The sequence below is a fragment of the Butyrivibrio proteoclasticus P6B7 genome, from assembly GCF_000622085.1.
In the GTDB taxonomy this organism is placed as follows: domain Bacteria; phylum Bacillota; class Clostridia; order Lachnospirales; family Lachnospiraceae; genus Butyrivibrio; species Butyrivibrio proteoclasticus_A.
Window position 1 is genome coordinate 60,506 of record NZ_KK211395.1, and the last position, 57,671, is coordinate 118,176.

Genomic DNA, 57,671 nt, shown 5'->3' on the forward strand with positions numbered 1-57,671 from the left:
AAAAGAGCTATGTTTTGCAGATTTACCCGTGATGCAAGCAATGTGCCTGGGTAAAAGAATCAGATTATGAAGATTTGCCCATGAAGCAAGCTATATGCTCGGGTAAAATGGCCATCTTTTAGACTATTGCCCAAGGTATCAACAACTAACTAAACAATAGGTAAAACAATAGATAAACAAAAAATATTAGTAAATATATAATATCATCCCTTATAAGGGGTTGCAAATATGATATAGAGCAACGGATTATCATGATATTTACAGCATAAATTGGGGTCGTGCAACAAACAAATTCTGCATCTTTTTATCTCCAACTCAAAGGGTTATGATTAAGTCACAACAAAGCGAAAGACACATACAGCAAGCACTTTATGGTTAGCATCAAGCTACGCAGGTTCGAATCCTGCATACCCGAGGAGTGGGGACGTGTCTTGGAAACTTTGAAATAAAGAAAGATACCTACAGCAACTAACCGATTGGCTTATTGGCAAAGCGACTGACTGATAATCAGTATAAGGTGGGTTCAAATCCCGCCATCAACTAACGGTATCTTGAAAAGCAAATAGGTGCATACAGCAAATAAAATCAACGATATGGGATCGCGTCCTGCCAAATAGTGGGACAATCACCGGAGGCCCAAAACCTCCGGTGGGCACCTAGAAAGGAAACTATTATGTTAGAGAGAATGAAAATGTTAGAATTCCTCAAGAGGGAAGCAAACAAGACAACTACAGAGAACGGCGCAGCTACCTATGTTTCAACAAGATCAGAGTGCCTGGATCTCTTTGCAACAATCGGCGCGCTGAGAAACGCAAGCGACGCGGACATAATCGATAGATTCTCAAAGGCCTACGCAGAGGATGCGGACCTTGCCATGAAGACATTGTTCTTTGCAAGGGACATCAGAGGCGGTCTGGGTGAGAGACGTGTTTTCAAGGTGGTTCTTGCACATCTTGCCGCAGCAGAGCCTGAATCTGTAAAAAGAAATATCGAGAACGTGGCAGAATACGGCAGATTCGACGATCTTCTTGCGCTCTTGGACACTCCAGTGGAGGCAGAGGTGCTTGCATATATAGAGAAGACTCTTAGAGCTGATATACAGATAGTAATGGATGCAATGACATCAGAGACTGCAGCTGAGAGATCTACTGATGCAATGACATCAGAGACTGCAGCTGAGAGATCTATTGATGCAATGACATCAGAGACTGCAGCTGAGAGATCTACTGATGCAATGACATCAGAGACTGCAGCTGAGAGATCTACTGATGTAATGACATCAAATACAGCTACTGCCGAGATGTCTGCAGATGCCGAGAATACTGACGCTGCAGCTCACATCTCCCTTCTTGCAAAGTGGCTTCCATCCATCAACGCAAGCAACAAGGAAACAGTGAGAAAGGCCAAGAAAATCGCCAAGTACATGCACATGTCAGAGGCGGAGTACCGTAAGACCCTGGCTGCACTGAGAGCACAGATCAAGATCATCGAGAACAACCTTCGCGAAAGAGATTACTCTTTTAACTACGAAAAGCAGCCTTCCAAGGCGCTCTACAAGTACAGAAAGGCCTTCATACGTAACGACGGCGAAAGATACACAGCTTTCATAACCAAGGCCGCAGAGGATCCTTCAGTTATGCACACAGGCACCCTCACACCTTACGACATCGTGGGTTCAGTGATTAGCAAGGGCTCAGCCTACGCCTACACTGAGGAAGAGAGACGCGCAATGGATGCCACATGGAACGCGCTTGATAACTATGTTGGCGCCGAGAACTCGCTGGCAGTGGTGGATGGCTCAGGTTCAATGTACTGGGGCGTAGGCTCAAAGCCAGCTGCAGTGGCAGAGTCCCTTGGCATCTACTTTGCAGAGCACAACACCGGTGCTTTCCACAATCACTTCATAACCTTCTCCGCAAGACCAAAGCTGGTGGAGGTTAAGGGTAGAGACATCCTGGAAAAGGTGCGCTACTGCATGGGCTTCAACGACTGCTCCAACACAAACCTTGAAGCGACTTTTGACCTGATCCTGAACACAGCTGTGACCCACTGCATGACACAGGCTGACATGCCAGAGAAGCTCTACATCATATCTGACATGGAGTTCGACTGCTGCGCTGGAAACTCCGCAGCTACTAACTTCGAGCGCGCAAAGGCTAAGTTTGAGGCTTATGGCTACAAGCTTCCACAGGTGGTTTTCTGGAACGTCAATAGCCGCAACGTTCAGCAGCCAGTAACCATGAACGAGCTAGGCGTGGCGCTAGTTTCCGGCTGCAACCCTCAGATCTTTTCCATGTTAAAAGAGGGTACGCTGGAGCCATACAAGTTCATGATGTCGGTACTGGGCAAGGAAAGATACGCGAGAATTGTGGCGTGAGCAGAGAGAACCGGACGAAGAACTATTGAGTCTGGTTCGAACTTCTTCTGGCCAGCGACAACGATAATAAGCACATGAACAAGAATAGATAAACAGAGAAATAGTAGACAGTAAAAGGAAAATACAAAAATGATGAACACAATTGAGATAAAAGGAAAAGTTAATACCGCCCTCTGCTACGCGAAGGTAGTGGAGGATGAGGCTATAGAGCAGATCCGCAGAATGTGCGACTACCCAATGACAGCGGGTTCCAAGATCCGCATCATGCCTGACGTTCACGCAGGCAAGGGCTGCACAATCGGCACAACAATGACAATCACTGACAAAGCCGTACCAAACGTGGTTGGCGTGGACATCGGCTGCGGAATGTACACAGTTAATCTTGGTAAGCAGGCTCTGGACCTGGAGGAGTTGGATATCGCTGCCCACACAATCCCATCAGGCCGTGATGTATGGGAGGGCAGAACTGAGCGCTTCGACCTGACCGAGCTTCGTTGCTATCGCCAGCTAAAGGACTCCAAGCGCCTTGAGCGTTCGCTTGGCACCCTGGGCGGTGGCAACCACTTCATCGAGGTGGACAAGGCCGCTGACGGCACTCAGTACCTGATAATCCACTCAGGATCTAGAAATCTGGGCAAGCAGGTGGCTGAGTTGTACCAGCAGCTTGCCGTGGACCTGAATAAGGGCATCGGCGACTACCTTGAGGCCCGGGAGGAGATCATCAAGACTTACAAGGAGCAGGGCCGCCGGGACGAGATTCAGACTGCGTTAAAAGAGCTACATGATAAGAAGTTCGTCAACGGCGAGCTCACCATGCCTGCAGATCTGTGCTACCTGGAGGGCAAGTACCTTGAGGACTACCTTCACGACGTGGAGATCTGCCAGAGATTTGCAAAAAGAAATCGTGAGAAGATGGCAGAAATCCTGCTTAAGAAGACTGACCTCGCAGCCGGGGATTCTTTTCACACAATTCATAACTACATCGACACTGATGAGATGATCCTGAGAAAGGGATCCATCGCGGCTCACAAGGGTGAGAAGGTCCTGATCCCAATAAACATGCGTGATGGCTCGGTTCTTGCCATCGGCAAGGGTAACCCTGAGTGGAACTACTCGGCACCACATGGCGCAGGCCGTCTCATGTCCAGAACTGCCGCTAAGAAGGAGCTTTCCATGGAGGAGTATCAGGAGGCTATGAAGGGCGTGTTCACATCTTCCGTGTCTGAGGCCACCCTGGACGAGGCGCCAATGGCCTACAAGTCCCTGGAGGACATCATCGATGTGATAAAAGAGTCTGTGGATATCGTGGACGTCATGAAGCCAATCTACAACTTCAAGGCGGCGGACTAAACCAGAGTGAACTCTGAGAAATGTGGAAATAGCATTCTCAGAGTTCTTGTTTTGTGGATAATTGATTGCAATGGTATAATTTGCCATAGAGACAAGTGTATAATACTCTAATTCTGTGATTTTTTAATCGGAAGGAGATAGCTCTTTTAACATGTCAGAACAATTTGCAAGAACCGAGCTCCTGCTGGGGGCTGAGGCATTAGATAAACTGAAGAAGGCCCGCGTGGCGGTGTTTGGTGTAGGAGGCGTGGGCGGATACGTCTGCGAAGCACTGGTGAGGTCGGGAGTTGGCTCTTTTGACCTGATTGACAGTGATACGGTTGCGCTATCCAACCTGAACAGGCAGATTATCGCTACACATAGCACGGTAGGGCGCTTCAAGACTGAGGTTATGAAGGAAAGGATGCTGGACATCAATCCTGAGGTGGATGTGCGGATTCACAACTGCTTCTTCCTGCCTGAGAATGCGGATGAATTCCCATTTAAGGAGTACGACTACGTGGTGGACGCGGTGGATACTGTGACTGCCAAGATTGAGCTTGTGATGAAGTGTCAAAAAGAGAATGTGCCTATCATCAGCTCTATGGGTGCCGGCAACAAGCTTGATCCTGCAGCTTTCAAGGTGGCGGACATCTACAAGACCAGTGTTTGTCCGCTGGCGAAGGTTATGAGGCGCGAGCTGAAGAAGCGCGGCGTCAAGAAGCTGAAGGTTGTGTATTCTGAGGAAATGCCTAGAACTGGCGGGGACGCAGAGCCTGGCTCATCCCGCAGGGCCACTCCTGGAAGCGTTGCTTTCGTGCCATCCGTGGCAGGGCTCATCATTGCTGGGGAAGTTGTGAAGGACTTGAGTGGAATTAATTGAATAAAATGTTGATAAACCCGGAGATACTGATGAATAGTGGATGTGATATCTCCGGGTATTATTTTGATTTCTTTTAACATATCGAAATTATCGTAGTGGAATAGATGAAAATATGCATGAATACAACGATTAACGGTTCATATACCTCACGAAATGTAGTAAAATAGACACAAGATGCAAAAATATTTTACTTGAGAAGGAGGTATTTTGGTATGGCACGTTTTACATTGCCCAGAGACATCTATCATGGCAAGGGCGCTTTGGAGGCGCTGAAGACATTTGAGGGTAAGAAGGCAATTATCTGCACCGGGGGCGGATCAATGAAAAGGGGAGGATTCCTGCAGAAGGTAGAGGATTACCTGCATGAAGCCGGCATGGAAACTGAGTTGTTCGAAGGTATCGAGCCTGATCCTTCAGTAGAGACAGTTATGAAGGGCGCTGAAGCTATGCAGAAGTTCCAGCCTGACTGGATCATCGCCATCGGCGGCGGTTCACCTATCGACGCTGCAAAGGCTATGTGGATCAAGTACGAGTACCCAGACACCACATTTGAAGACATGTGTAAGGTCTTTGGCCTTCCAAAGCTTCGTACTAAGGCTAAATTCTGTGCTATTTCTTCTACATCCGGCACAGCTACTGAGGTTACAGCTTTTTCTATCATCACCAATTATCAGCAGGGCATCAAGTACCCAATCGCTGATTTCGAGATTACACCTGACGTTGCAATCGTAGATCCTGAGCTTGCTCACACTATGCCTAAGAAACTCGTGGCTCACACTGGTATGGACGCCATGACACATGCGATTGAGGCATATGTATCTACTGCAAACTGCGACTACACTGATCCTTTGGCTATCCATGCCATCGAGATGATCATGAATACTCTTGTTAAGTCCTACAACGAGGATATGACTGCAAGAGACGAGATGCACAACGCACAGTGCCTTGCCGGAATGGCCTTCTCCAACGCACTTCTTGGAATCGTACATTCTATGGCACACAAGACTGGTGCTGCTTTTGCGGACCTTGGCTCACACATCATCCACGGCGCAGCTAACGCTATGTACCTTCCAAAGGTTATCGCGTTCAACGCAAAGGATCCTACAGCTAAGAAGCGCTACGGCGTGATCGCAGACTACATGCACCTTGGCGGCAGCAACGACGACGAGAAGGTTAAGCTCCTCATCGAGTATCTCCGCAAGATGAATGACGATTTGAACATCCCTCACAGCATCAATCACTACGGTCCAGACGGACTGCCAGCTGAGCAGGGCTTTGTTCCTGAGAATGTGTTCCTTGAGAGACTTCACGACATCGCAGCTAACGCAATCCTGGATGCTTGCACAGGTTCTAACCCACGCCAGCCAAGCCAGGAGGAGATGGAGAAGCTGCTTAAGTGCTGCTACTATGATACAGAGGTGGATTTCTGATAGTTGTGGCGTGATGCACAGCGTAAATTACTTGTAAAAAATTGGGGCCAGCGCCGCGACGCGCTGGCTCTTTCACCCCAGGAGGGCAGCCATGTTCTACAATGCCAAGAATGAAAACATCAAGATCGGCGACACAGACTGCGATTTTATCAGCTTCGGCACAGGTACGGAGAATCTCATCATGCTACCGGGCGTGGGAGACGGCCTCAAGACGGCTCGGGGCATCGCGGTTCCGTTTGCCTTCATGTATAGTGGCTTTGCAGAGCGCTTCAAGGTCTACGTCTTTAGCAGGCGCAACAACCTTCCGGAGGGCTTTACTACTGCGGATATGGCGGACGACATCGATGAGATCATGGCCCAGCGTGGGATTGAGAGCGCTCATGTTTTTGGTGTTTCGCAGGGAGGCATGATTTCACAGCAGCTGGCAATTCGTCATCCTAATCGCGTTAATAAGCTGGTCCTGGCTGTCACTGCCTCAAGGTCCAATGACATCATGAAAGAAGCCCTTGAAACCTGGATTGAAATGGCGGACAACGACGACTACGCAGGAATCATGCTGGATACAGCTATGCGCTCCTACACAGGTAAGTATCTGGAGCGTGGAATCAAGATGAACAAGCTTCTATCCATGATGAAGCCTAAGGGCTACGACAGATTCAAGATTCTGTGCAGGTCCTGTCTTGAGCACAACACCTACGATCAGCTAGACCAGATCAAGAGCCCGACGCTCATCATTGGAGCTGATCAGGACATGGTGGTTAGCGCGGAAGCCTCCAGGGAGCTGCAGGAGCGGATTCCGTCTAGTGAGCTCTTTATCTATGAGGGCTACAGCCACGGCGTGTATGAGCAGGCTAAGGATTTCAATGACCGGGTGATTGAGTATCTTGTGTGAGGAAAAGGTATGGAAAACTTGATGATTGCTACAAATGCGGTTGTGCCATTTATGGTTTACATTGCATTTGGCGCTATTTCAAAGAAGTTGGGGCTTGTAAAAGAGTCTTTCTTGCGGGAACTGAACGGGGTAATATTCAAGGTCTTTTTCCCATTTATCATGTTCAACAATCTGTACGATGCGGACTTCAGCTCCATCATGAGCGCTGGCTACGTGCTGTTCGCCATGGTGGCTACGCTGGTGGTTATCGCATTGTCTTTTACCATAGTTCCATTGTTTGTAAAAGAGAACCCTAGACGGGGTGTGGTGATTCAGGCGGTGTTCAGGAGCAATTCTGTGCTCTTCGCGATTCCACTGGCGGCCAGCGTCCTGGGAGATGAAGCAAGTGCTAAGTGCAGCATTATCGTGGCGTTTCTGGTGCCAATGTACAATGTTTTTTCCGTTATGATTCTTGAATACTTCAGAGGGGGCAAGCCTTCCGCCGGAAAGATCGTCCTCAATGTGCTGAAGAATCCGCTTATTGTGGGCGCTATCGCTGGAGCAATCTTCAACATGCTTCCTATTACAATGCCGGAAAGCCTTGCTACGCCCATAACTCAGCTTTCTAATCTTGCTACGCCGATGGCGCTCTTTGTCCTTGGCGGAACCCTGCATTTATCAAGCCTTCGCAAGGACTGGCTTCCGATTGCAATTGGAACAAGCCTGAAACTGGTGATCATGCCTGGAATCATAGCTCTTTTGATGGCAAAGATCGGATATGCGCCCGCGGAGTTCTTTGCAGTGTTCTGCATGTTTGCAACGCCTGTGGCTGCGGCATCCTTCCCAATGGCACAGAGCATGGACGCTGACGCGGACCTAGCCGGGGAATACGTGGTGGTTTCTACGCTTTTGTCGATTGTGACGATATTTGTGTGGATTCTAGTGCTGAAGAACGCAGGGTGGATCTGATGAACAGGCCTGGGATTGCGGCAGGTGTAAAGAAAGGCAGAATTGTCAGGGCTTCTGAGAACCTTATCTGAACCGCGTATTTAGCAAGGCCCATGGCGTTGGCAATCAGCGTGAGAATGGTGTAGATTGCAGCGATGGCAGCGGACTGCGTGATGAAGAGAAGGCTGGCGTGCTGTGCGGTGGAATGATTAGAATTCTGCATAACTGTCCCCCAAGGCGGTTGCTGAGATAACGATAAGATTTGTTTGTTGCATTATTATCCTACACTAGTTCGTGTATTAGTGACATGAAATACAGGTAATCAAGGTTGCTTATTTGTGCTTCTCAAATTTTTAGAGCGCAAAAACACAGAAAATAGGCAGTGATGTCTATATTTTCTGTATTGGTTTCCGGCCTATTATGACACCTGATACTATTACAAATGCTAGTAATCGTGATTGCGAACAAAAATACAGAAAAAGTGATGGAGATACAGTTTTTTCTGTATTATAGATTTTTTTGATAGCATACTTAGTTTATAAAAGCTATGATATATACAGAAAATTGAGAGAATGTCTTCTATTTCTGTAAAAACGGCCGGAAACTATTTTGAACAAGTTCAAATCAGGGGAGAATTAGAGAAAATCGAGTTAAGGCAAGAATAAAATAGTGAGAAGAGCACAACGCATCACAGGAGGAATCATGGAAAACGAATACCCATTAAGCAAGCTCAAAAACCCATTCATGGAATACAATGGAATAGAAATCTGCGAGGTGTCGCTGGATCACAGCGTGCTGAAGGCTACACTGACAGCGGATTCCCGCAACCCTTATGGAATGGTGCACGGCGGGCTTTTGTACACCATGATGGATTGCGTGGCAGGCGTCACGGCCCGTGCGGACAATCACCACTACGTGACCCAGAGCGTCCACGTCAACTATCTTAGCAATATCAAGGATGGCGACGAGATCTACGCTGAGGGCACAGTATCAAGACGCGGCAGCACAATTACAATTATTCACGCATTCGTGCGAACCCCAGACGGAGAGCGCCTCGCAGAAGCTACGGTAAATATGTTCAGACTGCCGGACTAAGATAATACGTCACCAATTGCCCACTGATGAGTCAACTCACGGAATGACATAAAATATACACCCCATAACATAGGAGGACACAAAATGGAAAGAGTAGAGAAGTTTTTAAAAGAAGCAGGCACATACTATCTTGCAACAGTTGAAGGCGACCAGCCAAGAGTTAGACCTTTCGGCACAGCCCACATTTTTGAGGGCAAGCTTTACATCCAGACTGGAAAGGTAAAAGATGTATCTAAGCAGATCCACGCTAATCCAAAGGTTGAGATCTGTGCTTTCAAGGATGGCGAGTGGCTCAGAGTAGCAGGAGAGCTTGTTGAGGACGACCGCAACGAGGCACGCCAGTCTATGCTTGATGCTTACCCATCACTCCAGGGCATGTACAAGGCAGACGACGGAAACACAGAAGTTTTCTACCTCAAGAACGCCACAGCAACATTCAGCTCCTTCACACACGCACCAGAAGTTGAGAAGTTCTGAGACTTGTAAAAAGAGCTAACTAGAATTCCAACAGATTCTCGCAATTTCAGTTTGTGGGAAAGTGACTGTTGATGAGTAGCAAGAATAAAAGCTAGCGGGTTCGTAAGAGCCAGCTAGCTTTTTTATTCAATAGGAAATTCCTTTGGATTTCCTATTGAATAAAAAGCGCTCCGCTAAGGATGCGACTGGTGCGCAGATGAATTTTGCAAGCTAAAGCTTGCGCGCACCAGCGCGCAAAGAGTCGCGAGCGACTCTTTGTTCTTTTCACGCACCCTTCCGATGCTCTCTATTGGCCATCCACAGCGGAATCAGCGTCATCAGCACGATCACAACCCCAGCAAGGAACAGCGTATTGGTGGGCAGGTACTCCGTGAACCCGTACTCATCCACGAACTCGCCACTCTTCTTGATGATCGGATTGGAGATCAGTGGCGCCACTACCATCGGAATCAGCACGTAAAAGACAATGCGGATTCCCTCGAACTGCCCCCTGGCATCCTCAGGATACAAGCGCTTCGACCACACTGTAACCGTCTGCAGGAACAGAATATATCCGATTCCTACGAAAAGAACTCCAAGCAACAGGTGAGGATTCCAGATAGTAGCTGGGTTTACGTTTTCTGGTGATACAAAAAGACCTATGATAAGAAGTCCAATCGAATTAAGCACTACAGCCACAAGCACCAGCAGTGAAGATCTGTCCGCACGAATAAGTGCAATAGCTGGAATAGTAGTAAACATCGCAATCAGCAAGCCGACACCCTCGATAAGTCCCATGGTGTCTGCCGTAAATCCAAGATAATAGATCATGAAATTTCCCAGATGAGAAAAGTACACATTGAACGAAATGAAGTACACAGCCAGCATCAGATTCACAAACACAAGCTCACGATGCTTCATGTATTCACCAACATTGAAGATGGAAAAGAACTGTTCCCCAAAGCTTCCCTTAATCGATGGCTTCAGAGTTTCCACATCCTTCATACCAAACAAGGACAGAAGTCCCAGTAAAATCACGGCTCCGCCAATTACCACGAAAAGCCTCATATAATTATCATCAGCTCCAACCAAGAGACCACCCAGCACAGTTCCAGCAATAGTGCCGATTACAGGCTGAACAGCCAGTGCAGCGCCCAGAGATCCTGAATTCTGAGTATTCATATGGTCGTTAATCCAAGCATTAAAGCCGATGTCATTACCCATGGAACCAAAGAAACTCATGATGGCATCCGCCGCAATAACCGCAAAAGCAACGCCCACAAGGGCTCCGCGGCCATCACCGCCGCCAGTTAAGAACTGCGTCATTCCAAACAAGATAGTGAAAACACCCCACAGAATATATCCAAAGGACACCAGAGCCTTCCTGTTTCCGCGCCTGTCGGACACGCATCCAAAAAGAAACGTTGAAACCGTAGTAGCCATGGCAGATATAGCCAGCATCCACGAGATTATAGTAGGATCCTTGGCAATCTTGGCATACACAAAAGTGTTAAACCACTGATTTTCCATGTTCCAGCAGAGCTGCCCTGCCAGACCCAGCGCCCACACCAGTCCCCAGAAACCAAGGCTTCCGGCTTTGCCTGAATTACTAGCTCTATTAGCAGAACCCACGCCAGGTTCCGCCCCAGATTTTACATTAGAATTTGAACCCATAAGAATACCCCCATTCCACCTACAATTATAACTCAAATTGCCCGTGAATATGGGGGTAAATCATAAACTCAATCACTGCACATTTCCACCGTTCACAACCGGCGCAGCCACTGGCTCTTTTAACAAAAGCGCATGCTTGCTGACCCAGCCTTTCTTCTGGAAGAAGAGAACGCCCGCAACCAGCACTGATTCAAAGACAACAACAGTGAAGAAGCTTGATGGTGGTACCTCCGTCTGGATGGACTCGAATCCGAAGCCGTTCATGATGAAGAGCACCATGTTGTTGACGATGTGAAGCGCGATGGACGCCTCAAGGCCGTTGGTCAGGTAAGCCAGCAGGCCCAGCACGATTCCTGTGAAAAGAACTTCCAGCTTTCCCCAGATGTTGTAGGGGTGAGCCAGCATGAAAGGAACGGCCTGAAGAACTACGGCCAGGAGCGGGATTTTGAACCAGCCGCCCAGAGCCTGCATTTCAAGGCCTCTGAACACGAACTCTTCAGCTGCACACTGCAATGGTCCAAGGATCAGGCAAAGGATAAAGCCTGCAACTGTGAAGTGTACAGGTCCAAAAACAGGATCTTCGATAAGTACGAAAACTGCGTTTGGAATTCCGATAATCACAAGGGCCAAAAGAATGTACTTGAAGAAGTCGCCAACTTTGAATTTACCTGAGGTTGAAACGTATGAGCTAAATGGTCTCCATCTGGTGCAAAGGTTTGCCAGAATAAGCGCTGGGATGCCAACCGCAATTCCGCCAAGAGTCAGCAGCGCTCCGCCCACACTGTAGGCATCAAAAGCATCGTATCCGGCGCCTGCTGCAGCAATAGCCTGGATTGACTCATAGTCGCCTGTCAATCCGGCGTAAATGCCTACGATTGCTCCTATAACGATGGTAAATAATAAATAGAATACAACGCACAAAAGACCTGTCAGCAAAGGCTTGAACCATCTGTACTTCGCGAAGTTACAGGTAAAAGATACGTAGTTAGTTGTGTCTTGTTTCATATTTCCTCCGGAATATATCGTATTTATGGTGGTTTGCGTGGTAGCTCTTTTCACACCACCAGTCTCCACCAGCGCTCTGATCAGATATTATGAGTTAGCATAGCATCTGATGTCATTGATCAGAACACAGTTTCCATCAATTAGATGATGAAGAAGCTGCGGCACTAGCTGCTGCTGAAGAGATCATGATCATCAGCATAAGTTCCTGCATCATTACTGTTGCAAGAACGTTAGTAGCCACAGATGCGTCAACAACGCTATTCTCTGCAGAATACACACTGGAAACTACCATTGCGCCAAGCATGAGTTTTGTCTGCTTGCTCATTTCAAGGAAGCTAAAGCCCTTCTTTCCATCCAGGTATTTAGCGGCTTCGATGATTTCTTCTGCAAGATCAGTTGTGTTAACGTTGAGGCTTGCCAGGGTTCCAAGGGCTACAACCGCTGAAGTCTTGCCGTACTTGGTGCCTGCTTCGCCGAAGGCCTTGAAAAGTTCAAGTGTTCGCTCAGCTTTGCTTGCTGGGTTGCCGTCAAGTGTAGTCAGCACCTGGCATAATGAGTAAGCCTCGTTCTCGTGGAAGGCAAAGCTCTTTTTTACAATAGAAAATGTGTCCTCAAGCTCCTCCAGAATGTCGCTTGTGCTCTTGTCTGTCATGGCCAGAAGCACTGCAAGGCAGGTGTCCTCGTCGTTTGTGAGAAATGGGTGCTTGCTGCTCATACCCTTCATGATTGCCTTGGTCTTCTCTGCGATTTCGTCGGCAAAAGAGCTTTTTCCTGCGTCTACAACAGTGATAGCAGCAAGGACTTTGTAGGATGAGCCCAGGAACTTGCCTTCGTTGAGCTTCTCGTAAACTGCGGTAATGTCCTCGAGATACTTCTCAGGATCGCTTGAAAGAGCCATCTTTGTGGAAACTACAAGCTCGTTGTTGCCACGGAAATATGATAATGCGTTTTTCTTTTTTCTAAGAAGGTCACGGCACTCTTTGATGTGGTCTGTGTCAGCTGTCAGCTCTTTTTCCGCAAGGGCTGATGCTGTAACCACTGTAATCAAGCCTGGTTCAAGCATGAATGCTTTCTGCATCAAGTTCTTATTCTCGATTAGTAATTCGATTCTTTTCTCAATTGCGTTTTTCATACACTCTCTCCTTGGGGTTATTTAGCGTAGCTCTGCGGATTCAGCAACTGTCCACTTCCCGGGTGGATGTGAGCTGAATGGATCCGGCATTCATGTAGATTACAATTCAAATGCATAAATCCAGCAGAAACTCACGTAATGTTAAGTAATAGTCTAAGGTATGTCAGCCGCAAATCCAATGGGAAACTTTGAAATTTCTGTGAATTTTGTAATCACATTTAAAATGTTGGAATCTTTGCAGCTGAAATTGTTGTTGTCTGGAAATTGATGTGGAGCTTACTCCCAGAAAAGCTCGTCCAGCGTCTTGTCCAGCGCTTTGCAGATCGCGATGCAGAGGCTGATAGTGGGGTTGTAGTCACCCTTCTCAATTGCGTTTATGGTCTGCCTTGAGACCGAGCAAAGGTCTGCCAACTGCTGCTGAGACAGGTCTTTTGCCGCTCTTGCGGATTTCATCTTAAGATTCTTCATTGGCGTCACCTCTCTTGTCAATAAAATGCTTGATCAGGAATGCGATAAGTATGACTCCGAAGACCAGAGCAATCATGGCGTTGATGGAACCGCCTGTCGCAAAACCGTTATCTGAAAGGCCTGGCTCGTTTGTATAAATTGCACAAAGGGTATTGGACACAATAACAAAGAGAATGAGGATAATCCACTTTCCAGTCTTCTGACCAACTCCAACGTATGCGTCGTTGAAAATGCAGTAAATTGTGTACTCTGCGACGCCGATGAATGGGATAGCCAGCAGCACGAGCTGTGGTGCGACGATGTCCCTTGTCGGACCGTAGAAGAATCCAGCATAAATGATGTTCAGCAAAAGAACTGTCATGAAGCTGATCTTGTAACCATTGCCCCTTACCAGGACCTGGCGCTCGTCGTAGTGATCGTTGCCCTTCTTGAGTTTCAACCTGACGATCAGGGAGACGATGAATATTGTGAGGATCAATCCTGCTCCTGCGATGATTCCTGATGTGTAGCTGCTCATAATGTTAACCTCCGTTTGCGCATCTATGATGCGGCTTGTGACTATATTGATTTATTTGTTATATTTCAGCTGATGATTGAATGATAATACTCTTGTAGCAAAATGTCAAGTATATATTACATTATGCTTTTATTGGATTACATTATGCTATTAGTCATTTTAAATTTAATTCAGTTAACTGAGTAAAGTTGGCTAAGCAAAGCTATCTAAGTAAAGCAGACGAAATATGGCGGGCTAATATTAGCGAACAAATTAAAAAAGAATGCGATTAAATGCTAAAATTTACTCGATTGTAATAAAACTATGATATACTGATAAATATAGTACTGGACTGGGTTTGCACAATTTTGTGCAACTAAGATGGGCATGGATACTGGGGTTAGAGAATTAAGGTCTGAAGAGCAGTATTGATGGGCCTTTTGGCGAGATTGAAATAAGGGAGAACGAAATGAAGACAGTTCTTATAACCGGCGCAACGTCCGGAATTGGCATGGAGTTTGCAAGGGCATATGCAAAGAAAGGCTATAGCCTGGTTCTTACAGGACGCAGGACTGAGCGTCTTGAGAAACTGAGTGACGAGCTGAAAAGCGCGTATGGTGTGGAGTGCAGGCTGATCACTGCTGATCTTTCTGATGAGGAGCAGTGCCGCGGGCTTGTGGGGCAGCTTGAGGGCCAGCAGATCGACATCTTCATCAATAATGCCGGCTTTGGCACTGCTGGAAGCTTCCTGGACACCAATCTTGATAAAGAAATCTCCATGATTAAGGTGAATGACATTGCGATGCACATTCTCTTTAAACTGATGCTCTTAAAGATGCAGGAGCAGGGCAGTGGCGAGATTCTGAATGTGGCTTCTTCTGCAGGTCTTTTCCCTGCTGGGCCTTACATGGCCACATACTACGCGACCAAGGCCTACATGGCTTCCCTTACTAAGGCGGTGGCAAAAGAGCTAAAGCTGCAAGGGAGCGGAGTCTATGCCGCGTGCTTATGCCCAGGTCCTGTGGATACTGAGTTTAACGAAAATGCGGATGTGACCTTTGCGCTGAAGGGCATCACGCCTGAAACCTGCGTGAGAGAGTGCCTTGCAGGCATGGCAAGAAGAAAGACAGTTATCGTTCCAACGCTGACCATGAAGATGGCTGTGTTTTGGGGACGTTTCGTACCAGAGGGACTGCTGCTTAACATGGTTGGACGCCAGCAGCGCAAGAAGACTCAGAGATGATGTGGAATGATTAGTGGATAGTGACTAATTCATAGAGTAGTTGCGAAATATAAGCAAGGGGTGTTATGGATACGATAAGTAAGGGGAATGTCGAGGATCTCGGCTGTAGATACAGGAAGTATCAGAAGAATGTTGAGATCGGCGGAAAAGCGATAATTATATTTGGGGTGTGGTCTATTATCAAATTTATTGCGTCTGTGCTGCTTGGACAGCAGAGTTTAAGGGATTTGTTGGGGATAGACCCAAATTATCCTGAACAATTTATGTTTGTTCTGGTGGTAATTATGATAGTTCTTTTAGCGCTGACTATGGTTTGGCACGCGTACATTGGCGTTAGCGCCATTAAGTATGCCCAGGGCTTGAAGAAATCGAGGTTCTTCCTGGTGTGGGCTGCGCTGATGCTGGTGGTGACTGTGTGCTCGATTCCGGGGTACTTCGATCCGTCTAATAATCCGGAGAGCCTGGACACTGTGATTGTGTCGGTTCTGGTGGATTTGAGTATGTCTTTTTCACTGCTGGACATGATCTATTCGTCGTTCATGATGACACGGATTAAGAGACAGATGGGGTGAGTGCGCGAGGGGGCGGAAATGTAGATTCAGTGACGAGTGCGAGATATGTAGTTGTTGTGATGTGTGCATGCAATCGGATGGAAAGATATCATGACGAGTGCGTGCAGAATTAGACGAGATATATGACCACTCCAGTAGAGGAAGGGGATTTGGGGATAGATGCAGGAAGATTTTCACTACTATGCAACTTATTGTGCAGCGTACTTAGCGGGTTACAGCCATGAAGAGAGCTTGGAGATCGCTTATAGCGCGCAGTTTGTGGATTTGTGTTCGAGGACTTTTTTGTCAAAGATTGGTGCTCCGCTGAATGCGGCAACTACGCAGCTTCAGCTTGAGATGATGGACGCAAGGACAGATATCATCGGGCTTCAGGATATTACTAGGATTTGGGCAGCGTTTCATTTTTTGCCACAGGATCTTTATGCCCAGAAGCCGCGTCGTAGCAAGCGTTATATGCAGAAGTACCGCCTGATATGTGGGCCGAACGGGGATCTGCTGGCTAAGACCGTGGAAAATGCCCGTGGGAAGAGTCTTCAGCATGTGGGGATTGCAATGCATGTGCTGGCGGATACTTGGGCACACCGCTATTTTGCTGGGACGCCGTCGCTGGTCATAAATAATACGGAGCATGATTTTGTGGAGCTTTTGGATGTTGATGGGGAGCAGGTGGAAAGGCCTGTGAAATTCAGGCATTCGCCCACGGCTGCGGATGATCTTGAGAACGGAATCTACACCAACAGCTTGTTTCAGGGGAATGAGAATTCAATTATGAACCTGGGGCATGGACGAGCTGGGCATTTCCCCGATTACTCTTTTGCCAAATACAGGTATATGCCGGCTTGGGGCGATTATCAGGAGATTGAGAAGGATAATCCTGCGGACTACGAGAAGGCTTTCGCACAGATGGTTTATGCTATGAAGTTCCTGCGGGGCGAGCTGGAGCCTGGGGCAAGTAGCGCAGGAGTTGAGAATATATGCTCTGGAAGAGGAGCGGAAGTGCGCGGCGCTGCAGGTGAGGGCGAGCGAATCGGCAGCTATAGCTGTATTCAGGGCGCGAGGTGCGTTTTCTTCAGGACGGGCAAGTACGATGAGGAAGTCCTGGATAAGTACGGGGCAAGAATCCGTGAAATCCTGACAAAGCGCCAGCTTATCGCGAGTGACGACTGGAAGCGGTTTGGAGAAGAGCTGTCTGGGCATACTGTTGAGGACTTTGATATAGAGAAGTATCAGGAACAGTACGTGAATGCCACAAAGGATGGGAAGGACAAGACTTTTATTGGGAAGTTTATCAGGGGAGCGATTTCTCAAAAGGGCATGGTTACTGAGGAAATTCACAAGTCAGGAAATATGCATGCTGGGTTCTCAAAGCTTAAGCGAGTGAGAGCGCTGGGGTGATGGAGTTGGCGGGCATTTGGATGCGGAGCAAATGCTGATAGACATTGAGCTATTTACGACGACTGAGAATGATATGAATGGTGGCTGATGCTAGATAGAGCGAATTAGGCGGTGTTTCAAGGGGGTTACAATGACTAGGTTTCAGAGAGGAAAATTACTTGTTGGCGGAACTATCATGCTGGCGGTTGCTGGTGTGATGCTGTTCTTGCCAAATGTGACATACAATCTTATTATGCTTTTCCTGGGGCTGGGGTTCTTAGTGTCAGCGGTGAGCATGCTTTGGTACTACTTTACAATGGCGAGATACATGGTGGGAGGCAAGATGACGCTTTATAAGGGGATCATCTTTGCTGACTTTGCGCTGCTTACCCTGTCACTGACTGATGTGCCAAGGCTATATATCTTGCTTTATCTTGCTGTGATTCACGGATTCTCAGGAATTATCGAGATTCTAAGGGCTAGAGAAGCTAGATTAAATGGTACTAAGAGATTCAAGCTTAAGCTTATCCATGGAATTGTTAATGTGGTTATAGCACTTAGCTGTATTATATTTGTGAAAAATACTAATACTGCAGTGTTTATCTATGGTATTGGACTTGTGTACTCTGCACTGTGTAAGATAACTACGGCGTTTAGGAGGACTACGTTTATTTATATACAGTGAGATTGGAGCGTGGAAGATGAGCACATGCTTTTCTTCCACTATTTACGTGACATGAAAGCTTGCTGATGTAGATGCATGACGGGCGCTTGCTAGAGCAGGAGCATGGCGGGATTTTGCTAGAGCAGGAGAATGGCGGGATTTTGCTAGAGCAGGAGTATGGCGGGCTCCGCCCGCCAAGTTGCAAGCAAGACAATCCGCCAAACAAAGATATTCTGTTAGTGCAAGTATATGGCGGGCTCCGCCCGCCATGGTTGACAAAACCAGAGCTAACTATTATATTATCTTTCGCAACAATTATTTGTTGCTTCGAAAACTTCTGTTTTAAGAAATGCAGCAATCGTTCTGATTTGCTGTTGATCCCAACAGAAATGATTTGAATAGGGTGTATGAAGTTTGGCTAGAGGCTGTTCATATGCTATCTTGTTGCACGTTGCCAGTTAAATAAGTGGAAAAACACAGAAAATATGAAGGGAACTTCGATTTTTCTGTACAAGCATTAGTTTTAAAGCATGAAAAACACAGAAAATCAAAGGTGAGGCTTTCATTTTCTGTACGGTATGAAAAAGCTAATAAGCAATAATACAGAAAAACCGATAGGACATCTTATTTTTCTGTACTATCAAATCTTTGAACAAGACCCTCACATGAGATAGGTACAGAAAAATACCGGAAATAGTCGATTTTTCTGTGTTTTTGGAGATTATGAAAATATGATGGTACAGAAAAATGAGTATGACCTGCCATATTTCTGTGTTTTTGATATTTCAAAATTGATAGGTGTACAGAAAAATCATGGGATGACTTGTATTTTCTGTATTTACAAGAAAATTTGAACAGTGATTCTTACTTGCAAAGAGAAAACAGGGCATCGGCCCTCACTTGCAAAGAGAAAACAGGGCATCGGCCCTTACTTGCAAAGAGAAAACAGGGCATCGGCCCTCACTTGCAAAGGCAAAATAGGGCATTGGCCCACATTCGCAACGTCAAACTAGAATAGTGTCTCTCATTTGCATCATCAAAAACAGAGCCATCCTTCTTCCCCAGAAATAAACCATAGAAGGGAAGTACAATGCAAGACTACAGTGATTTACTTACTAAGCAACTTAAAGAGATCAATGATCTACTTAAGAAATCTGAAAGAAACCTAAGAAAAATGAAAGACTTGCCAGATACAAGAGTGTACACAGCTGATTGTAGAGGAAACTACCAGTACTACACATATTCAGAAGGCAAAAAGAAGTACGTTAAAAAGGAAGATAGGAAAAAGATAGTAAACTTGATTCAACGAGACTACGAGAGAAGTGTTAATAGCAAGCTTAAGCTCTTAAAGAAGAAACTAGAAGCTTTTCTAAAAAGCTACAACATCGACGCGATAGAAAGCGAATATCGAGATGCTTCCGAAGGCTTGAAAAAGCATATAATCCCAATCACTAAGACAACAGAAGATAGAATTGCTGAATGGTATGACACAGTTCAAGGTTCTCAGAACTACTATTATGATGAAGGCGACTTCAAAACAAATAACGGAGAAATGGTCAGATCAAAATCTGAAAAAATAATAGCTGATACGCTCTATCGCAATAACATTCCCTACAAGTGTGAACCAAGAGTAATTCTAGCAGATGGATCTGATTATTATCCTGATTTCATTATTTATAATGTAAGAAAAGATAAAACCTTGTACTGGGAACATTTTGGCTTGATCTCAGATCCAGGCTACGCAGTCAAGAATTTCAAGAAACTCAGATTGTACGATGATGCCGATTTCCGCCTGGGCGACAATTTGATAATATCCATGGAATGGGATGAACTGCCGATAGACATTACGAAACTTGAAGAAAAAATCCAACGCTACTGCACGTAATTAAAGATTACAAATCCATTTCTATGCGCTAAAATATTCTTGTAAGCCATACATAACATGTCAAAATTCAGGAGATCAACATGAGCAAGAAAATCGCAGTAATTTTCCCCGGAATCGGCTATCACACTGACAAACCTTTGCTATACTACGCCAAGAAACTGGCAAAGCAGCACGATTACGAAATCATCGAAATCAAGTATGAGTTTGATCAGGATGTCATAAACGTCAAACATAACGAGCACAACATGCACAGAGCCGTCGAGGAGTTCTATCTTCAGGCAGTTAAGCAGCTTAGCGACGTCAACATAAGCGCCTACAACGACGTCCTCTTCGTGGGCAAGAGTATCGGAACCGCAGTGGCAGGGCGCCTTGCGCAGTTAAAAGAGCTATCTCTTAAGCAGATAGTCTTCACCCCCGTCAAGGCCACTTTTCAGTACCTGGTAAAAGAGAACACACTTGTCTTCCACGGCCTCGATGATCCTTGGTGTCCTAACGACCTGGCCCAGGAAAACGCAGACAAAGTGGGCTACGAGTACCACACAATTGAAGGCGCTAACCATTCCCTTGAAACTGGCGATGTCTGCAAAGATGTTGAGAATTTGCAAAAGATATTTGAAAGAGTCGCAGAATTTGTTGCTGAATGACAATAAAAGAAATACTACATATTGTATTTGAACAATAATAGGCGTACAATAAATTGTAGATGAAGCTACTGACAAGTTTCGATTGGAGGAAACGATGATTACTGAATTTCCGAAGCGACTGTTGATCGATGGTTTTGTTTATGAGAAGCAAAGCGCCCATGATGGAGGCGGTGCCTATTATGATTCCAAGGATAATCCATCTGAGATCACAAGCAAATTTGTTTGCCTGTATCCCAACGGAGAACTGACCTATTCCTGGAACGGCATCGAGAGAAAGTGGGACAAGACCTATCGCGTTGTTCGGGAAATCGTGTAACTCCACATCATGACAGAGAAAGCATTATTTATGTATTGTGCAATAATAATGCATTTCCACAAAACAAATGAATATAAGTTTTCTACAGCTGTTGCGCATTCGCAGCAGCTTTCTTATTCTACTAAATCCCCCTAACTCCTTGAAAATCCCCACTCCACGCTATAAACTGAAATAGTGGGCTTGCGCAACGTAAAATGCTTGGGGAGCATAGCGATGGCGGGGAACTTCGTTGTTGCTACGGGCCACAAAACTTGTTGTAGGAGGTAATTCTATATGTCAAAGATTTTCCTGAATCAGGTAGGCTTCCAGCCAGACAGCGCCAAGAAGGCAGTTCTGGACTTTGAGGCCGACGAATTTAAAATTGTTGATGATGCCGGAAACGAAGCTTTCAACGGCAGAGTAATACATTTTGGAAAAGACGAAATTTCTGGTGAGGACACCTACGTTGCGGATTTTGGCGGCTTTTACAAGGCTGGACGCTATCATGTCGAGGCAAACGGCGTCAGCAGCCCTAACTTCGAGATTTCTGAAAACGTCTACGATAAACTCATGAAAGACATCTGCAAATGCTTTTATTATCTGCGCTGCGGCGATGCACTTGACCGCAAATATGCAGGTGAGTTCTATCACGAGCCATGCCACATGTCAAAAGCTACTGTCTACGGTGAAGATACAGATCCTGTCGACGTAACTGGCGGATGGCACGATGCTGGAGACTATGGCCGCTATTCAACAGCAGGCGCAGTGGCCGTTGCGCACCTTCTCTATGGTGTTCGCTTTTTCGACAACCTGCTCAATGTCGAATTTGATATTCCTAAAGTTCAGGCAGGAAGCGCTTCTGCAGACAACACCAGCATATCTGGCTACCTTCCAGACATCCTGGCTGAAGCTAAGGTAGAGCTGGACTTCCTCATGAAGATGCAGCGCGAAAACGGCTCTGTATGGCACAAAGTCACCACCTTCTGCCACGCGCCATTCATCATGCCAGAGGAGGACACATCTGAGCTGTTTCTTTTCAACGTTTCCTCTATGGCTACTGCAGACATCGCTGCAGTATTTGCTCTCGCATATACTATATACAGAAACTACGACGCAGAGTACGCCGACAAGCTCATGGACCGTGCTAAAAGAGCGTACAAGTGGCTCCAAGACAACCCAGAGCCACTACTCTTCAAGAACGCCGAAGGCTCCAATACCGGTGAATACGGCGAAGCCGAGGACATTTCTAACAGATTCTGGGCTGCATGCGCCCTCTACGAGGCAACCGGTGAAAAGAGCTACTATCAGGACGCCGAAACACAAAAGGAAAGACTTGGTTCTTTTGACAAAGCCGCAGAATTCAAGGGCTACCAGGGCGACGTCTTCACATGCCTCGGCTGGGCTGAGGTTGCAGGCCTTGGTTGCATGTCACTCCTATTAAGTGACGACGGCAGCGAACTCTTCGAACTTGCTAAAAAGAGCTATCTCCAGGAGGCAGACAGGCTCTGCGATAACGCCGACAAGAACGGCTTTGGCCTTTGCATGGACAAGAAGGATTTCATCTGGGGCAGCAACATGGAGCTCCTGAAATACCTCATGGTTCTTACCGTTGCGGAGCACATTAACAGCGAAACTGCGACAAACGCAGGCGGCAACGGCAAATTGGCTAAGTCTGTCAAAAAGACTCGCAGCAAATACGAGTCAGCCATCATCGCAGGCATCGACTACCTCCTTGGCTGCAACAGCATGGATGTGAGCTACGTCACAGGCAACGGCGAGAAAGCCTTCAAGAATCCGCACCTTCGCCCAACTGCCATAGACGACGTCGAGCAACCATGGCCAGGACTGGTTTCCGGCGGCCCTAATGTTGGCCTCCAGGACGAAAGAGCCCAGACCCTCCCTAAGGACCTGCCTCCAATGAAGTGCTACCTCGATCACATCGACTGCTACTCCCTCAACGAGATCACCATCTACTGGAACTCACCACTTGTGTTTGTTATGGCGGGTGTGTTCAGAAGGATGGGTAGATGAGAGAAAAAAGGTGATTCACAATTATTTATATGAATAATAATAGTCTGATAATAAAGGCAAAACACTCGAACCCCAGGCCCCAAGCGGTCTGGGGATTTTTGTGCAAATTCACCATAAAAAGTATGAAAAATTGAGTTTTGAGAACTGGTTTTTCGATTTTGGTTTCCGGGATCATAAAAATATATTATATAACGATGATACGGAATCGAATATTTATAAACCACGTTCGGAATAGCGATTAATAAGTATCAAGATACACATTTTAACCGCTAAAAATACACATTATTTTCACAAATGGAAGCATGTCCCGGGTGCGATTTTAACCCTATTTTCCGAATAATTATTTAGTATTTATCCCAATTATTTGCCTTTTGCTGACCAACGGTCATAAGTTTATTTCATAACAATAAGATGATCACTGAATGTGAATATCGTTTTGTCGTTAAGATTCTTTGTATAATTATGACATTGTAACGCGTAATCGATTACTGTAGAATTCTATCTTGCGTCGGCAAGTTCTGAATTGCTTCGCGATCATGATTCTAGAAAGTGCTCAAGAGGCAAATCTACTTACGACAGGTAATGATTACCAGTTAAGTCGACAATGAAACTTACATATCGGAAGTTCTTTCCAAGGCCCGTATGCATCAGAGCAAGAAGATGGCTCGGCATAATTCTATCGTGTAAGGTCATTAAAACCCAATGTATAATTACATACAGAAAATAAAAATGGAAACAAAGAAGGCCAACGCACTAGACTGTGCGCTGGCTTTCTTGCATTCTTTTCAAAATTATCGCGAGATTTCAAGACTCCCGTTATGCTATAATATAATCAATTAAACGCTAACTTAAACACAAATTACCAATCACATCAATATCTACCCAAAGTCACCTAATCACCCATACAAAAAGAAGCACCAAATAAATAGCACGAAAATAGTGAACCAGACCAAATCATTGTAATAAAGAAAGGAGCCCCACATGGATACCAAAGCAATGTACAAGCTCTCCTACGGCCTCTTCGTCTGCACCGCAGTCCAGGACCAGAAGATGAACGGCTGCATCATCAACACCGCAATCCAGGTCGCTTCGGACCCCAACCGCATCTCAATCGCCGTCAACAAGGCCAATCTCACCCATGACATGGTAAAAGAGACAGGCCTTTGCAACATATCCGTGCTCAGCCAGGACGCCACCTTCGGCCTCTTCAAGCACTTCGGCTTCCAGACCGGCAGAACCATCGACAAGTTCTCACCGGACCTCCTGGATCCCCTGTCAAAAGAGCTAGCCCAGAAAGCCGCAGTAGATTCGTCCACCATCTACGCCCTGGCCGCCAACAACATCCCGTACATAACCCTGGGCACCAACGCCTACTTCTCCCTGAAAGTAGAGCAGCTGCTCGATCTGGGCTCCCACACCCTTTTCATCTGTGAGCCCACAGCCATGGAAGTCCTCTCAGACGTTCCATCCTGCACCTACGCCTACTACCAGGACAATATAAAATCCAAGCCACAACCCGTAGATCCAGCCTCCGTCCCAAAAGGCGAAACAGTCTGGAAATGCCGTGTCTGTGGCTACGAATACGTAGGCGAGCAGCTTCCCGACGACTTCATTTGCCCAATCTGCAAACACGGCAAAGACGACTTCGAGCAGATAATAAGGTAGGCTAGTTTTGCTAAAGTGAACGCTTGGGTGAACGCAAAAATTTGCGTTCACCCAAGCGTTCGCCACAAATATAATCAGCCCTTAAAACATGAAAATGTGATAAAATCAAGGTAATAAGAGGGGGATCAGACAAAATGGCGCTTAATTACAAAGATGACCTGTTTATGCTTCAAGTAAGATTATTTAGACTAGCACAGATTCGCTGGAACAAAAGCCCCCAGGAATGCGAGACTATTTTTACCCAATACGACGTTAACGCATACATCGAAACATGCTATGAGGAGTATCATGTTCAGGGCGATGAAGCCAATCTGACTGATCTTGAGAACTATCTGACTAAGAAAGGCTGGTCATTATGATTCTTAAAAAAGATAAAAAGATATACCATGGAACACCTAAAGCAATCAACAATCTTAAATACCTTGGATTCGAGGAATACAAAGTAAAATAACGAGGAAACAAAATGACCGTCAGCAAATATGAATACACCATGCAGCTTCTAGCCGCCATGGCATCAATCAATATAGCAAGAGAGCAGAAAATCTCCAGGACTAAAGCATTTTTTAAATTCATGAAGTCCAAAACCGGAGAGATGCTCTTCGATGAATCCACCGACATGTGGATGAACGGCCCCGATTACATCGCCGACGAGTACAGAAGAGAGATGTTGGCAAAGAAATCACATCGACAATAAATTAGTGGTAGAGCAGCATTTCCCCTACCACTCCAATCCCCATAAATGCTATAATATAAGCGGTTTGGCACCAGCCAGGCCGCTTATTTTCAACATCAGGGGGACATCATGAGCGAAATCAAGATTAAAGATTTGTACGCAGGTAAGCCAGACGCAAAGGATGAAATCAATTTTGATGGATTTGATAAGTTCTACAAGACATTTGTTGTGGCTGAACATTTCAATCTGGATTCACTTACAGACGGTGATTGTTGCTTTATCACTGGTTTCAAGGGGACTGGTAAGACTGCACTATTATTCTATCTGGAAGAATTATTTAAAAAGAAGGATGATAGTACCTGCACTTCATTTATTTTTTTCAAGGATAATTTTGCTGAGAACAAAAAGGGTGAATTTTCATCCATTGTAAAAAGAGCTCTCTCATCTGTCAGTGTAGGTCAGGAAGCCCTTATTAACTCAACGGAATTTGAATATATTTGGCGATGGGTATTTTTAAAACAGATAGTAAATGATAACAATACTTTTAGCAGACATCTCTTTGTAGACAACGAATATTGGAGAAGATTTGAAAAGATAGTATGCCAAATAGTTGAGCCACAGAACAATAGAAGGTTTAAGATTGCAAATAGTATTAAGCTGGCTACGACATTTAAGGATTCAGGCTCAGGTACGGAGTTTAAGCCAGAGCTAGAGGTTGATCTGGAAAACTCAAAGAGCGATGACTATTCAAGCTTTGTAAATTTGGTTGACGAAGCAGAGAAGGCTCTTTCTTATGTTAAAAGAACTGATATCCCATACTATGTTTTCGTGGATGAACTTGAAGCATACTATGGCGATGAACAGGTATTTAAAAGAGATCTGTGCATGATCCGTGACCTGGCCTTTACTGTAAAAAGATATAATTCATTTTTCAGAAAGCTTGGTTTTAATAATACTAAGTTTATTTGCTCAATAAGAGATGAAATTTTAAATGCCATCAACCATTTTATAATTCCAAAAGAAATCGGAAAAGCTATTTCTGGATTCGAAGTTCCGCTTACTTGGAACTACGCTAACAGTAATTCTCATGCGCATCCAATTATGCAGATACTATTAAAGAGAATTGAGGTCTGTGAGAGGGACAGCAACGAGAACTATCTGGATATTTATAGAAGATGGTTTCCTGAAAAGGTGCATGATATCGAGCCTGCTAATTATATCCTCAATAATAGCTGGTATAAGCCCAGAGATATGATCCGCTTCTTGATATGCGCGAAAAATTGCATGTTTAATAATAATAGTGCATTTACCACGAATGTAATAGATTCTTTTACTAAAGTATATTCAGAAGAGAGTCTTACTGAAATTCGAGAAGAGCTCTTAGCTCTGTATACAACAGAAGATATTGATATGATCATTAGCTGTTTTACTGGTTTCAAGACTAGCTTTTCTTTTGCGGAACTAAAAACCAGGATAAAGACTCTCTTTTCCGGCACTGTACTTGGCACTAAGATGGTTCCTGTGCTGAATGATCTTTATAGACTGGGATTTATTGGTAATTATTTACCAGAAACAAAGATATATCGTTGGAGCTATAGAGGTGATGACAGACTGATACTTTCTGATGACTGGAGAATTTGCGTCCATCATGCCTTGTATAGCGCTCTTGCATTGGGCAGCAGAGTGAACTATGAAATAAACAAAAACAAAGCACCTCAGAAAGGTGATGTTGTAAAAGCTAAGGTTACGTGCGTAAAGAGACACATCGCATTGGCGAATTTTACATATGCAGGAAAGCAATATGAGGGCAGCATAAAATCCTCAGAATTTAAACAGCTAGATGAATCTTATTCTTCATTAGAAATGAGAGATTATGTTCACGTTGGTGAAGAACATAGGGTCACTATCATTGGATATAGCGATAAACATAAGACCTGGAGTCTGAAAATATCTGATCTTGATGAAGAGTCAGATAGCTAAAGGAGCCCCATTATGCGGTAGTAAATTTACTCTTCTTCTTCAAAGTCGAATTCTTTGAATAGATATTTCCTACAGAATAAAAGAACTGCAATTGCCAGTACTCTAATGAGCACATACAATGACTCCTCATGCCCGGCAACGAGCCCTCTGGCAATTGCAAAAATCAGAACTTCAATAATAGTGTTCATGGAATGTCTAACCAGCATCCTCACAAACTCAATAACAATGATAACGCTGAAAGCCGAAGCCAGCAACGTTTCTATATACTCTAGCGCATCAGTTTCCGCACCAACGAAAGCAAATGCATCTATTACCAGCCTAAATCCACCATAAATAACACCAATAAGCAGAATCGCCGCCACGACCTTCTCCAGGAAGTTGGGCATCTTGATTATGATCTTGTGGAGCAGTGTTTCTTTCTTATCCATACAGAAGTCCTCTTAGATAGGGTGAATGGTTTTGTTAACAGTATAACATACATGTGTTGACTATATTGAATCACTATTATATTACGTATAAATAAGTGGGATTTAAAATTTCACTTTGCGCGATTAATAAACGGAAATAAACGGTAAATGCGGACTACAATATAATATATGAGATATAATCTCACATATCGTTTACAAAACCATAAAATTGGAATATACTATTCTTAGATTGGAGGTTTTGATATGTTAAGTCAATTTTCTGTTAAAAATTTCAAAAGTATAAAGGAAGAAGTGACTTTTGATATGCAAGCGACAGCTATAACAGAGCATGCTGATCGTGTGATAAAGGCAAGTAATAATGAGAGCTTATTACCTGTCGCTTCTCTCTATGGGCCAAATGGCGGTGGAAAATCTAATGTATTACAGGCTCTGCATTCATTGGAATTAAAAGTTCTTCGTCCATTGTATGCTACGGAGGCTGATGCACAGAACAGACTTCGTGTTAGAAATTATGAATTAGTGCCATTTGCGTTTGATGAGAATAGCAAGAATAGTCCTACCGAGTTCGAAGTGTTTTTTTTGACTGAGAAAGCGGAGTATCGATATATCATTTATGTACTTGGGGAGAGAATTATTTACGAGAGCCTTTCGATGCGTAAAGTAGAAACAAATCGAACTACTGAGATTTTTGAAAGAGAAGATGGAAAGATAGACATGGGAGATGGTTTTGCCAGGCTAAAAGTAAGCCAGGATATATCAGATACACTGCCACTTCTGTCATATCTTGGAATTACCTATAGGAAGAACGAAGTAATTGATGATTGCATTAGCTGGTTTGAGAATGGAATTCGTTTCTTAAATTATGGAAGTCCGATGCAAGAACTTAGACTTGCAATAGCTAATTCTACAGATATTAAAGAACTGATACTAAACATGATACGCGAAATGGATCTGGATATAGAAGACTTTAAGGTCGAGAAACGTGAAAATGGGGATATTCAAGTATTTACAAGGCACAATGTGGCCGGAAATGTTTATGAAATAAATCTTGCGGAAGAATCCAGTGGTACGAAAAAGATATTTGGACTGTTGCCATTTATAGCAGATAGCTTAACGAAGGGAATTACACTGGTTATAGATGAATTGGATGCTAAAATTCATCCTTTATTACTAAAGCATATCATAATGCTATACAACAATCTCGAAATAAACAAACACGGAGCCCAGCTTATTTTCACTTCACATGATTTATCTACTATGAATAGCGAAATATTTAGAAGAGATGAAATATGGTTTGTTGCAAAGGGGAATGAGCAAAATTCAAAGCTATATTCACTAGTTGAGTTTAAGAATCCAAATGGGACATCCGTTCGTAAGGACGCCAAATTTGATAAACAGTATCTTGAGGGTAAATACGGCGCTGATCCATATCTAAAGAAAATCATAGATTGGAGCGTGATTTAATGCCTAAGAAAGCAGGGATGGAGGCCTGGAAAAAGAAGAGGCGGACAGAGTATCTGGAACGGAAAGAATATCGATTTTATATCTTCTGCGAAGGACAACAGACAGAACCACAGTATTTTAACGGCTTTAAAAAGTATATTGAATCTAATCCTATATATAAGGACATGGTACTGATTGAGATTGAACCATGTGGCGCTGAAACTATGCGTGTCATAGGGCAGGCTGAAGATTATGTTAGAAGAAATGGAATAACCAAAGGACAAATATGGTGTGTCTACGATAAAGATAGTTTTCCAGCAGAAAGATTTAATGGAGTTCTTGAGAGAGCAGAGGTACTAAATGCTCAAAATAAATATGTTCAGTATCATGCGGCTTGGAGTAACGAATGTATAGAGTTTTGGTTTTTATTGCATTTTTCTTACTATACATCAAATAATCACAGATCTGAATATATTGAGTTTCTGAACGCTAAGTTTTCGGAATTGAAGGTTGGGAAATATGCCAAGAACATGGAGAATATATTCGATATATTGTTAAAATATGGCAATCCAAGGCTTGCAATTAGATATGCTAAGCGAATCATCAACGAACATCAGGGAATGACGCCAACAATGATTGCTCCAGGGACAAAAGTTTACGAACTGGTGGAGGAACTTGTAAAGTATCTGCCAGATGATGTGAAGGGTTGTTTTGAGGAATAGAATAATGACAGTAGTAAAATTGGTGTTTGGTACAACTATGGGGGATGAGTATGAGGAATGACCGTAGCAAAAAAACTAAGATGGTGTTTATTTCCCCTTTATCAGCCATCACATTCCAATGCCATCAAACACCATAAAATGTTATAATATAAGGGATTCAGCGTCAGCTGAATCCCTTATTTCACCTAATCACAAGAATTCTATAAGAGTAGGAGGACTCCCACATGGCAGAAAACAAATGGAGAAACAGAGCAGCAGATCTAAAAGGTACAGAAACTGAAAAGAATCTCTTAGCAGCCTTCGCAGGCGAATCAGAAGCAAGAAACAAATACACCTTCTTTGCCTCCAAAGCCAAGAAAGAAGGCTATGTTCAGATATCAAATATCTTCGCAGAAACAGCAGCCAATGAAAAAGAGCATGCTGAAATCTGGTATAAGATCCTTACAGGCATAGGCACCACAGTAGACTGCCTTAAAGAGGCAGCAGACGGCGAAGCCTACGAGTGGAAAGAAATGTATCCTTCTTTTGCCAAGAAAGCAAGAGAAGAAGGCTTTGATGAAATTGCAGAGCTATTCGAAGGCGTGGCTGCAATCGAAAAAGAACACGAAGAACGCTATAGAAAGCTCCTAAAAAATGTAGAAGATAAGCTCGTCTTCTCACGCGACGGCGACTGCGTATGGCAGTGCAGTAACTGCGGTCATATCGTTGTTGGTAAAGAAGCGCCAGAGGTTTGCCCTGTATGTAATCACCCGCAGGCGTATTTCCAGATTAAGGCGGAGAATTATTGAGGTTTGAGGTTTAATCTTTTACCACTGCAATATCTATAAATGCTATAATATAAGCGGTTGTGTGCACTAGTACATGGCCGCTTTTTACTAGTTAATTCCTTAAAAAAGAAAGTAGCAAAAATATGGTAATTATAATCACAGCCGCAATTGCACCTAAATCCAGCGTTAAGCAGCTTTTCCTAAGAGACCCTAAGGAGAGGCTTGATCAGTATATCAGCGCACTGGAGCATATGATAGATAAAAGACCTGATGCCAAGCTTGTATTCTGCGATAACAGCGGCTTTGGAATAGAAGCCTTTGAAGATGTTAAGCGGAAAGCCTTAGATAACAATATGGAACTGGAAGTTCTGTCCTTCACAGGAGATAGTGAAAAGGCAGCGCAGCATGGCAAAGGCTACGGCGAAGGTGAAATTGTAAAGTACGCCCTTGAGAACAGTAAGTTCATTGCAGGGGAAGACTACATGATAAAGGTCACAGGCCGCCTTAAGGTAGACAACATCGCAGCCATAGTAAGGCACGTTAAAAGAAATAGAGTATACTTCAACGTTCCCAACATCCACAGAACCGATATCTTTGATACCCGCATCTATGCCATGCCTATAGATGTCTTCAAGGACTATTTCATGGATTATTACCAGAAAGTAGACGATGAAAGTGGCTACTATCTTGAGCATGCCTACACAGATGCCATACTGGAAAACCATATCAAAACCAGTAACTTTCCCAAATATCCCCGCATCATCGGCAGCAGCGGCTCAGGTGGAACCAGATATGAATACACTGAGTGGAAGTGCAAGATCAGGGATGTTCTGAGTTTGTGGAATGTGTATGGAAGAGTGAGGAACAGGAAAAATGAAGATACTTGATTATAAAAATTCCCTTGTAAACAGCTACAAACAGAATAAGAGAACCTTTATTTTTTACCTCGTTTTGCGAGGACTGGTAATCCTTACACTTATAAGGTGCATTTTTACCAGAAATTATGAAAGCGCAGCAATATGTGTTTTATCTTTATTGCTGTTTTTACTGCCGGCATTTTTGCAAAAGCAGATGAAGATAGAGTTTCCACCGCTTTTTCAAGCTATCATTTTTGGATTCATCTATGCTGCGGAAATTCTCGGAGAGGTAGATCATTATTATGTGATTATTCCCGGTTGGGATACCATGCTCCACACTATCAATGGATTTTTGTGTGCGGCAATAGGCTTTTCACTCGTTTATCTGTTAAATCGCGGGAGTAAACATTTTAATCTATCACCGTTTTATCTGACCTTGGTAGCTTTCTGCTTTTCCATGACAGTAGGAGTAATATGGGAATTCTTTGAGTTTACTATGGATCAGTTTTTTGCCCTTGATATGCAAAAGGATTTTATAGTACAGGAAATTGGTTCAGTGACACTTGATCCCAACAATAGTGGGATGCCTTTTGTAATCAGGGACATCACTGATACTGTAATAAACACAGCTGATGGAAAAACATATGCTGTAAATGGTGGATATCTTGATATCGGCATTATCGATACAATGAAGGATCTGATGGTAAATCTTGTAGGGGCAGTTGTTTTTAGCATCGTTGGCTATAGTACGTTGAAGTTTTCAAAGAAATCGGCTATAGCGGACAATCTTATGATTAAACCAGTTGATAAAAGCGAAGATTAGTGTCATTCATCCTGTTTATTACATCACAGAACTTGTTGAAGAAAAAAAAGAGAGTGGAATTTACTTTAATAATTTTTAAGTTGCTAGAAATGAGAAAAAGTGTCTTGAAATTATTTATCATTGATGATAACATGTAGTTACAGACAATAAAATTGTTAAAAACAAGAAAAGGTTAAAACGCAAGTCAAAATATAACAAAAACAAGTCATATAAATAAACATAACAATAAACAACAAGAATACACAAATAATTACAAACTAAAAGCGACAATACAAAGAACAATACAAAGAACAATACAAAGAACAATACAAAGAACAATACAAAGAACAATACAAAGAACAATACAAAGAATAATACAATGAATAAGTTTATAGAAAACTTAAATGCATATTTAAGTGGTAAAAAAATTAAAAACTCATATATTTCACTGATTACAGGATGGGATAAGAGTAAAGTAAGCCGTATCCTTAATGGTGAAGTAGAAATAAAGATGGCTGATGCAGAAGAATTGGCATCGATGTTAGGCAAGGATATTGCTTTTTTTCTTGGAGATAAGGCAGCAATTCTAGAAGAAATTAGTTCAAGTGAACAGTTTGCATTTTGTGCAGGACATTTGGAGAAAGAAGACAAGATAATTGCCGAGCGATTGTTAGAGATGTTTAGATACTATGATGCATTGGTAGATGTTGAGCTTTGAAAAAACCCACTTATTGAAGTGGGTTTTTTCATTAGGAGAATTAGTATGGAAAAAGAAAAGTTCTATAAGATCATAAAATTTAACGATGAGCGTACACGTGATATTAAGATAGCCACTACAAGCTTTTATGAAATGCTTGGAAGAGATGAAGCCTTTGTTATTCTGGATATCCAGACTGTAGCAAAGACTTTGTTTATGCAGAAACAGTATCAATTAGTGCATATCCCATTGGCTAGTAGTGAGATCTGCGCTTATCAGTTGAGGCTTAATAGGAAAAAATATCTTGTTATCAATACAAATAAGAGTTTGGCAAATAACAACTTTGCAGTGGCCCATGAGATTTATCATCTTCTAATAGATTTTCATGACTCTACAGATGGTGATGAAGTGTATCTTGATAAATATGAAGAAGATGAAACTGAAATGTTGGCTAATGCTTTTGCAGGAAATGTCTTGATGCCTAGAGAAGATTTTGTCCTCTCAGCTACTATGCTAAAAAATACATTCGATAAAGCTGCTAAATCCAATACTGAATACGAGAAAATTATAGCTCTTATCCTTGGACTTATGGCTTATTACAAGACAACATATATGTCAATTGTAATAAGGCTATTTGAAGTGGGAATATTTGGTGTTGATAACAGTAAATTAGTGAACTATTTACTTAAGAACAATGATGAGGAGTCTTTACAGAAAATTTTTGATGAATTGGCAGCATTAGTTGGAGCATCTTCAATAATGAAAGCTACAAAAGAAGATGACTTTGGGGTTCTATTAAGTGAAGCTGAGGAAAAAGGAAGAGAAGCTAAAGAAAAGGGACTTATAACGGACGAGGATTTGGAATACAGAATAGAAGGCATGTCTAAAGCATATCAGAGGGTAAAGGAGCTTTGATATGCAGATAGAAGAAGCTATTTCCGAAATAAGGGGTTCTGTTACAGGTTTACTTGTGCAGGATGATAAAGAAGTTATACAAGCAATTCTTAGAAGTCGAAATGCTGTGTTTTTAGATACATGCTTCATTTCAAGAATGGCTAATGAAAAAAGCATAGAAAAAATAATGCCATTCTTTACAAAGATGGAGGCGGTGTTTATCGTGACTGACCTGCTTTTGTATGAAATGAAGGACTCAGAAGGTAATTACTTGCAAAAGAACAATTATCACTTCTTTGAATGTATGAAAAAAGCAGGCTTAACGGTTGTTCTGTTAAATGAGAGTAATATTTTTCAGATGTTGTCTGAATATGTGAAATATAGTGATCATGAGAGGAATTCATTCCTTGTAAAGGTGCTTAATGAGAATGTCGCTAATTTGACCAAGTTATCGCAACTTATCATGAAAGATAAGAATGTAGATGACATTTTTGCAGAAGGCTATATTATTCCTAAAAGCAAGGATTTTGTCGCCAATTTTATAGATGGCGTAAAGAGTAGGAAAAGTAATCAAGATAGTTTGGCGGAAGAACTAATCTCATTATGCGTGATTATTCTGTTAGGCCTTCCAGGTAAGACAAAGTACTATTTTTGCAGTAATGATCTGGCTGCGCAGGTTAGGTATAATAAGAGTATATATACTTCATGTTTGGCAAGTATTGGCAGAGCAGAGACAATGAACACTTTTACTATCATCCAATACATGATAAAAGAATCATTGTTGAAGCGAACCGATGAAGAATGGATAGTTGGCGCATTAAAGGGTTCTATTGGGGAGGCACCAATTGTATATGAGAGAAAAGAGCTACCTGGACAATCTTGTGAGCTGAGAATCCAGATAGAGGATATAGTAAAGAGATGTTTCGAGGGAGAATGCTTTGATTTGAGAGGGCGATAATATTTGCTTTCAGTAATATAAGATTGTTACCGTTGTAGTATGAAGATTAAAAGGCCAGCGCCATGATGACAAACAACATCGGGGTTGAAATGCACTGCTGATAATTGAACATACCGTGTACAATGTAAGCAGTAATTGTTGCTAAAACCACATATCCATAGCAGCGAGGATATTGATTCTTACTGCTGTGGATTTTTTTTATTGCAACAATAGCAGCCACTATAAAGATAGAAAAATATGCGATGCACCCAAGGATTCCTTCTTCAACAAGGACAGTCATCCACTCATTATGGGCGTTGGCAAGAGATAACTGAGTGTATAAGCTAATGTGGCTACTGAACTGGCCAGGGCCAATTCCAAATAGCTTGTTGATCAAAGGAAAATCACTGAACATTTCAAGAGTTCTTTCCCATATTAGGCCTCGGCCATTACCCCAGTCTTTTCCAGGGGTAAAATAAACGTCAAAGGCACTTTCCCTTACGATAAACATGCCTGTCACTATGCATAGAGCAACAGTTAAAACCCCTATAGCAACGAATAATAGAGTTTTACCATGAAGGTAGGCTTTCTTTCCAAGAATAGCAAGCACTGCGCCAATTACAATCCCTATTAAAGGGATAAAACCTTGAGCGATTCTAAGTGAAAGCGGATCTATATTTACAAGCCTGTTACCACAGATTTTTTCACAGATTCCAGTCACCAATATCGCCGTGCTCATCAGTATAAGCGAATAACCGTACTTTGAAATCAGGATTCCATCCTTCTCATTATATAAAACGACAACTAAATATATCAGCAGCACAACAAAGAAAGCACCATAGGCAGAATCACTGTTCTGAGTGACAAGAGTTGCCGCTGAAAGCCCAAGGAACAATCCTGATATGATGTTATCTTTTTCAAACATGAAAATATGTAAACCAAGTGGAAAAACAACGCATAGATAGGCGGAATACCAGGTAGCCTGCCCTATTGTGGACAGAAATCGGATATACGCATCTTCTGAAAGGCTTTTATATATCCCGATTGGGTCAATTTGGAAGCGGTGCAGTATTCCTAATAAGAATACGATCATTGCCGAAATCATGACTATCCGAATTAGCCTGACATCAGGCTTAATAAAGCGCGAAACGCCCCAATAAGCCATAATTATTCCAAATTGGAACAATAACCCTGTGTACCAGCCATCAGCTCCTGTTAATGCAGCAATTTTATCAGAAGATATGGCAAAAGAAATAACGACCAAAGCAAGGTAACAAAGCGCTATCTTGTCAATCGCATCTAGCCTAAAAAGAGTCGCAGAAGTATCTCTTTTGCCCCAAAATATGAAACCTATGGTATATAGCAGAAAACTAAGAGTTAAGGCGCTCCAAATCTGGAACTTGAAGTGTCCCATTGCGTAATAACCCTGAATTGGAGAAAAGATAAGGGGATAAATCGAGAATAGAGCCGCAACGTAGGCATAACTAAGAATAGGCAACCTGTCATTAGCGGCCTTAGACTTGAGATAAACAAATATAATTGTCAAAAGAGCTATAGTCATAATAACTATCTTAATAATCATATCGTCCTCATAAAAAAGAGCCAGGAGACCAATTCTCCCAGCTCTTTAGTCTTCTATATTCAATTTTAATAATTATTATTTAGCTTTGCAAACAGAAATAAGGAGCTGCTTGGAAGCCTTTGCTTCGTCGCTAAGTGCAGAAAGATCAACAGAAATTGACTTTCCATCAGCTGCAAGTGTAGCTGGAATAACTTCAGTTTTGCCACCAGGCACAACAACTACTACGCTATATGAAGAAGCACCTGTGAAATTACTAGGAAGACCGATGGATACAGTGCCCATGTCTTCAAAAGAGCCATCCTGAAGCTTGCCATCAGCTTTTTCTTTAACATAAATGTCGATACTAGGACCAACAACAAGGCCATTTGCCTCAGCAGCGGCATTTACGCATGCCATTGCCTGAGAACTCTTGTTGGCATCAGTGTCAACTGTTGTTACGTATGTATCCTGTAAAGATGCTCCCTGTGCAGGCTGAATAGCTACACCATTTACATCATTAGCAAGATATAAACCAGAAGCTGCAGACTGAACGCCGGCAACAGATCTATTTTCAACCTTAGTTCCTTCCTCAACTAAAGCCTCCTGCATTTGCTGACCTGCTACATCTGATGGGTGAGGAGGATCAGGAATCTTTACTTGTTCTTCTGAATCAGTGGAATTTCCGGAAGCATAAGCAACTTTTACATTGCTTGGCATAAGAAATGTGAGCATTAATAATAATACAGCGGCAATAACTACGATAGTTTCAAGTTTAATACTTTTACGCATCAATAACACCTCCATGTTCTTAGAACGAAAAAGAAAACTTTTGACGCTACGCTCTCAATTCTAACTTCATAGGAATGAGTAATCAATTAAGCAAACGGGAATAGATTATAAACAAAACATAAACTCCACTGCAATATCTATAAATGCTATAATATAAGCGGTTGTGTGCACTAGTACCTAGATAATTCCTTGAAAAAGAAAGTAGCAAACATATGGTAATTATTATCACAGTTTATGATTTGATGAAATGGGAGAATAAGAGCTATGAGGAAGATTACATTGGAGAGAATGCATAAATTGATTCTAAGAATGCCAAGCTTTTTGGAAAAAATAGTTGCCGCGATACTACTTGTAGGAGTCGTATATAGCTGCGTACAGCTATTTATACATGTCTTTGATTTTACGAGCCTGGACTTTGGCATGTATTCAGAGGATATTCTGGTAACAGCATTTAATGCTGTTATTGTAATAGAGTTTATTCGTATGCTGATCAAGCATTCCATGAATACTGTAGTTGAAGTTCTGATCTTTGCTATCGCCAGGTCACTTGTAGTTGGACACGAAAAGCCTCTTGAGGCGCTTGTCAGCATAGCTGGGATTGCATTATTACTGGTTTGCAGAAGATGGCTATTCCATGACTTTGATTTTAAAGAGGAAGAGTAAGGAACAGGAAAATGAATATAGACAAAAGCGAAGATTAGTGTCATATATCCTGCTCGCTTGGATATTTAGTTTTACATCTTAGTTAAAAGAACTAACATAATCAGTTCAGTAGTGATTGGAGGCAGCATATGCACAGAATGTATGAGAATGAAGATATTGTGGTATTTTGGAATTCTGACAAGTGCATCCATGCAAAACGCTGTGTAAACGGAAGTCCCAAGACTTTTTGCCCTGGTCAAAAGCCTTGGATCAATCTTAATAACGCTGAGACTAAAGAAATATGGCAGGCAATAAGCCAGTGCCCATCCGGAGCTCTCACATGCCAATATAGACATGACATTGATGTAAATTTTGATAACCAAAATTGTCGAAGCGTTGCGCTTGATAATGGCAAAGAGATTGGAGAGTGTACGTATCAGCTTTCTGAAAGCGGCTGGAATATATATCACACAGGAGTATCAGCAGATTATCAGGGAAAGGGAATAGCAAAGCGCCTGGTTTATAAGCTGATTGATGAGGCTGAGAGGAATTGTGTGGGTGTAATGGCGTCGTGTTCTTATGCATGGAAAGTGTTGGAGGAATGATTGGGTAAAGGTAATTAAGAATAAGAGGGGAAGTTAATAGAAGAACAGAAAAGACCCGTGGAGAATTATTTTGAAGTGAGTAAACATTATGAGTAATTATTTAGTTTCACGGTGACAGGCAGCACTGTTCGAATGTTCGTGGCTAGAAAAAAAGAATAGTTTAGGTGTGGACTATGAGTGGATTATTATTAGACACCAATTGACAAAGGTCTTTTGTAAGAATAAAATACGTATTCTAGGATATGTTGGAAATGCGTTGGAGAAAAGAAAATGACGATTAGGGATAGAATTTTTGACAAGATAGAAGAGCTTGATATAACCCAGAAGCGGTTTTCTGAGCTTACCGGAATTGCAGAGAGTACCATAAGTGATTGGAAGAAGAAAAGAACCAATCCTACAGCAGATAAGATAATGGTGATTTGCAAAGTCCTTGATGTTACACCCGAATGGCTTCTGTCGGGGATTGAGCCAGAAGGGAAAAGAGGCAATCCAAAGGAATGGTATGCGATAGATGCGGAAACTGAGAGTGGCAAGCTTGTTACGGCATTTAATGCGATGGATAAAGCTCAGCAGGCTAGGATAATGGGGTATGTTGAAGCCATGATTAGCAGTGGATTGCTTGAGTAATCCATTTTTTACATTAGTAATCCGTATATTAGGATAATTTTAAGCGAGATTAGTTAGGAATATGAGTAGAAAGAAAAGAGAGTGGTACCCTGGAGCGACTTATCATGTAATGAGCAGAGGTAACAGAAGAACTGCTTTATTCAAGGATGATTCAGACTATATCAGATTCTTGGAGTGCATCGAAAAGACGAAAACAATCTATAACTACAAAATACATTCCATGTGTCTTATGACGAATCATTTCCACATGATAATAGAGACAGAGGATAAGGAACTGTGGAAGATTATGCAGAGAATGCTTCATCCATACAGCATGGACTTTAATCATAGGTACAATTTCACCGGGCATCTTTTTGAGAGTAGGTATGTGGCCTGTCTTATAGAAAATGAGAAATATTTTCTTGAAGCTAGCAGGTACATACATCTGAATCCTGTTAAGGCAGCCATGGTGCGGGAGCCTTTGGCTTTTGAGTACAGTAGCTATAGTTCTTTTGTTGGAAGAAATGGCTTAGAGGCTGGTAAAGAGAAGAAGCAGGCCAAGAGCATGATCGATGGGATGACAGAAACATCGCGGGTACTTAGTTGTTTTCATAATAACAGCAGGGAACAGTACAGGATGTTTGTGGAAGGCAAAATTTCGCACGAGGAGCAGGAAATGCTCATACAGAAGGATATAAAGGAGGACGAGATGTGGCTTCCGTGGTAAGCTGCAGATAGCACAATGGCAATAGTAGTAAAGAGTATGGCAACATCGGGTGTTGACGGATTTATGGTTGAAATCGAGGCCAGTACAATAAGAGGACAACAGCAGATGATGTCAATAATAGGACTTCCTGATCAGGCAATTAAAGAGGCAGGAGAAAGAATACAGGCGGCAATAGAATCCTGTGGATATGATATTCCAAAGGATAAGGCAATTATAAGCCTTGCACCTAGTGATAAGAAAAAGCGAGGCTCTCATTTTGATCTTGGAATGATAATAGCGTTGCTTTATCAAACGGATCAGATATCTCCTAAAAATTTAGGAGAATATGCTTTCATAGGGGAATTGTCCTTAGATGGAAGGATAAGACCATGCAATGGGGTGTTATCCATGGTAACAGAGGCGAGAAAATGTGGAGTAAAAGCGGTAGTAGTTCCATATGACAACAGGCAGGAAGCATCATCTGTACCAGGAATAAGGATTTGTCCAGTGAAATCCCTTCCAGATACTATAAGTTTTTTGGAGGGCAGAATGGATTTATCAAAGCAGAATGAAAATGATGGGGATATTACTGATAAAGGTGAGACGTTAAGCATTGCGAACCAGGAAAATGATTTTGATTTTGCTGATGTAAAGGGACAGGAAGAACTGATAGAAGCGATAGTTTTAGGGGCAGCTGGCGGACATAATATTCTTATGCTCGGCGAACCTGGCTGTGGAAAGACAATGATTGCACAGAGGATACCGACTATTCTTCCAAGGATGTCTGAAAAAGAGTCATTGGAAGTGACGAAGATTCAAAGTATATCTGGTCATTTGGAGGCTGGGACTGGACTTGTTACGTGCAGACCTTTCAGATCACCACATCACAATGTTTCACTGAATGCTCTGATTGGTGGAGGAAGCTATGCACAGCCAGGAGAAGTTTCTTTAGCACACAATGGGGGACTTTTCTTAGATGAGCTTGCCGAGTTTTCCAAAAGCACGTTAGATGCTTTAAGACAGCCTATGGAGGATAAGAGAGTTACTATTTCCAGAGTAAATGGGACAAATTCTTATCCAGCTAATTTTATGTTTGTGGCTGCAATGAATCCCTGCCCCTGCGGATATTATCCATCAAAGAGGTGTAAGTGTACTGATTATGAGATAATTCACTACAGAGGGAAGATATCAGGCCCCATCCTTGAAAGGATAGATATACAGAAGAGCGTGGCACAGGTGGACTATTTCGAATTAAACAACAAAAAAGATGGTGTATCATCAGCTGTACTTCGTGAAAGAGTTGAACAGGCAAGAAAGATACAGCAAGAAAGATTTAAGGATGCAGAAGGCATTAGCTGCAATGCACAGATGACAACATCAATGATACAAAAGTACTGCAAACTTGATGAAGAATGCACAGAAATCTTAAAGAAGGCCAGCGAGAAATATGGGTATAGTGCAAGAGTCATACATAAGTTATTAAGACTGGCGAGGACTGCTGCTGATCTTGATGGGGCGGAAAATATAAGAAGGGAGGATGTAATAAAAGTGCTGTCATGCAGGGATCTTGATGTGTCAAGCAACCAGATGTATGCAATAACATGAAAGATTTTATGGACTATGAAAAGAAACTTAAATATATAATTCTGACTTTGATAAAGGGTGTTGGATGTGTTAGCCAAAATGCACTTTTAGATATCTGTGGGAATATTGAAACGTGCTTTACGCTTAGTAAAGAAGAAATCCATGAAAGAGATACGCTTGGAAAAGTTGGTGAACATCGGATACATCTGTTTTCTCAAGGGAGAGAGAATAAACAGATTCGGCTTGAAGCGGAAGCGATAATAAAGGATTCAATTGATAAAGGAATAGCAGTTATTACAAGGGAAGATAATGAATATCCTAAGAGATTCTTAGGACTTGGGGATATGCCTATAGCCCTTTACGTCAAAGGGAAACTGAAAATAAATGATACGTCCTATTCTGCTGGGGTTATAGGAGCAAGGAGATGTACTCAGGAAGGAAAACGAACAGCTATTGAAGCCACAGTTAAAGCAGTAAATAAGAACGGATTAGTAGTAAGCGGAATGGCTAAAGGGATTGATTCCTACGCACACACTGCCGCACTAAAAACAAATGGGTACACCATTGCAGTACTTGGGAATGGCCCTGATATCTGCTATCCACCTGAACATCAGAGTTTGTATGAAGAACTCATTAAAAGAGGATGCATATTGTCAGAATATCCTCCTGGGACCAAGGCGAGAAGCTACATGTTTCCTCTCCGGAATAGGATAATTGCAGCACTTTCTGATGAGGTTTTCGTTATTGAGGCAGGAAGGAACAGTGGAACACAGACAACTGTGGAAAACTGCGAAAAATATGGTAGGAAGGTGGTGAGAATTACTTAAAATCCTATAAAATGTAGCACGATGTGTTGCAAACGAATTGCATTGTGATACAATCTTGGTAGGAGGTGGCGATATGTCAGCAACTACAGTTAAGAAGGATACAAATTTTAATATGAGAATGAATAAGCAAAAGAAAGCAAGTCTTGAGAAGCTCTATGAGGGCCTTGGAATGACTTTGGCAGAAGCAGTAAATATATTTTTTGAAAAATCCTTGATAGAGGGAGGAATACCATTTGACGTAAGAATGCCAAATTATAATAGGGAAACCATCGAGGCATTTAAAGAAGCAAAGGAAATCATGTCAGGAAAGGTAAAAACTAAGTCATACGGATCAGCGAAGGAACTGTTTGATGAACTGGACTCAGAATGAATTATAAGTATGAATTAAAGATTACTACAAAGTTTAAGAAGGACTATAAAATAGCAAAGAAGCGAAATTTAAACATTAGTCAACTCGAAAGCGTCATTGAGGAGCTATTAAGAGGCCATGAACTAGATAAAAAATATTTGGATCATCCACTTCATGGAGATTACGAAGGATTTAGAGAATGCCACATTCAGCCGGACTGGATACTGATTTACGGCAAGAATGATGACGCTTTAATTTTGACAGCAGTCAGGACAGGCTCACATAGCGATGTTTTCAAGAACTTCTGAAGATTCCGCACGGCGCATAATTATGGCGCTAATCTAGATGGGCTAATAGAATAATGGTAAAGATAGAGGCAGCAGGCATTGATCATCTTGGATGAAATGCTTAGCTGCTTTTTTGTTATGTTGGGATAAAAAATAAAAGCTTGTTTGGACTAATGCTACATTGGGGAATTTGTGATACACTAAAATCGTTCACAGAATTTTCACGGTGACAGGCACCACTGTTTAGAAATGCAGAGACTGTTTTCTAATTATCTCATGTCAGCATTTGCTGTAAGAGATCACTGGTATGCTATGAAAAATGAGTACTACGAGGGAACAGACATATTAAATGAAATAGAGGAATTGACAAATGAAGTATTTGATGCGAATGAACTGGCATCATTTATGCAGGATTTAAGAAATTATGTTACACATAAAGGGTATCCTTCAGTCTCTAAAGAGATGTCATTTTCTGAGGGGATAATATCTAATGATATTTGGTTTGATAGTGACCAGCTGCGAAAATTTAATTCTTGGAAATCATTGTCACTAAAATATATTATGAAAATTGGAAACAGAGTAAGATTAATTGATTTGGTGATTGAGTATTCAAAAATGATAGACGCATATTACAAGGATTTAACGAAGATTCTTGTAAGATATCATGATAAAGAGTTGGAAGAATTACGTGTGTTAAAAAGACAATATGGGCTAAGAATAGATATTATTAGTAGAATGTAAGACATACTTTGATGAATACTTGATACGTAGAGGTGAATTATTTATACATTCCGCCACCCTTGACACCCCTATCCCATGGCGCCTATCCTTCATCACCGATGACGATAGACTCACGAGCAGTTGATTTTTCACGTCATCAGTCATCCTATCGTAGCCCCCTGGACTAGTGTTATCAAGGGCAAGTCCTGTCTACGGCAGGATGGCTGGTTTAAAACCTCAGACCCTAGATCTATGAGCAGCTGATGATGGCAATCCACAGCACTTTTGTATTGCCCCATGGATACCTCGGACTTAACTACAAAACTCCATTTACCGACGCCGTTTCCTCATATTTGGCCCATAATAGTCCACATGCAACATCAACCTCCAAATGGGCTATATTTGTTTATATTTCTCCTATATCAGCGCATATTTCCCCAATGCTACCTATCCACATACTATGTTATAATATAAGCGATTCAGCACCAGCTGAATCGCTTATTTCCTATAACCAGAATTCAACTATACTACCATAAGGATACATTCACACCTATGTCAAAACGAATACTACTAATCAACTCCGTCCTCGGCTTCGGTTCCACCGGTAACATAGTCCTCAACCTAGCCAAAGAATACGAGCATAACGGCTATCAGGCTAAAGTTGCATACGGCAGAACCTTCAAAGTCTCAGAAGACAAGAAGGCAGACATACAGAAATACGGCGTGCGTATCGGAAACGATATGGACGTCTACTATCATGTGCTCAAAACCCGCTTAACAGATAAGCATGGCCTTGCATCTAAGTCAGCCACAAGGAAATTCCTCAATTGGGCAAATGAATACAATCCAGACATCCTCTGGCTTCACAATATCCACGACTACTACATCAACTACGAACTCCTTTTCAACTGGATCAAATCCCGCCCCAACATGCAGGTAAAGTGGACCCTCCACGACTGCTGGGCATTCACAGGCCATTGCTCCCACTTCACGTATGTAGGATGTGATAAGTGGAAATCTGGCTGCAACAACTGCCCTCAGCTTGATCAGTATCCTAAATCAATAAAGGACAATACCACTGATAACTATAACCGTAAGAAGGCAGCCTTCACCGGAGTTCCCAACCTCACCATAATTACCCCTTCGGGCTGGTTAAAAGAGAAAGTGAACCAAAGCTTCCTCTCCGAATACCCAGTAGAAGTTAAATACAACACCATCAACACCGACATCTTCAAACCTACTCCAAGCACCTTCAAACGGGACCATGGCATCCAGGATAAGAAGATGTTCCTTGGTGTAGCCAGCACTTGGAACGAGCGCAAGGGCCTTAATGATTTCATAGAGCTATCCAAGATTCTAGACCCTGACCAGTACAAGATTGTTCTGGTGGGACTTAATGATTCTCAGATAAAAGAACTTACGGCCAACACAAACATCTTGGCTCTCCCAAGAACTAGTAGTGCAAAAGAACTGGCACAGATATATTCGGCAGCAGATGTGTTTGTGAATCCAAGCTATGAAGAGACATTTGGACTGACAACTGCAGAGGCACAAGCTTGCGGAATATTTTCGATTGTGTATAAAGATACTGCTTGTGAAGAGATAATATGTCAAGATAATGGAATTGCGATAGAGCCAGGAACGGATAATATACTAGATGTTCTTACTGGGATATAATTACATTGCGTACTTTACGAAACAATTCTTCATAGTAATATAGAAATTATAAGGCAATTGATATGGAAACCATATATATAATACTGACAATTATACACCAATCATACTGTCATGCAGTGGCATAGCAGTACGCGAATTTCTCATTAATGACGATGAGGAAAGAGAGTTATTTGATATAGTCAGCGAGAGATATAGATAGTTACCAGTGCATTAGGAGGAGGGGACGAGATGAGTAAGAACTATCTAAAAAGTGTGTTTACAGGCTTGGATGGATGTAAGGCTTGGACGTTACAATTGGTAAAAATGAGTCTATCAAAGAGGGCAGGAACGAGCTATGTGTGTCGTGAAGTGGATATTAGTCCAAGTGATAGACTGTTTAATCTTATTTGCACAATCAAAGAAAAGTATGGTATCGGTGATGTCATAGATGAGTATTCATCTGTAGATATGTATACTGGAGATGTTTTAAACAATGTTATATATAAAATTGATGGAACGAGTAAGTTGATAAAGAGAGAGCTGGAATCACTCATTGAAGCAACATCTAATCCTGATAAAGAAATCGAAATATCAAAATTTAAGCCAAATGCGTTAATACTAAAAGGTTATGTTAAATTAGATGGTGATAATGTTCAAGTGCTGCTGGTGTCAATGCAGAAACCGGTAACTACACTGACAAATAAATACATGTGGATAAGTACAAACAAGTTTAAAGAGATAAAGGAGCCTGTTCTTTCAGTAAGAGATGTAATTGATGTGGCAATAATTGGTAATAAGGTTTACCTATTTAATCTAAGCGGTGAAAAACTTTTTAATATGGAGAGGACGTATAGAGCAGTAGCCGAGGAGCATATTAACGATATTGCAGCAAGTGGGCTATTATCAAATGTTAATAAGTTTCGTGAAGTTGCAAGTACTGGCAGAAATCCTCGAAGATTTGTTGCATACAACGATGAGCATTTTAAGTGGCTTGAAGACTTAGAAAACAGAAAGAGGGTTGCAAAAAAGTTAGGAATCAAGATGAAAAAGAATAGGATAGATACAGATGACAAGAGTTCTACAGAAAAGCTAATTAAATTTCTTTGTAATAAAGCTATGATTGATCCTTGCAATGAAAATCCTGTAGAAGTGGCAGCAGCGAAACCGTGGAGTTGACTCATGATTTTGAAATGGAGTATGTATTATTTATCGTTCACACCTTTATGGTGTTCTATTCTATTTGTTGAGGCTATGAGCTTGCTTCGCGGTTCAGAGAGCACAACTGTCGAGTGGATTACCATAATAGGTGTTCCAATTCTTTTTATTATTTCTATGAGAATATTTAGAGCTGAAACTAAACCACATCTGGTTGGTTCCACAATGGTCTATCTCAGAAATGCTACTGAAGAAAAGTTAAGTAGTGCAGAGTTTTTGGCAACATACATTATGCCACTTTTAGCATTTGATTTTACAAGATGGGAAGGAATGGCTTTATTTGGATTCTTTTTTCTTGTTTTTGGAAAAATATGCTTATATCATAATTATCTTTGTACAAATATTGTGCTCGATATACTTAAGTATCGAGTTTATGATTGTACGTTAGAGGATAACAATCACATTATTTTTCACCAGAAGATAATCAGTAAGGAAGAATTAAGGACATACAATGATCAAATCGTATATATAAGGAAATTAAACAATGACTATAGTTTTAGCTTTAAAGTGCAAGATGATATAGGGATTTGAATGTAAAAAAGTTTTTTAGAGATTATTGTTCTTGATTATTATGGGTAGTTAATAATTGAAACGTATCATCTTAGTCTTAATTTATTAGAGGAGCAATGATGGAAATACTTTATTACTGGGTAGAGGAAAAAGGCCGTATAAGGCAGCAAAGTTTCAATCTGAGTCCTGAGCTTAAATGTGATATGAGTATTATTGGCGATAAATATTTCCTTTCTATTGAGAAAACCGGGAAACTTAACATTATGAGGAAAAAGAGGTCAGGAGTTATATCTAATGTCACAATGCTCGTTGGAGATAATGGCGCAGGAAAAACAACGCTCATGAAATGCTTGAGTGAATTGACGTGTTTTTCTGAAAAAGAAGAGAACGGTAGTGCAAATACTGAGTTCATAAGAGAGAAAAACAAAAGGAATAGATGCCTTTATGTAACTAATGAAGATGGAAAGTATATTATTACAACTAATATCCATGAGCAGAGATTAGAATTGACGCATCATGGAATTATCGATAATGTACGTTATTATAGTGATAACTCTAGCTTGTTAAGCTCCGACTTAGCTAATAATCGTGGAATTCATGGCATCACAGCTATATGTATTACTAATACTGCATATTCTTTTTTTTCAGATTCTATAGCGTCCCATGATGGGCTGACTAACATATCTTTTTCGCCTGAAACATTAAATGCGACTAAAGATGCATTCTTTGATTTTGTTTATCCAGATGTTCTTAACGGTAGAAAAGAGACATTATTTGATGATTATAGTTATAATCTTAGAAAAAGCAAAGGAATAGGACAATTTCAACAACTGTGCGACTTGTATTATTGCGCTTTTGCATGCAATCATATTAGCTCGTCCCAATATGCCATTTTAGATAAAGACAGCTATGTTATAAAAGCTTCAAACTTTTTTGGAATTTATGATGATTTTCTCATCGACCAAAAGATTCAAAAAGGAAATAATTATCAAAAAGGCATCGAACAATTAAAAAGTCTATATGAAATTGATAAAGCCAAAGACTCAGTTCTTTACGTGATAAAATCAAATTTTGTCGCGGAGTATTTGATTTCTCAGGGCAACATAACTAAAGCTCTTTCTGAATATTCAGATATTGAGAGTATCTTTGAAGATGTTAAAAGATGCTTCATCGAGAATAGAATAAGCGTTGTAAACGAAGCGTATTTTAGGAATGCAATTGATGAGATTGAGGAATTGGAAAAAATATTAATGAAAGCCTCTCTACGCTATAATAGTCTTCCTAAAACGGATTATGCTTATAAAACAGGATGTATACTCACGAATGGACCGCAAATAAATGACTATTATTATTTTATAAAGAAATGCCTGGAATATAATAGTAAGCTACAGTTTCAAAACAATATCACATACGGCTCGTTTTGTTTAAGGTATCTAGGAATAGATGAATTATATTTGTCATCTGGGGAAAGGGCATTTCAAAATTTAATTTCGTGGCTTTACTGGGTTTCTAAAATGGGAAATATAGCATCTGTAAAGAGTATTATTCCTAAGAAGAATATGTTGGTCTGTATTGATGAAATAGATGATCTTTGTCACCCTGATTGGCAACGTGATATTTTAGGGAATATAATAGAAACAATTGAGGAATGTTTTATCGGTTATAGTATACAGCTGATAGTTAGCACACATTCACCCTTGTGTTTAAGTAATATCCCGGTTGAAAATACAGTCTATCTTAGAAATGATGAAAATGGGATACATCAGTATGTTGGAGCGAGGCTTCAAACTTTCGGAAGAAATATTTATGATATTCTCAATGATGCATATTATTTAAACAATCAAACAATTGGAGGGTATGCTATAGCCTATATCAATGATCTGGTAAAGTATATAGATAATGAGAAGACAGAGCAATTGTTTGAATTTAGAAAAGAACTGTATGAGCGAATAGAGTACATTGGAGATCCGTTAATCAAACAAAAGCTTTTGCAGATTACTGAAAGCAAAATGAGTAAAAAAACAAAGAAACAGATGCGTAAGGAAAACCTAAGACGTCAGATAAGGATCATGCAAGATGAACTAAGAATGTTGGAGAATGCGGATGATTAGTCTGAGTTACGATGAAGAAGAGATAAATATTATACTTGATAGGTATTATGAGTCTATAACCCAGAATAGGCGTTTTATAATTAATATAGAAAAACTATGTCAAAAGTATTTTGCATGTTCATTTAAAAAGATAGTAACTCTGAAGCCGGATGAAATAGGAAAATTTAAAACCGAGTTTGATAACTGGGATAAAAGGAAAATACAAGCTGTACGAAAGAGATTTAAAGAGATTTCTACTATATCGGGCAAGAAATCGAACTATATTGTTAATACCCTTTTTGATAAAATGCCTACCGATGCTAGAAATTATATTTATGAACTTGCCAATACAAAGACGTGTCCATATTGTAATAGAAATTATGTTGATATTGTAAAGGATGATGAAAAAAATAAATATGTATCATTTTTTGATTTAGACCATTTTTACAGTAAGGGTAATTACCCTATGCTTGCAGTTTCTGCATTTAATCTAATTCCAACTTGTCCTGCATGCAACAGAATCAAAGGAAAGAAGAGGCTAAACTACTATCCATATGATTTAAGCAAAAAAGCTGGTGATAGTTTTAACTTTACATTTAATATAGTAAACGCGAAGTTGAGTAGTGAAAATGATATAGATATTGATATTGTTTATAATGACAGTGGTATTAAGAAGGATAAACAAGGTATATATTTGAAAGAGCTGTATAGCAATCATAAAGATGTGGCTATTGAAGTAATCCAAAAAGCTAGATTTCAAGGAATGGGATATATGAATAGCTTATTAACTCAACTTGAGGATATTTTTCCTGATGACAAAGAGTTGTATAGAATGATATATGGAAACTATTTAGATGAACAAGATTGGAATAAAAGACCATTATCAAAATTTACGTATGATATAGCCAAAGAGACGTTGGCTGCTTATGGAATAAAGATTTGATTTTTGTATCACATATGTGGGGTTAATAAATATATGAATGACTATACGAGATAATAACATAGAAAAGAGATTCCTATGAAAGTCCTCTTCCTAACCAACATCCCTTCCCCCTACCGCGTAGAATTCTTCAACCTCTTATCACAGAAATGTGACTTAACAGTGGTTTATGAAAGAAGAAGCGCTTCAGACAGGGAAGATGATTGGTATATAAACACTGAAACTAAATACAAAGTACATTTTCTTAAAGGAATAGACTACTCCAACGATGCATCAATAGCACTTGGAGTGGTCCATTTCTTGCATAAAGGGAAATATGATATAATAGTCGTCAGCGGTTATTCTAGTTTTACTCAAATGCTTGCAATATTGACTTTAAAATTTCGTCATATTCCGTACATACTAAACGTTGATGGTGGAATGATTAAAACAGAGTCTGGATTTAAGCAATGGTACAAGAAAAAGCTGATTTCTGGAGCAACAGCATATCTATCTACAGGAAAGGCCTGTGATGAATTCTTAATGCACTATTGTGCAGAGAAGGATAGGCTCAGAAGATATCCGTTTACAAGCATTAGAGAAAAGGATATCCTACCAAGACCACTAACAACAGAAGAAAAGCAGGAATACAAAGAGAAGATTGGTTGTAACTATTCCAAAATAATCTTATCAGTTGGTCAGCCAATTCATAGAAAAGGTTTTGATGTGTTGATAAGAGCAGCTGCTGGATTAGATATCCCGGATTTAGGAGTATATATTGTTGGCGGTGAGCCAAATGAAGAATGTGCCAACTTGGTAAAAGAGCTTAAAGCTTCCAATGTTCATTTTGTTCCTTTTATGAAAAAGGAACAACTTGCAGATTATTATAAGGCAGCAGACTTATTTGTATTTCCGACTAGGGAAGACATATGGGGACTTGTAATTAACGAGGCTATGTCTTACGGGCTCCCAATAGTAACTACTGATAAGTGTAATGCTGGTCTGGAACTGGTGGAGAATGGTAATAATGGATATATCATTCAGCCAGAAAATATAGGTGAACTGTCTGAAGCTATTATCAATACATTAACTATAGACGGCATAGAAATGCTAGAACAGAATAGCTTGAATAGAATTAAATCATATACTTTCGAGAATATGGTTGATGAGCACATAGGAATATTTAAAGAAGTGATTCATTCACAGGAAAGATAAAAATGCGTTTTATTATTTGTGGTACGATGCTTCATCCCAAGGTTGAAGAAAAGCTTCCGGGAGCATCACCTGCTGCAGGGAAATATTTAAGAAACTTAAAAAAGACATTAGAGGCACAAGGAAATGAAGTTATCTTTTGCTCATATGTGGCAATTCCAGGTGCTAAGCAGATGTATGAGCAATTAGGTCTAGACGACAATGATCTAGTATATAAGGATAAGACAATAGTTAAATCTATCCATATATTTCAGAATAAGCTTCTTGACTTGCTCCATGAAGATGATGTGGTCATTTTATACAATGTCCCTTATTTTGAGCTTGGGTTGATTAGTAAGATTAAAAAGAGAGGCAATAGGGCAGTACTTATACTAGCTGATCATACAGACTCATTTAAAGAAAATGGTGGAGTGGTTCGTGGCATTATTGCTAAGCTAATATCTAGGGATTATAGAAAATTTGATTATGGAATAGCCTTGTCCGAGTATGCTAAGAGATTCTTCAGCAGTAGCGCAAAACTGATTGTTATGGAAGGCGGAGTTGATCTTGAACGTTATAAAGATTTCGAACCACCAGTCAAATCTGGTGTGACTAAGTTTATGTATGCGGGCACTCTTTCTGATGTAACAGGCGTTGACATCCTTCTTGATGCAATTGAAAAGTGGCATGAAGATGATGTTGAATTTTACATTTCTGGGAAGGGCTATTTAGAAGAGAGAGTAAGGAAAACTGCTGAGAAAGATAACCGTATTAAGTATCTAGGCTTTGTACCAGATGATGAATACTATAGTCTCATGAAAGAGATAGATGTGTTCTTGAATCCAAGAAATATGGATATGGAGCAGAATCAGAACAATTTTCCATCAAAGGTTTTAGAGTATTTGGCTACGGGGCGATGCGTTGTCTCGTCTAAATTTCCAGGATGGGAGAAATTTAGAGATCTTTTCATTTTTTATGATAGAGGTGATAGAGATTTATTGGATAAATTGTTGAAAGCTAAAAATCTTAATAATACTGAACTTTGTAGGATTTATTGTACCAACAGAAAAAGGGCAGAAGAGTATGATTGGAATAAGCAGGTTGTAAACATCATGAAAGAACTAACTAATTCAAAATAATAAGATTATTTGTAGCATATTTACAGGTAATAATTGCATGCACTTCCTGATATTATATATATCATTTCTATTTTAGTATGGAGTGTTGAAACAAAGCTATTTTAGCTATGCGTACTGATTAGGTGGATTGAATTGAAAATAAAAGATAACAAATTAGTTATAGTGATACCAATGTATAAGTCAATACTATCTTCTAATGATATGCTATCGCTTAGAAGCATAGATAAAAACAAGGGGGATTGTGATGTTATAATTGTTGCACCTGAAGGGCTTAGCGTTGAAAGTGTGCCGTTTGAGAAGTATTGCTATGAATACTATGATAAATCATTTTTTAGAAGCGCAGATACATATAGTAAATTGTTGATGGACAAATCCTTTTATGAGCGTTTTTCAAAATATAGCCATATTCTTATAATTCAATTAGATGCACTACTATTGAAGAAGATTGATTCAAATTTTGATCACTATCTGAAATACGATTATATTGGAGCTCCGTGGGAGACGCCTGTATGTGGATATTGTTGCTTTTTTAAAGGGATGAGTAAAATAAAAAAAGCATTAAAACCAAAAGAATTATGTGTTGGGAATGGTGGTTTTTCGTTAAGAAATATATCTGCATGCTTAGCTTTATTAGAAGATCACAAATATGCTAGAAAAATATGGAATACTGGCGAAGATGTGTTTTTTTCATATTATGGAGCTCTTGAAGAATACTTTTTGATTCCAAACAAAGAGATTGCTTCCTCATTTGCAGTTGAAAACCAAATAGAGGTTCATATTGATAGTGGTGATATTCCGTATGGCATACATGCATTTGAAAAGAATGCTAGAGAAACCATAGAAGAACTTATAACAATATCGCTAATGTCAAATTGAATTTACAGAGAAATAGAGAGATTTTTATAAAAGTGTATAAGAGTGCCGGGTGGCTACATAAATTTGTAGAATATGTTTAGTGTTTTGGGATGTACTTGGTATATGGAGAATGTTCGAATTGGAAAAATGGTCGGAAAGTAATATTGAAGTATATGCACCTATAATTCTTTTTGTATACAATAGGCTTGATAAAACAAAAAAAGTAATAGAAGCATTAAAAAGGAATCCAGAATCAGAAAACTCAGAGTTAATTGTTTTTTCAGATTTTCCAAAAAAAATGGAAGACTATGATTCTGTTGAAAAAGTAAGGGAATATATTCACAAAATAACGGGATTCAAGGCGATAGAGATAATTGAGCGTGATGAAAATTATGGCTTGGCTCGAAGTATTATTGAAGGTGTGACTTATGTTTTGAGTAGATATAAACGAGCCATCATTCTTGAAGATGATATTATTCCAAGTGTAGTTTTTTTGGATTATATGAATAAAGCATTGACAAAGTATCGTAATAATAAGGATGTAATGGAAATATCCAGTTACATTGAACCCATTTTTTCTGAAGATTTACCACAATGCATGTTTGTTAAAAACTCCTATTGTTGGGGGTGGGCTACTTGGGAAGATAGATGGAAATATTTTGACAAGAGTCCTTTAAAGGCTTGGAAGAATATGACTTTGTGGGATAGATATAGATTTGATGTCGAAGGGGCTAATGGAAAATCATGGCAATTATATGATAATGTTGTGGGTACGCTGGATACATGGGCTGTATATTGGGATTATTCAATATATAAAAACAATGGTTATGTTCTAGTTCCAAGCAAGTCTTTAGTAGAGAATGCTGGGCTTGATGGAAGTGGTGAACATCAAGCTGATAATAGAATTAGTGGAAATGATTTGATGAATCAAAAGATTACAGAATTTCCAGATGTTGTTAGCGAGAATAGAGTATTACGAAAACGCATTCATGACTGGCACAAACAAAATAGTGTAGATATTTATAGACGTATTTACCATTTTTGTATAAGACTAGTAATTGGAATTAGAAATATTAGAAAACTTGTTATGTGAATTTGCAACGCGGTCAATCATGTGGACATATTCTATGAATGCTACAATTTCGAGAAATTGAAATCTGATGAAACAAAAGAGGATATTTTTGATGCTTATAGTACATATAGTTACTAATGACAAATTCACCCATGGGTATATTGATTATTTAAAACATAGTTTTTCCAGCTATGAGCAGTATTTTTTGGTATCTGCATGGAGCTGTTCTAATGATGTATCTCTTTGGAATAGAGAGAATTTTGATTTTGAAAATGTTATTAAATATGACAGACTATGGGATTTATTATTTGATAAAAAAATAAGAAGACTATTATCGGAAGCAAACAAAATAATAGTATCCGGTATATTTGGAATAGAGAAAGTATATTTTTACTTTCCTAGAGCTATTTTTGAAAAAACATACTGGCAATTCTGGGGAGGCGATTTGCGAAAATATAATTTTTTACAGAGTAATGGTCTCTCTGAATCAATCATGAGACATAAGTTTATCTCATGTTTGAGAAAAATTAGATGCTGTGTTTTTTTATCAAAAACTGAATATTCTTCTTTTTACAAAATGTATGGTATAGAAAAAAGATGGATTGTTGCAGGAGTTCCACATGGTCAAAACGAGGAATGGGATGATTATTCGGTATTTAATGATGATGGATATATTGCTGGACAGCGTCCTGTGAGAGTTTTGGTGGGGAATAGTGCTACGAAAGATAACGACCATATTAGCGTTTTTAATGAGTTATCAAAATATAAGGATGAGAACATTGAAATATATTGTCCAATAGTGTATGGCGATGAGAATTACAAGTCACGAATAAAGGAAGTAGGTCAAACAATTTTTGGCGCTAGATTTATTCCAGTTACTGACTGGATGAATTTGTATGACTATTATTGCTTTCTTGGGAAGTGTGATATTGGGATTTTTGCGATGGAGCGTCAGCAAGCATTAGGAAACATAACCCCTATGTTTAAAATGGGAAAGAAAGTATATCTAAAAAAGAAGGGACAGAATTTTAAACACTTTAGTGATATGTTTGGTTTTTCTATTCATTGTTTTGAAGATATTAAGGGCGAATCCTTTTTGACATTTTCTACGCAATCATTAGACGAAAAAATGACAAATATAGAAATTGGAAAAAAATTCAATGTTATGGAAAACTATAAACAAGAGTGGGGAATCTTGCTTAGCGACTAATATATTTCAATTAGTAAGTTTTATTACTAATTGAAATACTAGTTTGCTCTTTTTCAAGGTCAAGGAGTTTCTTTGTTCTTTCTTTTATATACTTGCATGGAATACCGGCATAGATCCCCCACGCAGTAAGCGTATTTTTGACAAGAGACATGGATCCAACTGCTACACCTTCTTCTATAGTAACGCCCGGTAATACAGTACTACCACTACCAATTATTGCATGCCTCTGGATATGAACAGTTCGTTCGTCTTGATTAGTTAAAGAGGCATCAACCATTGGACCAGTAAGAGATTGACCGGAATAATCATCACTCTTTGAATAAATAGTGCATCTAGAAGAAATGTTAACAAAATCATCTATAATAATATCTTTTGATCCAGAAAACAATGAACTATATGCAGCTATATGAATATAGTTGCCGATTTGTATTCTCCCTGATAATAGACAAAAATCATCAATCCTTACATTATTACCTATTGATATTTGTGACGCGTCATAGAATGATGCTAATCTGCTGATAAGGACGTTCTTTCCATACTGTTTAAAACCAATATTCTTTAATTCTTCTTCACTATAAAAACTTCTATACATATCATTTCTTTCCATTTTTATTGAATCTCTCATATATAACAGGGACAATGTGTCCACTACTATATCACTTATTTATGTGTCTTACAAATGTTTTTTCATTGTCAAGATTATTTATTAGTCTTACGAATATGGCATTTTTGTTTTGAATATATAATCCAAGCATTTTTTGAAATCAACTTATTTTTTTTATTTCACAATCCCAGCATCGTTCGAATTGATATTTCACGTTAATTGATTTATACTTAAAAAAGTTTATGTCAGCGGGGAAACGCATAGTATTTTTGTCTATTTGAAGAACGACATGTTTTGAGAAAAATGATAATAAAAAAAAGGGAAAGAGCAAATCATGTGGGATTCAAAGTATACCAAGGAGTTACAACAAAATAGAGAAAAAGCTCTGCTTGGTGGTGGAATAGAAAAGCAAAATCGCCAACATGAAAAGGGCAAAATGACAGCCAGAGAGCGTATAGCTTATCTTTTTGATGAGGGCACCTTCCAAGAAATTGGATCACAGATTGAATCTAGATTTACAGAATTTGGAATGTCAGAAAAGAAACTTCCTGGTGATGGCGTCATTATTGGCTTTGGTGAAATAGAAGGCAGGCAGACTTTTGTGGCGGCTGAAGATTTCACGGTAATGGGTGGTACTCTAGGAGAGCAGCATAGTAAAAAGATAACCAGAGTCCTAAAAATGGCTTTGGAAAGTAAGGCACCGTTCATCACTATCAATGATAGTGGTGGAGCCAGAATAGAAGAAGGCATTGCAGGACTTGACGGGTATGGCGAAATGTTCAGGTGCCATACTGAAGCGTCTGGCAAGATTCCTCAGATAGCTGTGATCATGGGGCCATGTGCTGGAGGAGCATGCTATGGGCCTGCGTTATGTGATTTTACATTCATGGTAGAAAAGACAAGTCAGATGTTCCTTACGGGACCGGGTGTAGTAAAAGCTTTTCTTGGTGAGGAAGCTACGATAGATGAACTAGGTGGAGCTGCTATGCATGGAAGTTCTAGTGGCGTTTCACATTTTGTTTATTCGGAAGAAAAAGAGTGTCTTGATGGAGTGAAGAGACTTCTAAGTTATCTTCCCAAAAACTATAGATCATTACCACCAAAGAAAACCGGTAAAGCTAGAGATTGTTCAGGTAAACTTCAAGACATAGTACCTGACAATCAGAGATTGCCTTATGACATAAGGCATGTTATTGACTGTTTCGTAGATGAAGGCAGTTTCTTTGAATCTCAGATAAATTTTGGTAAAGCAATGGTTGTTGGCTTTGCAAGAATGGATACTGAAGTCATTGGTATCGTAGCAAGTCAGCCTGAGTATTGTGGCGGTGCTATTGATATAGATGCAGTTGAAAAGGCTGCGAGATTTGTGCGTTTCTGCGACTGCTTTGGGATTTCACTTCTGACGCTTATTGATGTTCCAGGATTTATGCCGGGGAAGCGTATGGAACAGGGAGGAATAATTAGGCGCGGAGCAAAACTTCTTTATGCATATTGCGAAGCATCGGTTCCAAAAGTTAGTCTTATCCTCAGAAAGGCTTATGGCGGATCTTACATCGCAATGAACAGTAAAGGAATGGGGGCAGACATTGTTTACGCTTGGCCAATTGCGCAGATAGCTGTAATGGGTGCAGAGGGCGCTGTTGATATAGTGTATAAACATGAACTCCAAGCTGTAAGTAATGAAAGAGACAAGAAAGAACTCCGAGATAAGAAAATTGATGAGTATAACAAGAGGTTTATGTCTCCGTACATTGCAGCAAAGCTTGGAATAATCGATGAGGTCATAGCTCCAGAAGA

Annotated in this window: 57 protein-coding genes, 1 tRNA gene and 1 pseudogene (1 of these 59 cut by a window edge); 49 read left to right on the top strand and 10 right to left on the bottom strand. The window is 40.8% G+C overall.

Annotated features, from left to right (window positions below; all coding sequences use genetic code 11):
* The first annotated feature begins 474 nt into the window (after positions 1–474).
* The 7 genes from T541_RS0116770 to T541_RS0116800 all read left to right on the top strand — a co-directional run bounded on the left by T541_RS0116770 (position 475) and on the right by T541_RS0116800 (position 7,859).
* Positions 475–539 (top strand) — tRNA-Ile (locus T541_RS0116770).
* A gap of 134 nt (positions 540–673) precedes the next feature.
* Entirely contained in the window at positions 674–2,377 is a 1,704-nt protein-coding gene (locus tag T541_RS0116775; RefSeq protein WP_155839568.1) for a DUF2828 family protein, read from the top strand.
* A gap of 132 nt (positions 2,378–2,509) precedes the next feature.
* Complete coding sequence (locus T541_RS0116780) at positions 2,510–3,727, top strand: RNA-splicing ligase RtcB (RefSeq protein ID WP_026653725.1); 1,218 nt, start codon at positions 2,510–2,512, stop codon at positions 3,725–3,727.
* A 151-nt stretch (positions 3,728–3,878) separates the two neighbouring features.
* The gene (locus tag T541_RS0116785; RefSeq protein ID WP_026653726.1) at positions 3,879–4,589 is read left to right on the top strand and encodes a tRNA threonylcarbamoyladenosine dehydratase; all 711 of its coding nucleotides are present in this window, start codon (positions 3,879–3,881) and stop codon (positions 4,587–4,589) included.
* Between the two features lie 212 nt (positions 4,590–4,801).
* The gene (locus tag T541_RS0116790) at positions 4,802–6,019 is read left to right on the top strand and encodes an iron-containing alcohol dehydrogenase (RefSeq protein ID WP_026653727.1); all 1,218 of its coding nucleotides are present in this window, start codon (positions 4,802–4,804) and stop codon (positions 6,017–6,019) included.
* A 91-nt stretch (positions 6,020–6,110) separates the two neighbouring features.
* Positions 6,111–6,911 (top strand): alpha/beta fold hydrolase, encoded by an 801-nt coding sequence (locus T541_RS0116795; protein WP_026653728.1) that lies wholly within the window; start codon positions 6,111–6,113, stop codon positions 6,909–6,911.
* Between the two features lie 21 nt (positions 6,912–6,932).
* Positions 6,933–7,859, top strand: a complete 927-nt coding sequence (locus tag T541_RS0116800; protein ID WP_420314808.1) for an AEC family transporter — start codon at positions 6,933–6,935, stop codon at positions 7,857–7,859.
* Here the strand turns inward: T541_RS0116800 and T541_RS21235 are convergent.
* Positions 7,858–8,061, bottom strand: a pseudogene (locus T541_RS21235) (QueT transporter family protein); the annotation flags it as partial. The gene T541_RS0116800 and the pseudogene T541_RS21235 sit on opposite strands and share 2 nt — an antisense overlap.
* Before the next feature lie 446 nt (positions 8,062–8,507).
* Between T541_RS21235 and T541_RS0116805 the strand changes: the two are divergent.
* Together T541_RS0116805 and T541_RS0116810 are read left to right on the top strand one after the other, a co-directional pair.
* Entirely contained in the window at positions 8,508–8,933 is a 426-nt protein-coding gene (locus T541_RS0116805; RefSeq protein WP_155839569.1) for a PaaI family thioesterase, read from the top strand.
* A gap of 84 nt (positions 8,934–9,017) precedes the next feature.
* Positions 9,018–9,410, top strand: coding sequence for a pyridoxamine 5'-phosphate oxidase family protein (locus T541_RS0116810; RefSeq protein ID WP_026653731.1), 393 nt, complete (start codon positions 9,018–9,020; stop codon positions 9,408–9,410).
* 264 nt (positions 9,411–9,674) lie between these two features.
* Here the strand turns inward: T541_RS0116810 and T541_RS0116815 are convergent, their stop codons facing one another.
* The 5 genes from T541_RS0116815 to T541_RS0116835 form a co-directional block, all read right to left on the bottom strand.
* Positions 9,675–11,063 carry an MFS transporter gene (locus T541_RS0116815; protein ID WP_081780009.1) on the bottom strand — a complete coding sequence of 463 codons (1,389 nt, stop codon included), beginning with the start codon at positions 11,061–11,063 and terminating at the stop codon, positions 9,675–9,677.
* 72 nt (positions 11,064–11,135) lie between these two features.
* A complete protein-coding gene (locus T541_RS0116820) occupies positions 11,136–12,068 on the bottom strand; it encodes a CPBP family intramembrane glutamic endopeptidase (RefSeq protein WP_026653734.1) in 933 nt (310 codons plus the stop codon).
* A gap of 136 nt (positions 12,069–12,204) precedes the next feature.
* Positions 12,205–13,200, bottom strand: coding sequence for a DUF4003 family protein (locus tag T541_RS0116825; protein WP_026653735.1), 996 nt, complete (start codon positions 13,198–13,200; stop codon positions 12,205–12,207).
* Between the two features lie 276 nt (positions 13,201–13,476).
* Positions 13,477–13,668 carry a helix-turn-helix transcriptional regulator gene (locus T541_RS0116830; RefSeq protein WP_026653736.1) on the bottom strand — a complete coding sequence of 64 codons (192 nt, stop codon included), beginning with the start codon at positions 13,666–13,668 and terminating at the stop codon, positions 13,477–13,479.
* Positions 13,655–14,185, bottom strand: coding sequence for a hypothetical protein (locus tag T541_RS0116835; protein WP_026653737.1), 531 nt, complete (start codon positions 14,183–14,185; stop codon positions 13,655–13,657). The genes T541_RS0116830 and T541_RS0116835 overlap by 14 nt, the downstream gene beginning before the upstream one ends.
* A gap of 448 nt (positions 14,186–14,633) precedes the next feature.
* Here T541_RS0116835 and T541_RS0116840 point away from each other — a divergent pair, with 448 nt between their 5' ends.
* The 12 genes from T541_RS0116840 (at position 14,634) to T541_RS0116910 (ending at position 27,190) form a co-directional block, all read left to right on the top strand.
* Positions 14,634–15,407, top strand: coding sequence for an SDR family NAD(P)-dependent oxidoreductase (locus T541_RS0116840; RefSeq protein WP_026653738.1), 774 nt, complete (start codon positions 14,634–14,636; stop codon positions 15,405–15,407).
* 65 nt (positions 15,408–15,472) lie between these two features.
* Entirely contained in the window at positions 15,473–15,979 is a 507-nt protein-coding gene (locus T541_RS0116845) for a hypothetical protein (protein WP_026653739.1), read from the top strand.
* A 159-nt stretch (positions 15,980–16,138) separates the two neighbouring features.
* Complete coding sequence (locus tag T541_RS0116850) at positions 16,139–17,374, top strand: DUF6765 family protein (protein ID WP_026653741.1); 1,236 nt, start codon at positions 16,139–16,141, stop codon at positions 17,372–17,374.
* Between the two features lie 130 nt (positions 17,375–17,504).
* Positions 17,505–18,038 (top strand): DUF308 domain-containing protein, encoded by a 534-nt coding sequence (locus T541_RS0116855; RefSeq protein WP_026653742.1) that lies wholly within the window; start codon positions 17,505–17,507, stop codon positions 18,036–18,038.
* A gap of 1,069 nt (positions 18,039–19,107) precedes the next feature.
* Complete coding sequence (locus tag T541_RS20920; RefSeq protein WP_051538323.1) at positions 19,108–19,902, top strand: hypothetical protein; 795 nt, start codon at positions 19,108–19,110, stop codon at positions 19,900–19,902.
* An 80-nt stretch (positions 19,903–19,982) separates the two neighbouring features.
* Complete coding sequence (locus T541_RS0116875; protein ID WP_034467780.1) at positions 19,983–20,546, top strand: alpha/beta fold hydrolase; 564 nt, start codon at positions 19,983–19,985, stop codon at positions 20,544–20,546.
* 94 nt (positions 20,547–20,640) lie between these two features.
* On the top strand, positions 20,641–20,862 hold the full coding sequence (locus T541_RS0116880) for a hypothetical protein (protein ID WP_026653745.1): 222 nt from the start codon (positions 20,641–20,643) through the stop codon (positions 20,860–20,862).
* Positions 20,863–21,135: 273 nt separating this feature from the next.
* A complete protein-coding gene (locus T541_RS0116885; protein ID WP_026653746.1) occupies positions 21,136–22,872 on the top strand; it encodes a glycoside hydrolase family 9 protein in 1,737 nt (578 codons plus the stop codon).
* A gap of 981 nt (positions 22,873–23,853) precedes the next feature.
* Complete coding sequence (locus T541_RS0116890; protein WP_026653747.1) at positions 23,854–24,537, top strand: flavin reductase family protein; 684 nt, start codon at positions 23,854–23,856, stop codon at positions 24,535–24,537.
* Between the two features lie 134 nt (positions 24,538–24,671).
* On the top strand, positions 24,672–24,896 hold the full coding sequence (locus tag T541_RS0116895) for a DUF3791 domain-containing protein (RefSeq protein ID WP_034467785.1): 225 nt from the start codon (positions 24,672–24,674) through the stop codon (positions 24,894–24,896).
* Positions 24,897–25,000: 104 nt separating this feature from the next.
* A complete protein-coding gene (locus T541_RS0116905; RefSeq protein WP_026653750.1) occupies positions 25,001–25,231 on the top strand; it encodes a hypothetical protein in 231 nt (76 codons plus the stop codon).
* A gap of 108 nt (positions 25,232–25,339) precedes the next feature.
* Complete coding sequence (locus tag T541_RS0116910) at positions 25,340–27,190, top strand: P-loop ATPase, Sll1717 family (protein WP_026653751.1); 1,851 nt, start codon at positions 25,340–25,342, stop codon at positions 27,188–27,190.
* Positions 27,191–27,216: 26 nt separating this feature from the next.
* On the opposite strand, the gene T541_RS0116915 is transcribed toward T541_RS0116910, so the two are convergent.
* Positions 27,217–27,618 carry a hypothetical protein gene (locus T541_RS0116915; RefSeq protein WP_026653752.1) on the bottom strand — a complete coding sequence of 134 codons (402 nt, stop codon included), beginning with the start codon at positions 27,616–27,618 and terminating at the stop codon, positions 27,217–27,219.
* Positions 27,619–27,861: 243 nt separating this feature from the next.
* Here T541_RS0116915 and T541_RS0116920 point away from each other — a divergent pair, with 243 nt between their 5' ends.
* The 8 genes from T541_RS0116920 to T541_RS0116955 all read left to right on the top strand — a co-directional run bounded on the left by T541_RS0116920 (position 27,862) and on the right by T541_RS0116955 (position 34,758).
* The gene (locus T541_RS0116920; protein ID WP_026653753.1) at positions 27,862–29,082 is read left to right on the top strand and encodes an AAA family ATPase; all 1,221 of its coding nucleotides are present in this window, start codon (positions 27,862–27,864) and stop codon (positions 29,080–29,082) included.
* Positions 29,082–29,783 carry an RloB family protein gene (locus T541_RS0116925; protein WP_026653755.1) on the top strand — a complete coding sequence of 234 codons (702 nt, stop codon included), beginning with the start codon at positions 29,082–29,084 and terminating at the stop codon, positions 29,781–29,783. The genes T541_RS0116920 and T541_RS0116925 overlap by 1 nt, the downstream gene beginning before the upstream one ends.
* Positions 29,784–30,007: 224 nt before the next feature.
* Positions 30,008–30,571: a rubrerythrin gene (gene rbr, locus T541_RS0116930; RefSeq protein WP_026653756.1), complete on the top strand. Its 564-nt coding sequence runs from the start codon at positions 30,008–30,010 to the stop codon at positions 30,569–30,571.
* 122 nt (positions 30,572–30,693) lie between these two features.
* On the top strand, positions 30,694–31,437 hold the full coding sequence (locus T541_RS0116935; RefSeq protein WP_026653757.1) for a hypothetical protein: 744 nt from the start codon (positions 30,694–30,696) through the stop codon (positions 31,435–31,437).
* Positions 31,424–32,230, top strand: coding sequence for a hypothetical protein (locus T541_RS20160; protein ID WP_051538324.1), 807 nt, complete (start codon positions 31,424–31,426; stop codon positions 32,228–32,230). The genes T541_RS0116935 and T541_RS20160 overlap by 14 nt, the downstream gene beginning before the upstream one ends.
* Before the next feature lie 358 nt (positions 32,231–32,588).
* Positions 32,589–32,927, top strand: coding sequence for an XRE family transcriptional regulator (locus T541_RS0116945; protein WP_026653758.1), 339 nt, complete (start codon positions 32,589–32,591; stop codon positions 32,925–32,927).
* A 45-nt stretch (positions 32,928–32,972) separates the two neighbouring features.
* Positions 32,973–33,821: an ImmA/IrrE family metallo-endopeptidase gene (locus T541_RS0116950; RefSeq protein WP_026653759.1), complete on the top strand. Its 849-nt coding sequence runs from the start codon at positions 32,973–32,975 to the stop codon at positions 33,819–33,821.
* 1 nt (position 33,822) lies between these two features.
* Positions 33,823–34,758 (top strand): hypothetical protein, encoded by a 936-nt coding sequence (locus T541_RS0116955; protein WP_026653760.1) that lies wholly within the window; start codon positions 33,823–33,825, stop codon positions 34,756–34,758.
* A 46-nt stretch (positions 34,759–34,804) separates the two neighbouring features.
* Here T541_RS0116955 and T541_RS0116960 read toward each other — a convergent pair whose 3' ends face one another.
* Both T541_RS0116960 and T541_RS0116965 read right to left on the bottom strand, forming a co-directional pair.
* Positions 34,805–36,319, bottom strand: coding sequence for an O-antigen ligase family protein (locus T541_RS0116960; RefSeq protein WP_026653762.1), 1,515 nt, complete (start codon positions 36,317–36,319; stop codon positions 34,805–34,807).
* Between the two features lie 75 nt (positions 36,320–36,394).
* On the bottom strand, positions 36,395–37,087 hold the full coding sequence (locus tag T541_RS0116965; protein WP_026653763.1) for a hypothetical protein: 693 nt from the start codon (positions 37,085–37,087) through the stop codon (positions 36,395–36,397).
* Between the two features lie 264 nt (positions 37,088–37,351).
* Between T541_RS0116965 and T541_RS20165 the strand changes: the two genes are divergently transcribed.
* The 19 genes from T541_RS20165 to T541_RS0117070 all read left to right on the top strand — a co-directional run bounded on the left by T541_RS20165 (position 37,352) and on the right by T541_RS0117070 (position 55,270).
* Positions 37,352–37,750: a hypothetical protein gene (locus tag T541_RS20165; protein WP_155839571.1), complete on the top strand. Its 399-nt coding sequence runs from the start codon at positions 37,352–37,354 to the stop codon at positions 37,748–37,750.
* A 128-nt stretch (positions 37,751–37,878) separates the two neighbouring features.
* Complete coding sequence (locus T541_RS21240; protein WP_081780010.1) at positions 37,879–38,334, top strand: GNAT family N-acetyltransferase; 456 nt, start codon at positions 37,879–37,881, stop codon at positions 38,332–38,334.
* A 270-nt stretch (positions 38,335–38,604) separates the two neighbouring features.
* Entirely contained in the window at positions 38,605–38,961 is a 357-nt protein-coding gene (locus T541_RS0116990; RefSeq protein WP_026653764.1) for a helix-turn-helix domain-containing protein, read from the top strand.
* Positions 38,962–39,022: 61 nt separating this feature from the next.
* A complete protein-coding gene (locus tag T541_RS0116995) occupies positions 39,023–39,667 on the top strand; it encodes a transposase (protein WP_026653765.1) in 645 nt (214 codons plus the stop codon).
* Positions 39,668–39,682: 15 nt separating this feature from the next.
* A complete protein-coding gene (locus T541_RS0117000; RefSeq protein ID WP_026653766.1) occupies positions 39,683–41,251 on the top strand; it encodes a YifB family Mg chelatase-like AAA ATPase in 1,569 nt (522 codons plus the stop codon).
* A gap of 8 nt (positions 41,252–41,259) precedes the next feature.
* Entirely contained in the window at positions 41,260–42,057 is a 798-nt protein-coding gene (locus T541_RS20175; protein WP_051538326.1) for a DNA-processing protein DprA, read from the top strand.
* Positions 42,058–42,130: 73 nt separating this feature from the next.
* Positions 42,131–42,427, top strand: a complete 297-nt coding sequence (locus T541_RS0117010; protein ID WP_034467791.1) for a type II toxin-antitoxin system RelB/DinJ family antitoxin — start codon at positions 42,131–42,133, stop codon at positions 42,425–42,427.
* Entirely contained in the window at positions 42,424–42,714 is a 291-nt protein-coding gene (locus T541_RS0117015) for a type II toxin-antitoxin system YafQ family toxin (RefSeq protein WP_026653768.1), read from the top strand. The genes T541_RS0117010 and T541_RS0117015 overlap by 4 nt, the downstream gene beginning before the upstream one ends.
* Before the next feature lie 291 nt (positions 42,715–43,005).
* Positions 43,006–43,434 (top strand): hypothetical protein, encoded by a 429-nt coding sequence (locus T541_RS0117020; protein ID WP_026653770.1) that lies wholly within the window; start codon positions 43,006–43,008, stop codon positions 43,432–43,434.
* Positions 43,435–44,136: 702 nt separating this feature from the next.
* Positions 44,137–45,090 (top strand): glycosyltransferase, encoded by a 954-nt coding sequence (locus T541_RS20180; protein WP_330375738.1) that lies wholly within the window; start codon positions 44,137–44,139, stop codon positions 45,088–45,090.
* A gap of 228 nt (positions 45,091–45,318) precedes the next feature.
* A complete protein-coding gene (locus T541_RS0117030; protein ID WP_026653771.1) occupies positions 45,319–46,245 on the top strand; it encodes a Kiwa anti-phage protein KwaB-like domain-containing protein in 927 nt (308 codons plus the stop codon).
* A gap of 3 nt (positions 46,246–46,248) precedes the next feature.
* Entirely contained in the window at positions 46,249–46,815 is a 567-nt protein-coding gene (locus T541_RS20185; protein ID WP_051538328.1) for a hypothetical protein, read from the top strand.
* A gap of 95 nt (positions 46,816–46,910) precedes the next feature.
* Positions 46,911–48,905 (top strand): AAA family ATPase, encoded by a 1,995-nt coding sequence (locus T541_RS0117040; RefSeq protein WP_155839572.1) that lies wholly within the window; start codon positions 46,911–46,913, stop codon positions 48,903–48,905.
* A complete protein-coding gene (locus T541_RS0117045; RefSeq protein ID WP_026653773.1) occupies positions 48,898–49,827 on the top strand; it encodes a hypothetical protein in 930 nt (309 codons plus the stop codon). The genes T541_RS0117040 and T541_RS0117045 overlap by 8 nt, the downstream gene beginning before the upstream one ends.
* Before the next feature lie 75 nt (positions 49,828–49,902).
* Complete coding sequence (locus tag T541_RS0117050) at positions 49,903–51,018, top strand: glycosyltransferase family 4 protein (RefSeq protein ID WP_026653774.1); 1,116 nt, start codon at positions 49,903–49,905, stop codon at positions 51,016–51,018.
* A 2-nt stretch (positions 51,019–51,020) separates the two neighbouring features.
* A complete protein-coding gene (locus tag T541_RS0117055; protein ID WP_026653775.1) occupies positions 51,021–52,133 on the top strand; it encodes a glycosyltransferase family 4 protein in 1,113 nt (370 codons plus the stop codon).
* Between the two features lie 132 nt (positions 52,134–52,265).
* The gene (locus T541_RS0117060; RefSeq protein WP_026653776.1) at positions 52,266–53,009 is read left to right on the top strand and encodes a DUF5672 family protein; all 744 of its coding nucleotides are present in this window, start codon (positions 52,266–52,268) and stop codon (positions 53,007–53,009) included.
* Positions 53,010–53,127: 118 nt separating this feature from the next.
* A complete protein-coding gene (locus T541_RS20190; RefSeq protein WP_197025187.1) occupies positions 53,128–54,081 on the top strand; it encodes a glycosyltransferase in 954 nt (317 codons plus the stop codon).
* Between the two features lie 91 nt (positions 54,082–54,172).
* Positions 54,173–55,270 carry a TDP-N-acetylfucosamine:lipid II N-acetylfucosaminyltransferase gene (locus T541_RS0117070; protein ID WP_026653778.1) on the top strand — a complete coding sequence of 366 codons (1,098 nt, stop codon included), beginning with the start codon at positions 54,173–54,175 and terminating at the stop codon, positions 55,268–55,270.
* Positions 55,271–55,280: 10 nt separating this feature from the next.
* Here T541_RS0117070 and T541_RS0117075 read toward each other — a convergent pair whose 3' ends face one another.
* Positions 55,281–55,877, bottom strand: coding sequence for an acyltransferase (locus T541_RS0117075; protein ID WP_242840798.1), 597 nt, complete (start codon positions 55,875–55,877; stop codon positions 55,281–55,283).
* A gap of 331 nt (positions 55,878–56,208) precedes the next feature.
* Here T541_RS0117075 and T541_RS0117080 point away from each other — a divergent pair, with 331 nt between their 5' ends.
* Positions 56,209–57,671: the 5' portion of an acyl-CoA carboxylase subunit beta gene (locus T541_RS0117080; protein ID WP_026653780.1), read on the top strand. It continues 91 nt past the right edge of the window; only the first 1,463 of its 1,554 coding nucleotides appear in the window; the start codon lies at positions 56,209–56,211; its stop codon lies off the right edge, out of view.

Excerpts from the sequence above, each read along its gene's own strand:
- T541_RS20175 (WP_051538326.1), top strand. The coding sequence starts at position 41,260 with ATGGACTATGAAAAGAAACTTAAATATATAATTCTGACTTTGATAAAG.
- T541_RS0116950 (WP_026653759.1), top strand. The coding sequence starts at position 32,973 with ATGGAAAAAGAAAAGTTCTATAAGATCATAAAATTTAACGATGAGCGT.
- T541_RS0116960 (WP_026653762.1), bottom strand. The coding sequence starts at position 36,319 with ATGATTATTAAGATAGTTATTATGACTATAGCTCTTTTGACAATTATA.
- T541_RS0117030 (WP_026653771.1), top strand. The coding sequence starts at position 45,319 with ATGAGTAAGAACTATCTAAAAAGTGTGTTTACAGGCTTGGATGGATGT.
- T541_RS0116830 (WP_026653736.1), bottom strand. The coding sequence starts at position 13,668 with ATGAAGAATCTTAAGATGAAATCCGCAAGAGCGGCAAAAGACCTGTCT.
- T541_RS0116935 (WP_026653757.1), top strand. The coding sequence starts at position 30,694 with ATGGTAATTATAATCACAGCCGCAATTGCACCTAAATCCAGCGTTAAG.
- T541_RS0116890 (WP_026653747.1), top strand. The coding sequence starts at position 23,854 with ATGGATACCAAAGCAATGTACAAGCTCTCCTACGGCCTCTTCGTCTGC.
- T541_RS0116965 (WP_026653763.1), bottom strand. The coding sequence starts at position 37,087 with ATGCGTAAAAGTATTAAACTTGAAACTATCGTAGTTATTGCCGCTGTA.
- T541_RS0117010 (WP_034467791.1), top strand. The coding sequence starts at position 42,131 with ATGTCAGCAACTACAGTTAAGAAGGATACAAATTTTAATATGAGAATG.
- T541_RS0116910 (WP_026653751.1), top strand. The coding sequence starts at position 25,340 with ATGAGCGAAATCAAGATTAAAGATTTGTACGCAGGTAAGCCAGACGCA.
- T541_RS0116845 (WP_026653739.1), top strand. The coding sequence starts at position 15,473 with ATGGATACGATAAGTAAGGGGAATGTCGAGGATCTCGGCTGTAGATAC.
- T541_RS0116875 (WP_034467780.1), top strand. The coding sequence starts at position 19,983 with ATGAGCAAGAAAATCGCAGTAATTTTCCCCGGAATCGGCTATCACACT.
- T541_RS0116895 (WP_034467785.1), top strand. The coding sequence starts at position 24,672 with ATGGCGCTTAATTACAAAGATGACCTGTTTATGCTTCAAGTAAGATTA.
- T541_RS0116840 (WP_026653738.1), top strand. The coding sequence starts at position 14,634 with ATGAAGACAGTTCTTATAACCGGCGCAACGTCCGGAATTGGCATGGAG.
- T541_RS20920 (WP_051538323.1), top strand. The coding sequence starts at position 19,108 with ATGCAAGACTACAGTGATTTACTTACTAAGCAACTTAAAGAGATCAAT.
- T541_RS0116885 (WP_026653746.1), top strand. The coding sequence starts at position 21,136 with ATGTCAAAGATTTTCCTGAATCAGGTAGGCTTCCAGCCAGACAGCGCC.
- T541_RS0116825 (WP_026653735.1), bottom strand. The coding sequence starts at position 13,200 with ATGAAAAACGCAATTGAGAAAAGAATCGAATTACTAATCGAGAATAAG.
- T541_RS0116855 (WP_026653742.1), top strand. The coding sequence starts at position 17,505 with ATGACTAGGTTTCAGAGAGGAAAATTACTTGTTGGCGGAACTATCATG.
- T541_RS0116820 (WP_026653734.1), bottom strand. The coding sequence starts at position 12,068 with ATGAAACAAGACACAACTAACTACGTATCTTTTACCTGTAACTTCGCG.
- T541_RS0117020 (WP_026653770.1), top strand. The coding sequence starts at position 43,006 with ATGAAAAATGAGTACTACGAGGGAACAGACATATTAAATGAAATAGAG.
- T541_RS0116915 (WP_026653752.1), bottom strand. The coding sequence starts at position 27,618 with ATGGATAAGAAAGAAACACTGCTCCACAAGATCATAATCAAGATGCCC.
- T541_RS0117050 (WP_026653774.1), top strand. The coding sequence starts at position 49,903 with ATGAAAGTCCTCTTCCTAACCAACATCCCTTCCCCCTACCGCGTAGAA.
- T541_RS0116775 (WP_155839568.1), top strand. The coding sequence starts at position 674 with ATGTTAGAGAGAATGAAAATGTTAGAATTCCTCAAGAGGGAAGCAAAC.
- T541_RS0116780 (WP_026653725.1), top strand. The coding sequence starts at position 2,510 with ATGAACACAATTGAGATAAAAGGAAAAGTTAATACCGCCCTCTGCTAC.
- T541_RS0116905 (WP_026653750.1), top strand. The coding sequence starts at position 25,001 with ATGACCGTCAGCAAATATGAATACACCATGCAGCTTCTAGCCGCCATG.
- T541_RS0116810 (WP_026653731.1), top strand. The coding sequence starts at position 9,018 with ATGGAAAGAGTAGAGAAGTTTTTAAAAGAAGCAGGCACATACTATCTT.
- T541_RS0116835 (WP_026653737.1), bottom strand. The coding sequence starts at position 14,185 with ATGAGCAGCTACACATCAGGAATCATCGCAGGAGCAGGATTGATCCTC.
- T541_RS0116790 (WP_026653727.1), top strand. The coding sequence starts at position 4,802 with ATGGCACGTTTTACATTGCCCAGAGACATCTATCATGGCAAGGGCGCT.
- T541_RS0116920 (WP_026653753.1), top strand. The coding sequence starts at position 27,862 with ATGTTAAGTCAATTTTCTGTTAAAAATTTCAAAAGTATAAAGGAAGAA.
- T541_RS0116800 (WP_420314808.1), top strand. The coding sequence starts at position 6,933 with ATGATTGCTACAAATGCGGTTGTGCCATTTATGGTTTACATTGCATTT.
- T541_RS20160 (WP_051538324.1), top strand. The coding sequence starts at position 31,424 with ATGAAGATACTTGATTATAAAAATTCCCTTGTAAACAGCTACAAACAG.
- T541_RS0116955 (WP_026653760.1), top strand. The coding sequence starts at position 33,823 with ATGCAGATAGAAGAAGCTATTTCCGAAATAAGGGGTTCTGTTACAGGT.
- T541_RS0116850 (WP_026653741.1), top strand. The coding sequence starts at position 16,139 with ATGCAGGAAGATTTTCACTACTATGCAACTTATTGTGCAGCGTACTTA.
- T541_RS0116795 (WP_026653728.1), top strand. The coding sequence starts at position 6,111 with ATGTTCTACAATGCCAAGAATGAAAACATCAAGATCGGCGACACAGAC.
- T541_RS0116990 (WP_026653764.1), top strand. The coding sequence starts at position 38,605 with ATGACGATTAGGGATAGAATTTTTGACAAGATAGAAGAGCTTGATATA.
- T541_RS0116925 (WP_026653755.1), top strand. The coding sequence starts at position 29,082 with ATGCCTAAGAAAGCAGGGATGGAGGCCTGGAAAAAGAAGAGGCGGACA.
- T541_RS21240 (WP_081780010.1), top strand. The coding sequence starts at position 37,879 with ATGCACAGAATGTATGAGAATGAAGATATTGTGGTATTTTGGAATTCT.
- T541_RS0116995 (WP_026653765.1), top strand. The coding sequence starts at position 39,023 with ATGAGTAGAAAGAAAAGAGAGTGGTACCCTGGAGCGACTTATCATGTA.
- T541_RS0117070 (WP_026653778.1), top strand. The coding sequence starts at position 54,173 with ATGCTTATAGTACATATAGTTACTAATGACAAATTCACCCATGGGTAT.
- T541_RS0116815 (WP_081780009.1), bottom strand. The coding sequence starts at position 11,063 with ATGGGTTCAAATTCTAATGTAAAATCTGGGGCGGAACCTGGCGTGGGT.
- T541_RS0117075 (WP_242840798.1), bottom strand. The coding sequence starts at position 55,877 with ATGGAAAGAAATGATATGTATAGAAGTTTTTATAGTGAAGAAGAATTA.
- T541_RS0116785 (WP_026653726.1), top strand. The coding sequence starts at position 3,879 with ATGTCAGAACAATTTGCAAGAACCGAGCTCCTGCTGGGGGCTGAGGCA.
- T541_RS0116880 (WP_026653745.1), top strand. The coding sequence starts at position 20,641 with ATGATTACTGAATTTCCGAAGCGACTGTTGATCGATGGTTTTGTTTAT.
- T541_RS20165 (WP_155839571.1), top strand. The coding sequence starts at position 37,352 with ATGAGGAAGATTACATTGGAGAGAATGCATAAATTGATTCTAAGAATG.
- rbr (WP_026653756.1), top strand. The coding sequence starts at position 30,008 with ATGGCAGAAAACAAATGGAGAAACAGAGCAGCAGATCTAAAAGGTACA.
- T541_RS0117015 (WP_026653768.1), top strand. The coding sequence starts at position 42,424 with ATGAATTATAAGTATGAATTAAAGATTACTACAAAGTTTAAGAAGGAC.
- T541_RS0117045 (WP_026653773.1), top strand. The coding sequence starts at position 48,898 with ATGATTAGTCTGAGTTACGATGAAGAAGAGATAAATATTATACTTGAT.
- T541_RS0117040 (WP_155839572.1), top strand. The coding sequence starts at position 46,911 with ATGATGGAAATACTTTATTACTGGGTAGAGGAAAAAGGCCGTATAAGG.
- T541_RS0116945 (WP_026653758.1), top strand. The coding sequence starts at position 32,589 with ATGAATAAGTTTATAGAAAACTTAAATGCATATTTAAGTGGTAAAAAA.
- T541_RS0117000 (WP_026653766.1), top strand. The coding sequence starts at position 39,683 with ATGGCAATAGTAGTAAAGAGTATGGCAACATCGGGTGTTGACGGATTT.
- T541_RS20185 (WP_051538328.1), top strand. The coding sequence starts at position 46,249 with ATGATTTTGAAATGGAGTATGTATTATTTATCGTTCACACCTTTATGG.
- T541_RS0117055 (WP_026653775.1), top strand. The coding sequence starts at position 51,021 with ATGCGTTTTATTATTTGTGGTACGATGCTTCATCCCAAGGTTGAAGAA.